This is a genomic window from Variovorax sp. (assembly GCF_965279555.1).
In the GTDB taxonomy this organism is placed as follows: Bacteria; Pseudomonadota; Gammaproteobacteria; order Burkholderiales; family Burkholderiaceae_C; genus Variovorax.
In genome coordinates, this window is sequence record NZ_OZ257247.1 from 890,245 (window position 1) to 947,570 (window position 57,326).

49 protein-coding genes and 6 tRNA genes (2 of these 55 only partly in view) are annotated in these 57,326 nt (G+C 64.1%); 43 read left to right on the forward strand and 12 right to left on the reverse strand.

Annotation, left to right across the window (positions count from 1 at the left end):
* The 8 genes from ACQY8B_RS04350 to ACQY8B_RS04385 form a co-directional block, all read left to right on the forward strand.
* On the forward strand, positions 1–1,533 hold the 3' portion of the coding sequence (locus tag ACQY8B_RS04350) for an aldehyde dehydrogenase family protein (protein WP_422085571.1). Its footprint begins 915 nt before the window's first position; the window shows 1,533 of its 2,448 coding nt (coding positions 916–2,448); its start codon lies off the left edge, out of view; it ends in the stop codon at positions 1,531–1,533.
* Positions 1,534–1,659: 126 nt separating this feature from the next.
* Positions 1,660–2,112, forward strand: a complete 453-nt coding sequence (locus ACQY8B_RS04355; protein ID WP_422085572.1) for an RbsD/FucU family protein — start codon at positions 1,660–1,662, stop codon at positions 2,110–2,112.
* Positions 2,113–2,118: 6 nt separating this feature from the next.
* Positions 2,119–3,066, forward strand: a complete 948-nt coding sequence (locus tag ACQY8B_RS04360) for a ribokinase (RefSeq protein ID WP_422085573.1) — start codon at positions 2,119–2,121, stop codon at positions 3,064–3,066.
* 25 nt (positions 3,067–3,091) lie between these two features.
* Positions 3,092–4,144 (forward strand): ABC transporter permease, encoded by a 1,053-nt coding sequence (locus ACQY8B_RS04365; RefSeq protein ID WP_422085574.1) that lies wholly within the window; start codon positions 3,092–3,094, stop codon positions 4,142–4,144.
* A 13-nt stretch (positions 4,145–4,157) separates the two neighbouring features.
* Complete coding sequence (locus ACQY8B_RS04370) at positions 4,158–5,162, forward strand: substrate-binding domain-containing protein (protein WP_422085575.1); 1,005 nt, start codon at positions 4,158–4,160, stop codon at positions 5,160–5,162.
* An 11-nt stretch (positions 5,163–5,173) separates the two neighbouring features.
* On the forward strand, positions 5,174–6,751 hold the full coding sequence (locus tag ACQY8B_RS04375; RefSeq protein ID WP_422085576.1) for a sugar ABC transporter ATP-binding protein: 1,578 nt from the start codon (positions 5,174–5,176) through the stop codon (positions 6,749–6,751).
* Positions 6,748–7,800, forward strand: a complete 1,053-nt coding sequence (locus ACQY8B_RS04380; protein ID WP_422085577.1) for an ABC transporter permease — start codon at positions 6,748–6,750, stop codon at positions 7,798–7,800. Before ACQY8B_RS04375 ends, ACQY8B_RS04380 begins: the two co-directional genes overlap by 4 nt.
* A 151-nt stretch (positions 7,801–7,951) precedes the next feature.
* The gene (locus ACQY8B_RS04385) at positions 7,952–11,560 is read left to right on the forward strand and encodes an indolepyruvate ferredoxin oxidoreductase family protein (protein WP_422085578.1); all 3,609 of its coding nucleotides are present in this window, start codon (positions 7,952–7,954) and stop codon (positions 11,558–11,560) included.
* A 10-nt stretch (positions 11,561–11,570) separates the two neighbouring features.
* Here the strand turns inward: ACQY8B_RS04385 and ACQY8B_RS04390 are convergent, their stop codons facing one another.
* Positions 11,571–12,524 (reverse strand): phosphate acetyltransferase, encoded by a 954-nt coding sequence (locus ACQY8B_RS04390; RefSeq protein WP_422085579.1) that lies wholly within the window; start codon positions 12,522–12,524, stop codon positions 11,571–11,573.
* Positions 12,525–12,659: 135 nt separating this feature from the next.
* Here ACQY8B_RS04390 and ACQY8B_RS04395 point away from each other — a divergent pair, with 135 nt between their 5' ends.
* The 6 genes from ACQY8B_RS04395 to ACQY8B_RS04420 all read left to right on the forward strand — a co-directional run bounded on the left by ACQY8B_RS04395 (position 12,660) and on the right by ACQY8B_RS04420 (position 13,536).
* Positions 12,660–12,869, forward strand: coding sequence for a hypothetical protein (locus tag ACQY8B_RS04395; RefSeq protein ID WP_422085580.1), 210 nt, complete (start codon positions 12,660–12,662; stop codon positions 12,867–12,869).
* A 208-nt stretch (positions 12,870–13,077) separates the two neighbouring features.
* Positions 13,078–13,154 (forward strand) — tRNA-Leu (locus tag ACQY8B_RS04400).
* Between the two features lie 20 nt (positions 13,155–13,174).
* Positions 13,175–13,252: transfer RNA gene (locus ACQY8B_RS04405), tRNA-Pro, on the forward strand.
* Positions 13,253–13,276: 24 nt separating this feature from the next.
* Positions 13,277–13,352, forward strand: a tRNA-Trp gene (locus ACQY8B_RS04410).
* Between the two features lie 8 nt (positions 13,353–13,360).
* Positions 13,361–13,436 (forward strand) — tRNA-Gln (locus ACQY8B_RS04415).
* 26 nt (positions 13,437–13,462) lie between these two features.
* Positions 13,463–13,536, forward strand: a tRNA-Cys gene (locus ACQY8B_RS04420).
* Between the two features lie 43 nt (positions 13,537–13,579).
* Here the strand turns inward: ACQY8B_RS04420 and ACQY8B_RS04425 are convergent.
* Positions 13,580–13,741 (reverse strand): hypothetical protein, encoded by a 162-nt coding sequence (locus tag ACQY8B_RS04425; RefSeq protein WP_422085581.1) that lies wholly within the window; start codon positions 13,739–13,741, stop codon positions 13,580–13,582.
* A gap of 240 nt (positions 13,742–13,981) precedes the next feature.
* On the opposite strand from ACQY8B_RS04425, the gene ACQY8B_RS04430 reads away from it, so the two are divergent.
* The 20 genes from ACQY8B_RS04430 (at position 13,982) to ACQY8B_RS04525 (ending at position 35,482) form a co-directional block, all read left to right on the forward strand.
* Positions 13,982–14,635: an SIR2 family NAD-dependent protein deacylase gene (locus tag ACQY8B_RS04430; RefSeq protein WP_428745000.1), complete on the forward strand. Its 654-nt coding sequence runs from the start codon at positions 13,982–13,984 to the stop codon at positions 14,633–14,635.
* A 401-nt stretch (positions 14,636–15,036) separates the two neighbouring features.
* Positions 15,037–15,519, forward strand: coding sequence for an Hcp family type VI secretion system effector (locus tag ACQY8B_RS04435; RefSeq protein ID WP_422085583.1), 483 nt, complete (start codon positions 15,037–15,039; stop codon positions 15,517–15,519).
* 41 nt (positions 15,520–15,560) lie between these two features.
* Positions 15,561–18,734, forward strand: coding sequence for a type VI secretion system Vgr family protein (locus ACQY8B_RS04440; RefSeq protein ID WP_422085584.1), 3,174 nt, complete (start codon positions 15,561–15,563; stop codon positions 18,732–18,734).
* 4 nt (positions 18,735–18,738) lie between these two features.
* Positions 18,739–19,182 carry a hypothetical protein gene (locus ACQY8B_RS04445; RefSeq protein ID WP_422085585.1) on the forward strand — a complete coding sequence of 148 codons (444 nt, stop codon included), beginning with the start codon at positions 18,739–18,741 and terminating at the stop codon, positions 19,180–19,182.
* A 24-nt stretch (positions 19,183–19,206) separates the two neighbouring features.
* Positions 19,207–19,650, forward strand: coding sequence for a DcrB-related protein (locus ACQY8B_RS04450; RefSeq protein ID WP_422085586.1), 444 nt, complete (start codon positions 19,207–19,209; stop codon positions 19,648–19,650).
* A 23-nt stretch (positions 19,651–19,673) separates the two neighbouring features.
* The gene (locus ACQY8B_RS04455) at positions 19,674–24,194 is read left to right on the forward strand and encodes an RHS repeat-associated core domain-containing protein (RefSeq protein WP_422085587.1); all 4,521 of its coding nucleotides are present in this window, start codon (positions 19,674–19,676) and stop codon (positions 24,192–24,194) included.
* On the forward strand, positions 24,191–24,637 hold the full coding sequence (locus ACQY8B_RS04460) for a hypothetical protein (protein ID WP_422085588.1): 447 nt from the start codon (positions 24,191–24,193) through the stop codon (positions 24,635–24,637). Before ACQY8B_RS04455 ends, ACQY8B_RS04460 begins: the two co-directional genes overlap by 4 nt.
* A 103-nt stretch (positions 24,638–24,740) precedes the next feature.
* Positions 24,741–25,154 (forward strand): hypothetical protein, encoded by a 414-nt coding sequence (locus ACQY8B_RS04465; RefSeq protein WP_422085589.1) that lies wholly within the window; start codon positions 24,741–24,743, stop codon positions 25,152–25,154.
* Positions 25,155–25,240: 86 nt separating this feature from the next.
* A complete protein-coding gene (locus ACQY8B_RS04470) occupies positions 25,241–25,453 on the forward strand; it encodes a hypothetical protein (RefSeq protein WP_422085590.1) in 213 nt (70 codons plus the stop codon).
* Positions 25,454–25,535: 82 nt separating this feature from the next.
* Positions 25,536–26,207 (forward strand): SIR2 family NAD-dependent protein deacylase, encoded by a 672-nt coding sequence (locus ACQY8B_RS04475; protein WP_422085591.1) that lies wholly within the window; start codon positions 25,536–25,538, stop codon positions 26,205–26,207.
* Between the two features lie 371 nt (positions 26,208–26,578).
* Positions 26,579–27,061, forward strand: coding sequence for an Hcp family type VI secretion system effector (locus tag ACQY8B_RS04480; protein WP_422085592.1), 483 nt, complete (start codon positions 26,579–26,581; stop codon positions 27,059–27,061).
* 161 nt (positions 27,062–27,222) lie between these two features.
* The gene (locus tag ACQY8B_RS04485) at positions 27,223–29,430 is read left to right on the forward strand and encodes a type VI secretion system Vgr family protein (protein ID WP_422085593.1); all 2,208 of its coding nucleotides are present in this window, start codon (positions 27,223–27,225) and stop codon (positions 29,428–29,430) included.
* Positions 29,431–29,440: 10 nt separating this feature from the next.
* Positions 29,441–30,784 (forward strand): DUF2169 family type VI secretion system accessory protein, encoded by a 1,344-nt coding sequence (locus tag ACQY8B_RS04490; RefSeq protein ID WP_422085594.1) that lies wholly within the window; start codon positions 29,441–29,443, stop codon positions 30,782–30,784.
* Positions 30,781–31,137 carry a DUF4150 domain-containing protein gene (locus ACQY8B_RS04495; RefSeq protein WP_422085595.1) on the forward strand — a complete coding sequence of 119 codons (357 nt, stop codon included), beginning with the start codon at positions 30,781–30,783 and terminating at the stop codon, positions 31,135–31,137. The genes ACQY8B_RS04490 and ACQY8B_RS04495 overlap by 4 nt, the downstream gene beginning before the upstream one ends.
* A 7-nt stretch (positions 31,138–31,144) precedes the next feature.
* Entirely contained in the window at positions 31,145–32,434 is a 1,290-nt protein-coding gene (locus tag ACQY8B_RS04500) for a hypothetical protein (protein WP_422085596.1), read from the forward strand.
* A complete protein-coding gene (locus tag ACQY8B_RS04505; protein WP_422085597.1) occupies positions 32,431–32,916 on the forward strand; it encodes a hypothetical protein in 486 nt (161 codons plus the stop codon). Before ACQY8B_RS04500 ends, ACQY8B_RS04505 begins: the two co-directional genes overlap by 4 nt.
* Positions 32,917–32,922: 6 nt before the next feature.
* On the forward strand, positions 32,923–33,921 hold the full coding sequence (locus ACQY8B_RS04510) for a hypothetical protein (RefSeq protein ID WP_422085598.1): 999 nt from the start codon (positions 32,923–32,925) through the stop codon (positions 33,919–33,921).
* A gap of 135 nt (positions 33,922–34,056) precedes the next feature.
* On the forward strand, positions 34,057–34,548 hold the full coding sequence (locus ACQY8B_RS04515; protein WP_422085599.1) for a hypothetical protein: 492 nt from the start codon (positions 34,057–34,059) through the stop codon (positions 34,546–34,548).
* Positions 34,549–34,637: 89 nt separating this feature from the next.
* On the forward strand, positions 34,638–34,976 hold the full coding sequence (locus ACQY8B_RS04520; RefSeq protein ID WP_422085600.1) for a hypothetical protein: 339 nt from the start codon (positions 34,638–34,640) through the stop codon (positions 34,974–34,976).
* A 233-nt stretch (positions 34,977–35,209) separates the two neighbouring features.
* Entirely contained in the window at positions 35,210–35,482 is a 273-nt protein-coding gene (locus tag ACQY8B_RS04525) for a hypothetical protein (RefSeq protein WP_422085601.1), read from the forward strand.
* Positions 35,483–35,525: 43 nt separating this feature from the next.
* On the opposite strand, the gene ACQY8B_RS04530 is transcribed toward ACQY8B_RS04525, so the two are convergent.
* Positions 35,526–35,726 (reverse strand): DNA/RNA helicase domain-containing protein, encoded by a 201-nt coding sequence (locus ACQY8B_RS04530; RefSeq protein WP_422085602.1) that lies wholly within the window; start codon positions 35,724–35,726, stop codon positions 35,526–35,528.
* Positions 35,727–35,942: 216 nt separating this feature from the next.
* Between ACQY8B_RS04530 and ACQY8B_RS04535 the strand changes: the two genes are divergently transcribed.
* A complete protein-coding gene (locus ACQY8B_RS04535) occupies positions 35,943–37,556 on the forward strand; it encodes a DNA cytosine methyltransferase (protein WP_422085603.1) in 1,614 nt (537 codons plus the stop codon).
* 13 nt (positions 37,557–37,569) lie between these two features.
* Here ACQY8B_RS04535 and ACQY8B_RS04540 read toward each other — a convergent pair whose 3' ends face one another.
* Positions 37,570–38,019 (reverse strand): very short patch repair endonuclease, encoded by a 450-nt coding sequence (locus ACQY8B_RS04540; RefSeq protein ID WP_428745001.1) that lies wholly within the window; start codon positions 38,017–38,019, stop codon positions 37,570–37,572.
* Between the two features lie 369 nt (positions 38,020–38,388).
* Here ACQY8B_RS04540 and ACQY8B_RS04545 point away from each other — a divergent pair, with 369 nt between their 5' ends.
* The 4 genes from ACQY8B_RS04545 to ACQY8B_RS04560 are packed head-to-tail and all read left to right on the forward strand — an operon-like array spanning position 38,389 to position 45,944.
* Entirely contained in the window at positions 38,389–39,942 is a 1,554-nt protein-coding gene (locus ACQY8B_RS04545; protein WP_428745002.1) for an ATP-binding protein, read from the forward strand.
* Positions 39,942–42,878 (forward strand): Z1 domain-containing protein, encoded by a 2,937-nt coding sequence (locus tag ACQY8B_RS04550; RefSeq protein WP_422085606.1) that lies wholly within the window; start codon positions 39,942–39,944, stop codon positions 42,876–42,878. The genes ACQY8B_RS04545 and ACQY8B_RS04550 overlap by 1 nt, the downstream gene beginning before the upstream one ends.
* Complete coding sequence (locus ACQY8B_RS04555; RefSeq protein WP_422085607.1) at positions 42,820–43,902, forward strand: PD-(D/E)XK motif protein; 1,083 nt, start codon at positions 42,820–42,822, stop codon at positions 43,900–43,902. The genes ACQY8B_RS04550 and ACQY8B_RS04555 overlap by 59 nt, the downstream gene beginning before the upstream one ends.
* Positions 43,899–45,944, forward strand: coding sequence for an AIPR family protein (locus ACQY8B_RS04560; protein WP_422085608.1), 2,046 nt, complete (start codon positions 43,899–43,901; stop codon positions 45,942–45,944). Before ACQY8B_RS04555 ends, ACQY8B_RS04560 begins: the two co-directional genes overlap by 4 nt.
* A gap of 95 nt (positions 45,945–46,039) precedes the next feature.
* On the opposite strand, the gene ACQY8B_RS04565 is transcribed toward ACQY8B_RS04560, so the two are convergent.
* The 6 genes from ACQY8B_RS04565 to ACQY8B_RS04590 all read right to left on the reverse strand — a co-directional run bounded on the left by ACQY8B_RS04565 (position 46,040) and on the right by ACQY8B_RS04590 (position 52,669).
* Positions 46,040–46,115, reverse strand: a tRNA-Thr gene (locus ACQY8B_RS04565).
* A 25-nt stretch (positions 46,116–46,140) separates the two neighbouring features.
* A complete protein-coding gene (locus ACQY8B_RS04570; RefSeq protein WP_422085609.1) occupies positions 46,141–47,154 on the reverse strand; it encodes a class 1 fructose-bisphosphatase in 1,014 nt (337 codons plus the stop codon).
* 23 nt (positions 47,155–47,177) lie between these two features.
* Positions 47,178–49,871 (reverse strand): aminopeptidase N, encoded by a 2,694-nt coding sequence (gene pepN / locus ACQY8B_RS04575; protein ID WP_422085610.1) that lies wholly within the window; start codon positions 49,869–49,871, stop codon positions 47,178–47,180.
* Positions 49,858–50,556, reverse strand: coding sequence for an HAD family hydrolase (locus tag ACQY8B_RS04580; RefSeq protein WP_422085611.1), 699 nt, complete (start codon positions 50,554–50,556; stop codon positions 49,858–49,860). The genes pepN and ACQY8B_RS04580 overlap by 14 nt, the downstream gene beginning before the upstream one ends.
* Before the next feature lie 5 nt (positions 50,557–50,561).
* Positions 50,562–51,666, reverse strand: a protein-coding gene (gene prfB, locus ACQY8B_RS04585; protein WP_106937221.1) for a peptide chain release factor 2 whose coding sequence is annotated in 2 segments (ribosomal slippage) — positions 50,562–51,584 and positions 51,586–51,666 — 1,104 coding nt in all. Because the reading frame shifts where the segments join, the coding sequence is not laid out codon by codon here.
* Positions 51,667–51,856: 190 nt separating this feature from the next.
* The gene (locus ACQY8B_RS04590) at positions 51,857–52,669 is read right to left on the reverse strand and encodes a MetQ/NlpA family ABC transporter substrate-binding protein (RefSeq protein ID WP_422085612.1); all 813 of its coding nucleotides are present in this window, start codon (positions 52,667–52,669) and stop codon (positions 51,857–51,859) included.
* Positions 52,670–52,906: 237 nt separating this feature from the next.
* On the opposite strand from ACQY8B_RS04590, the gene ACQY8B_RS04595 reads away from it, so the two are divergent.
* Genes ACQY8B_RS04595 through ACQY8B_RS04610 form a run of 4 tightly spaced genes read left to right on the forward strand, consistent with a single transcriptional unit; the run spans position 52,907 to position 55,696 of the window.
* Entirely contained in the window at positions 52,907–53,791 is an 885-nt protein-coding gene (locus ACQY8B_RS04595; RefSeq protein ID WP_422085613.1) for a methionine ABC transporter ATP-binding protein, read from the forward strand.
* Positions 53,784–54,446 carry a methionine ABC transporter permease gene (locus ACQY8B_RS04600; RefSeq protein WP_081271273.1) on the forward strand — a complete coding sequence of 221 codons (663 nt, stop codon included), beginning with the start codon at positions 53,784–53,786 and terminating at the stop codon, positions 54,444–54,446. The genes ACQY8B_RS04595 and ACQY8B_RS04600 overlap by 8 nt, the downstream gene beginning before the upstream one ends.
* Before the next feature lie 34 nt (positions 54,447–54,480).
* Positions 54,481–55,308, forward strand: coding sequence for a MetQ/NlpA family ABC transporter substrate-binding protein (locus ACQY8B_RS04605; RefSeq protein WP_081271274.1), 828 nt, complete (start codon positions 54,481–54,483; stop codon positions 55,306–55,308).
* Positions 55,309–55,345: 37 nt separating this feature from the next.
* Positions 55,346–55,696, forward strand: a complete 351-nt coding sequence (locus ACQY8B_RS04610; RefSeq protein WP_422085614.1) for a hypothetical protein — start codon at positions 55,346–55,348, stop codon at positions 55,694–55,696.
* A 102-nt stretch (positions 55,697–55,798) separates the two neighbouring features.
* Here the strand turns inward: ACQY8B_RS04610 and ACQY8B_RS04615 are convergent, their stop codons facing one another.
* Both ACQY8B_RS04615 and ACQY8B_RS04620 read right to left on the reverse strand, forming a co-directional pair.
* Positions 55,799–57,148: an LLM class flavin-dependent oxidoreductase gene (locus ACQY8B_RS04615; protein WP_422085615.1), complete on the reverse strand. Its 1,350-nt coding sequence runs from the start codon at positions 57,146–57,148 to the stop codon at positions 55,799–55,801.
* A protein-coding gene (locus tag ACQY8B_RS04620) for a MetQ/NlpA family ABC transporter substrate-binding protein (protein ID WP_422085616.1) crosses the window boundary here: on the reverse strand, positions 57,145–57,326 show its 3' end. It continues 328 nt past the right edge of the window; the window shows 182 of its 510 coding nt (coding positions 329–510); its start codon lies off the right edge, out of view — the gene reads right to left on this strand; its stop codon occupies positions 57,145–57,147. Before ACQY8B_RS04620 ends, ACQY8B_RS04615 begins: the two co-directional genes overlap by 4 nt.

Sequence of the window (57,326 nt, forward strand, 5' to 3'; positions counted from 1 at the left end):
TGGTTCAACCAGGGGCAGGTGTGCTGCGCCGGTTCGCGGCTGCTGCTGCAGGAAGGCATCGCGAACGACTTCATCGCGCGCCTGAAGCGCCGCATGCAGACCTTGCGCGTGGGCCTGCCGCTGGACAAGGCGATCGACATGGGCAGCCTCATCGACCCCACGCAGCTCGAACGCGTGCGCTCGCTGGTGGCCGCCGGCGTGCGCGAAGGCGCGAGCTGCTACCAGGCGCCGGGCGCGCTGCCGCCGGGCGGCAGCTTCTTTCCGCCGACGCTGCTGACGGGCGTGCAACCGGCATCCACCGTGGCGACCGAGGAGATCTTCGGGCCCGTGATGGTGACGATGACTTTCCGCACGCCCGACGAAGCCGTCGCGCTGGCCAACAACACCCGCTACGGCCTCGCCGCCAGCGTGTGGAGCGAGACCATCGGCCTCGCGCTGGGCATTGCGCCACAGCTGCACGCAGGCGTGGTGTGGGTCAACGCGACCAACCTGTTCGACGCGGGCGTGGGCTTCGGCGGCTACCGTGAATCAGGCTACGGCCGCGAAGGCGGAAGAGAAGGTTGCTACGAATACCTGAAGCCGCGTGCCTGGGCGCAGCGCAAGCCGCGCTCCGCAGAAGTGGTCGCCGCCGTGGCGGCAAACGAAGCTGCAACGAAGACCGGGAACGGGTCTTCCCCCGCGTTGCCCGCCATCGACCGCACCGCCAAGCTCTTCATCGGCGGCAAGCAGGTGCGGCCCGACGGCGAACTGTCGCGCCCGGCCTTCGCAGCCAGCGGACAGCGTGCCGGCGAGGTGGGTGCGGGCAACCGCAAGGACATCCGCAACGCGGTGGCCGCGGCGCGCGCCGCGGCGAGCTGGTCGAGCGCGACGCCGCATCGCCGCGCGCAGGCGCTTTATTACCTCGCGGAAAACCTCTCGGCCCGCGCCGGCGAGTTTGCCGCGCGCATCGCGAGCCTGACCGGTGTTGCCGCGGAGGCCGCGCAGGCCGAGGTCGACGCATCGGTGGGCCGCCTGTTCGCCTACGGCGCCTGGGCCGACAAGTACGAAGGCGCGGTGCATGTGCCGCCGCTGCGCGGCGTGGCGCTGGCCACGGTCGAGGCGATCGGCGTGGTGGGCGTGGTGTGTCCCGACGAGGCGCCGCTGCTGTCCTTCGTGAGCCTGCTCGCGCCGCTCATGGCCATGGGCAACCGCACGGTGATCGTGCCCGGCGAGAAGCACGCGCTGGTCGCCACCGACTTCTATCAGGTGCTGGAGACTTCCGACCTGCCGGCCGGCGTCGTCAACCTCGTGACCGGCCCGGCCGCGAGCCTCGCGCGCACGCTGGCCGAGCACGACGACGTCGATGCGCTCTGGGTTTTCGGTGCGAAGGAACTGTCGCGCGATGCCGAACTGCTGTCGGTCGGCAACCTCAAGCGCACGCTGGCCGACCACGGCCTTGCCACCGACTGGCATGACCCGGCCTCGGCCGAGGGCCCCGCGTTCCTGCGGCATGCCACGCAGGTCAAGAACATCTGGATTCCCTATGGCGAATGAGCGAGCGGCCGTTGTGCGCGCCACACGAACCAAGGGAAATCCCCAAATAGCAAACGTTTGCGCAAACGTTTTCTTTACCTAAGATCGCAATCGCGACAGCCGTTCCATTTCGAGGAGACAGACCGCATGCTGAAGTCCATTCATCCGCTGCTCAACGCGGACGTGCTCTACGCCCTGCGCGCCATGGGCCATGGCGACGAACTGGTGCTGTGCGACGCCAATTTCCCGGCCGACTCGGTCGCACGCCAGACCGCGCTGGGCCGGTTGCTGCGCATCGACGGCGTGGGCACCACCGAAGCGGCGCGCGCCATTCTTTCGGTGCTGCCGCTGGACAACGCGGTGGACGATCCGGCGCGGCGCATGGAAATCATGGGCCAGCCGAGCGAGATTCCGCCGGTGCAGCTGGAAATGCAGCGCGAGATCGATGCGGCAGAAGGGCGCCCACGGCCGATGGGGTCCATCGATCGCTTCGCCTTCTACGAGGCCGCGCGCCGCGCGTACTGCGTGATCGCCACCGGCGAGCGCCGCTTCTACGGCTGCTTCGTGTTCAAGAAGGGCGTGCTCGCCCCCGAGGCCTGAATCGCGATGAACGCCTTTTCCTCGCAGCAGCAAGGCGTGGCCGTGCTCGGCATCTTCGTTGCGGACCTCGCCTTCCGCGCGGCTGATCTTCCGGGCGTCGGCCAGACCATCGCCGGCTCCGGCTTTGCCATGGGCCCCGGCGGCAAGGGCTCGAACCAGTCGGTGGCGGCGGCGCGCGCAGGCGCGCAGGTGACCTTCATCTCCAAGCTCGGACAGGACTCCTTCGGCGCCAACGCGCTCGCACTGTGGGAGCAGGAAGGCATCACGCCGCGCGTGCCGCAGGTGACGACGCAGCCGACCGGCGCGGCTTTCATCTACGTGCACGAGGTCACGGGCGCCAACGCCATCATCGTGGTGCCCGGCGCGGCGGCGCTCATCGATACCGACGACGTGGATGCCGCCGCCGATGCCATCCGCGGCGCCCGCGTGTTCGTCACGCAACTGGAGCAGCCCGCCGGCGCCGCGCAGCGCGGCCTGGAACTCGCGCGTGCGGCAGGCACGGTGACGGTGTTCAACCCCGCGCCCGCGTTGCCCTTCGACGATGCCGTGTACCCGCTGTGCGACTACATCACGCCGAACGAGCATGAAGCCGCCGCGCTGAGCGGCATTGCCGTCGAGACCATCGAGGACGCGCGCCGGGCAGGCGACTTCTTTCTTTCCAAGGGGGTGGGCTGCGCGCTCATCACGCTCGGAGACAAGGGCGCGCTGCTGCACAGCGCAAACCAGTCGGTGCACCTGCCCGTGTTCCATGCCGGCGCGGTGAAGGAAACGGCCGGCGCGGGCGATGCCTTCAACGGCGGCTTCGCGGCCGCGCTGGCCGAAGGCGCGTCGCCGCTGGAGGCCGCGCGTTTCGGCTCCGCCGTGGCGGCCATTTCGGTCACGCGCGCGGGCACCGCGCCGTCGATGCCCACCCGCGCCGAGGTCGATGCGCTGCTGGGCCGGGCGGCAGCCTGAACCGCGAACCGCAAAGGAGTCTTTCGTGAAATTCAGGTTCTCGGACCGCGAGCTCAACTTCCTGGTCGGCATCAACGTCGCGATCCTCGTGGTCGCCACCGTGCTTTCAAAGGGCGACTTCCTCGACGTCTACAACTTCCAGTCGATGGGCGGCCAACTGCCCGAACTCGGCCTGCTCGCCATGGGCGTTGCGCTGTCGATGATCTCCGGCAACGGCGGCATCGACCTCTCCGGCGTGGCGCTGGCCAACCTCTCGGGGGTGGTGGCCGCCACGCTGGCACCGATGCTGGTGCAGCCCGATGCCTCGCCGTGGCTCTACACCGGCGCCTTCGCGGCCATTGCGATAGCGGTGGGGCTGGCGGGCGGGCTGCTCAACGGCGTGCTGATCGCGCGCGTCGGCCTCACGCCCATTCTCTGCACGCTGGGCACGCAACTGGTCTACACCGGACTGGCGGTGGTGCTTACCGGAGGCTCCAGCCTGCGCGTGGGCAATGCGGAGCCGCTCTCGGCCATCGGCAACGAGACGGTGCTGGGCGTGCCGATTCCTTTCGCGATCTTCGTGGTGATGCTGCTGGCCATCGGCTGGCTGCTCAAGCAGAGCCCGTTCGGCATCCGGCTCTTCCTGCTGGGCACCAATGCCAAGGCGGCGCGCTACGCGGGCATTCCGCAAGGCCGCATGCTGATTGCCACGTATGCGCTGTGCGGCGTGCTGGCGGCGGTGGCGGGCGTGATCATCGCGGCCCGCACGGCCAGCGTGAAGTCGGACTACGGCAATTCCTACCTGCTGATCGCGATCCTCATCACGGTGATGGCGGGCGTGCGGCCGCAGGGCGGCTACGGGCGAATGGTGTGCCTGTTCTTCTCGGCCGTGGCGCTGCAGCTGTTGTCGAGCACCTTCAACCTGCTGGGCATCTCCAACTTCTTCCGCGATTGCGCCTGGGGCCTGCTGCTGCTGTTCTTCCTGGCATCGGCACGCTTGAGCCTGAGCGACCTGCGCAGCTTCATTTCCGTTTCGCGCACCAGCGCACCGCCGCATCAGCCCCCTCCTGGCGCGACGCAGAGAACCACCGAGGGCTAGGAGACAAACGAACATGCTGAAGAAAACCAAGATCGCCTGCTCCGTGCTGGCACTGGGCACCGTGGCTTTCGCGTCGGCGCTTCATGCGCAGGGCAAGCCGCAGGACATCGTCACCGTGGTGAAGATCACCGGCATCAGCTGGTTCAACCGCATGGAAGTGGGCGTGAAGGAGTTCGGCGCGAGCACGCCGGGCGTCGCCACGCGCCAGATCGGCCCGGCCCAGTCAGACGCCGCGCAACAGCAGCGCCTGGTGGAAGACCTGGTGGCCAAGAAGGTCGACGCCATCGCGGTCGTGTCGATGGACCCGCCCACGCTGGAGCCGGTGCTCAAGCGCGCGATGGAGCGCGGCATCAAGGTCGTCACGCACGAGGCCGACAACCAGAAGAACACCATGGTCGACATCGAGGCCTTCGACAACACGGCCTACGGCGCGCGCATCAACGAGCGCCTGGCCGCCTGCATGGGCCAGCAGGGCAAGTGGACTTCGCTGGTCGGCTCGCTGGGCAGCCAGTCGCAGGTGCAGTGGGCCGACGGCGGCGCGGCGAACGCGAAGAAGTACCCCAAGATGCAGCTGGTCGACGCCAAGAACGAATCGCTCAACGACGCCGAGAAGGCCTACGGCAAGGCCAAGGAAATGCTGCGCAAGTATCCGGACCTGAAGGGCTTCCAGGGCTCGTCCTCGCTGGACGTGCTGGGCATCGGACGCGCGGTGGAAGAGGCCGGCCTGCAGGGCAAGGTCTGCGTGTTCGGCACCGGCCTGCCCAGCGAAGCGGCCAAGTTCCTGGAGTCGGGCGCGGTCGGCGGCATCGCCTTCTGGGATCCGAAGGACGCCGGCATCGTCATGAACAAGGCGGCCAAGATGCTGCTCGACGGCAAGACCATCACCGAGGGCACCGACATGGGCGTGCCGGGCTACAACAAGGTTTCGGTGAAGAAGGGGCCGGGCGTCGGCATCGTCGTCACGGGCCAGGCCTGGGTCGAGGTCGACAAGCAGAACTACAAGAAGTACGCCTTCTGAGCCTGCGAGCCATGAACCTTGCAGCGCCCTCTACCCACGCCCCGGCCGCGCCGGCGGGGCGCCGCGTCTTTCTCGAGGTGCAGGACGTGCACAAGCGCTTCGCGGGCGTGCACGCGCTGCGCGGCATCGACCTGACGATCGAGGCAGGCGAGATCTACCACCTGCTCGGCGAGAACGGCTGCGGCAAGAGCACGCTGATCAAGATCATCTCGGGCGCGCAGCCCCCGAGCCAGGGCCGCATCGTGATCGATGGCAGGCCGTACGAATCGCTGTCGCCGCTGCAGGCGCTCGCGCTGGGCATCGAGACGGTCTACCAGGACCTGTCGCTGCTGCCGAACATGACCGTGGCCGAGAACGTCGCGCTCAGCGAGCAGCTTGTCGCCACCGGCGGCAGGCTGGCGCGGCGCTTCGACCGCAAGGCGCTGGCGGCCACCGCCGCACGCGCGCTGCAGGCGGTGAAGCTGCCGACCGATGCGGCGTTCCTTGCGCGGCGCGTGGACGAAATGCCCATTGCCACGCGGCAGCTCGTGGCCATCGCGCGTGCAGTGGCCACGCGCGCGCGCATGGTCATCATGGACGAACCCACAACCTCGCTCACGCAGAAGGAGGTGGACAACCTCGTCCACGTGGTGGAGGCGCTGCGGGGGCAGGGCGTGGCCGTGCTGTTCGTGAGCCACAAGCTCGACGAGTGCATCGCCATGGGCGGCCAGGCCATCGTTTTCCGCGACGGCACGAAGGTGGCGCAGGGCCCGATCCGTGACTTCACCAAGGCCGAACTCGCACACTGGATGACCGGCAAGCACCTCGACGGCGAGCGCTACCGCCACGGCTCGCACGGCGGCGAAGAGCTGCTGAAGGTGGAATCGCTGGGCCGCGGCGCGCAGTTCAGCGACGTGAGCTTCACGCTGCGCAAGGGAGAGATCCTCGGCGTGACCGGGCTGCTCGACTCCGGCCGCAACGAGCTGGCGCTGGCGCTGGCAGGCGTTCAGGCCGCCGACCGCGGGCGCGTGCTGCTCGACGCACGGGAGATCTCGCTGAAGACGCCCACCGACGGCATCCGCCAGGGCATCGGCTACGTGCCCGAAGACCGCCTGAGCGAGGGCCTGTTCCTCGACAAGCCGATTCGCGACAACATCGTCACCGCAGTGCTCGACCGCCTGCGGGGGCGCTTCGGCGCGCTCGACGCGCGGCAGTGCCAGGCGCTGGCCGAGCGCACCGTGGCCGATCTGCAGATCGCCACGCCCGACGTGGACCGGCCGGTGCAGTCGCTGTCGGGCGGCAACCAGCAGCGCGTGCTCATCGGGCGCTGGCTGGCCATCGGGCCGCGCGTGCTGATCCTGCACGGCCCCACCGTGGGCGTGGACGTGGGCTCCAAGGACACCATCTACCGCATCGTGCAGCGGCTGGCCGAGCAGGGGCTGGGCGTGATCCTGGTGAGCGACGACCTGCAGGAGCTGCTGCAGAACTGCGACCGCATCCTGCTGATGCGCAAGGGCCGCATCGCCAACGACTTCGACGCGCCGGGGCTCGCCGAGAGCGATCTCTATCACGCGCTGGTTTCAGACACACCTTCCCCCGCATTCTCATGACGGCTTCCACCATGCAAGCGCATTCCGCGCCGGCCACGCCGGAATCGGCCCCGCCCCCGCCAGAGGCGCGGGTCTCTCTGCGCGGCTGGCTCGCGCAGCGCCCCTCGGTCTTCACGCTGGCGCTGATCGTGCTGGCGAGCCTGGCGGTCGGCGCCATCAACCCGAGCTTTTTCCAGCTGCCCGTGCTGTTCGACATCGTGCGCGCCTGCACGGTGCTGGGTCTGTTCGCGCTGGGCGTGCTGATCGTGCTGGCGGCCGGCGGCATCGACGTGTCGTTCGCGGCCATTGCCGCGCTCACCATGTACAGCATCACCAAGCTGGTGCTGAACTACTTTCCGGAAGCGCCCATCGCGCTGCTGCTGGTCGCCGGTGCCGCGAGCGGCGCGCTGCTGGGGGTGCTCAACGGGCTGCTGGTGCACTGGCTCAAGGCGCCTTCGCTGATCGTGACCATCGGCACGCAGTACCTGTACCGGGGCATTCTGCTGACCTTCGTGGGCACCGTGTTCTTCATGAACGTGCCGGCACCCATGGACGCCTTCGGCAAGCTGGCGCTCTGGCGCTTCGACACGCCGCAGGGCCTGCACGCGGTGCTGCCCGCGACCGTGCTGGTGCTCGCCTTCGCGGCGGTGCTGACATGGTGGCTGCTGAACCGCACGCTGATCGGGCGCGCGGTGTACGCCATCGGCGGCAGCCTCCCGATCGCGGAGCGGCTCGGCTACAACCTGCGCACGGTGCATGTCTTCGTGTTCGCGTACGCGGGCTTCCTGTCGGGGCTGGCGGGCATCGTGCACGTGTCGAGCACGCGGCTGGCGAACCCGTTCGACCTGGTGGGCAACGAGCTGGACGTGATCGCCGCCGTGATCCTGGGCGGCGCGCGCATCACCGGCGGCAGCGGCACGGTGGGCGGCACGCTGCTGGGCGTGGTGCTGGTCACGCTGATCAACAACGTGCTCATCATGGCCGGCGTGCCCAGCACCTGGCAGAAGGTGATCATCGGGGCGTTCATCCTGGTGGCGGGCGGCTTCTTTGCGATGCGCAAGCAGGACTGAGCTTGAAGCGTCGGACTTTCTCGGGATTTGGACAATCAGAGAATAAGAAGAGCTTTTTGTGCTTTTTTGAAGTGGTTTCTTCTCCAAACAAGGGTCTTCGCTAGTGCATTGAAGAAGCACTTCCCCGGAGCGCGGCAGAACAATTCCGGGCATGAACGCCCCACACAACGCGACCGCGCTCAGGCGGCCCGGCTACCAGCTTTCCGACAACCTCTGGGCCCCCTCGGGCTCGGTCTTCATCACCGGCACCCAGGCGCTGATCCGCGTGCTGGTGATGCAGGGCTGGCGCGACGCGGCGCGCGGCCTGCATACCCAGGGCTTCGTCAGCGGCTACCGCGGCTCGCCGCTGGGCATGGTCGACCAGGCCATCTGGAAGGCGGGCGAGCGCTTCAAGCAGACCGGCATCCGCTTCGTGCCTGCCGTGAACGAAGAGCTTGCGGCCACGCAGGTGCTGGGCACGCAGCGTGTCGAGTCAGACCCCGAGCGCACCGTCGATGGCGTGTTCGCCATGTGGTACGGCAAGGGCCCGGGCGTGGACCGCGCGGGCGATGCGCTCAAGCACGGCAACGCGTATGGCTCGTCGCCGCACGGCGGCGTGCTGGTGGTGGCGGGCGACGACCACGGCTGCGTGTCGTCGTCGATGCCGCACCAGAGCGACCACGCCTTCATGGCCTGGCGCATGCCGGTCATGCAGCCCTCCTGCGTGGCCGAGTACCTGGAGTTCGGCCTGTACGGCTATGAGCTGTCGCGCTATTCGGGCGCGTGGGTCGGCATGGCGGCGCTGTCGGAAGTGGTCGAGAGCGCGGGCACGGTGGACCTGGACGTGGTCAACGCGCGCGTCGAGGCCTGGGAAGACGCCGACACCGTGCGTGCCGCCACCGGCCACAGCGCGCCGGCGGACGGCCTGCACTACCGCTGGCCCGACCTGCCGTCGCTGCGCATCGAGTCGCGGCTCGAAGACAAGCTCGCGGCCGTGGCCGCCTTCACCAGGCGCAACAGCATCGACCGCGACGTGATCGTGAGCGAGCACGCCAAGGTGGGCATCGTCACCTGCGGCAAGGCGCACCATGACCTGATGGAAGTGCTGCGCCGGCTCGAACTCTCGCCGGAGCAACTGGCCCGCGCCGGCGTGCGGCTCTACAAGATCGGCCTGAGCTTTCCCGTCGAGCAGACGCGCATCAAGGCCTTTGCGAAGGGGCTCGAAGAAATTCTCATCGTCGAGGAGAAGGGCGCCGTCGTCGAGACGCAGTTGCGCGACATCTTCTACAACGCACCGCCCGATGCCCGCCCCGTGCTCGTGGGCAAGCACGACCGCGACGGCCAGCCGCTGGTGTCGGCGCTCGGCGAGCTGCGGCCGTCGAGGCTCATCGAGCTGGTCGCGCACTGGCTGGCGGTGCACTTTCCCGACAACCGCGACCTGGGCGACCACCTGCAGCATGTGCGCGACTTCACGCCGCCCGAACTGCTGGGCAATGCGAGCGATGCAGTGAAGCGCGTGCCGTATTTCTGCGCCGGCTGCCCGCACAACACCAGCACCAAGGTGCCCGAAGGCTCCACCGCGCGCGCGGGCATCGGCTGCCACTTCATGGCCAACTGGATGGACCGCAGCACGGCGGGGCTGATCCAGATGGGCGGGGAGGGCGTCGACTGGATCTCGCACGCCATGTTCACCAGGACGCCGCACGTGTTCCAGAACCTGGGCGACGGCACCTACTACCACTCGGGCTACCTCGCCATCCGGCAGGCCGTGGCGGCCAAGGCCACGCTCACCTACAAGATCCTGTTCAACGATGCGGTCGCGATGACGGGTGGCCAGCCCGTGGACGGCGTCATCAGCGTGGACGCCATCGCGCGGCAGGTGGAATCGGAAGGCGTGAGCAAGGTCGTGGTGGTGAGCGATGCGATCGGCAAGTACGACGACATCAAAGGGCGCTTTCCGCAAGGCACCGAGTTCCACGACCGCGCCGCGCTCGACGACGTGCAGTGCCGCCTGCGCGAGATGCAGGGCGTGACGGTGCTGATCTACGAACAGACCTGCGCCGCCGAGAAGCGCCGCCGCCGCAAGAAGGGCGAACTGGCCGATCCGCCCAAGCGCCTTTTCATCAACGAGGCAGTGTGCGAAGGCTGCGGCGACTGCACCGTGCAGAGCAATTGCGTGGCGGTGCTGCCGCAGGAAACCCCGATGGGCCGCAAGCGCAAGATCGACCAGACCAGCTGCAACAAGGACTACTCCTGCGCCAAGGGCTTCTGCCCCAGCTTTGTTGGCGTTACGGGCGGCAAGCTGCGCCGCAAGAGCGGTGCACTGGCGGCGGGACGCGATGCGTTCCTGCATCGCGTGGGTGCCTTGCCGCATCCGGCCGCGCACGCATGGAGCGCGCCCTACGACCTGCTCGTGACCGGCGTGGGCGGCACCGGCGTGGTGACGGTCGGCGCGGTCATTGCGATGGCCGCGCACCTGGAAGGCAAGGCCGCCAGCGTGCTCGACTTCATGGGCTTCGCGCAGAAGGGCGGCTCGGTGCTGAGCTTCGTGCGGCTGGCCGATTCGCGCGAGCGGCTGCACCAGGTGCGCATCGACACGCAACAGGCCGATGCCATCCTGGCCTGCGACGTGGTGGTGGGCGCATCGGCCGATGCGCTGCAGACCGTGCGGCACGGTCGCACGCGGGTGCTCGCGAACATCCACGAGATTCCGGTGGCCGAGTCGCTGCGCAACCCGGATGCGGATCTGCACGTGGACCTGCTGCTGGAGAAGATGCGCTTCGTGGCGGGCGAAGACCAGGTCGAGACTTTCGATGCGCAGAGCCTGGCGGAAGAGTTCCTCGGCGACACGTTGGCGGCGAACATCGTGGCGACCGGCTACGCATGGCAGCGCGGGCTGGTGCCGCTGAGCCTGGAGGCGCTGATGCATGCGATCGAGCTCAACGGCGTGGCGGTGGCCGCGAACCAGTCGGCGTTTTCGCTGGGGCGGCTGGCGGCCGGAGACCCTGCGGCGCTCGACCAACTGCGCGCCGCGCCTGCAGATGCGCAGTCATCGCAGGCCGATGAGCTTCCGCTCGACATGCTGATCGCCGATGCGCGCCGCCATTTGACCGGCTACCAGAACGCCGCATGGGCGGATCGCTTCGAAACGCGCATCCGCAGCCTGCAGGCACGCGAGGCCGCATTGCAGGGTGGTGATGCAAGCCTGCCCTTCACGCGAAATGCCGCGCGCAGCCTGCTCAAGCTCATGAGCTACAAGGACGAGTACGAGGTGGCGCGGCTCTACACCGACGGTGCATTCCTGAAGAAGCTCTCGGAGCAGTTCGAAGGCGAGCTGAAGCTCGAATTCCACATGGCGCCGCCGGTGGTGGCACGCGGCGCGCACGGGCGAGCGCCCGCCAAGATCCGCATCGGCAGCTGGATGCTGCCCGCGATGCGATGGCTTGCGCATGGCAAGCGGCTGCGCGGCACCGCGTTCGACCCCTTCGGCCGTACAGGCGAGCGGCGTGCCGAGCGTGAGTTGATCGCGCATTTCGACGGGCTCTTCGATGCGATGGCGGGCGAACTGTCAGCCGACAACCAGGCGCTGGCCGCACGCATTGCCGCGCTGCCGATGTCGATTCGCGGCTTCGGGCACGTCAAGCTCGCGAACCTCGAAGCCGCGCAAGTGCGTGAGGCGGAGTTGCTGCATCGCTTTGCGCCGGCGCGCTATGCGAAGCCGGCGTCCGCATCGGGCGCGGGCCAGATCCGCGGCATTGCGATCGTAGCCGGCGCGCGCTGACTGTCGTCGTTCAGCCGACCGCCTTGATGAGCTTGTCGCGGCCTGCCTTGGCAAGCATGGAGGCGACCGCGCAGGAGGCGAGCCGGGCCGATTCGGAATCGGCCCGGCTCGTGAGGATCACCGGCACCTTGGTGCCCAGCACGATGCCCGCCGCATAAGCACCGCCGAGAAAAGTCAGGCTCTTCGCGAGCATGTTGCCGGCATCGAGGTCGGGCACGATCAGCACATTGGCGCGGCCCGCTACCGGCGAATTGATGCCCTTGATGCGCGCGGCCTCGGCATCGATGGCGTTGTCCATGGCCAGCGGACCGTCGAGCACCGCGCCGCTGATCTGGCCTCGGTCGGCCATCTTGCACAGCACGGCCGCATCGAGCGTCGACGGCACCTTCGCGTTGACCGTCTCCGTGGCGGACAGTATCGCCACGCGAACCGCGGGCATCTGCAGTGCGTGCGCAAGATCGATCGCGTTCTGCACGATGTCGACTTTCTCTTCGAGCGTGGGCGCGATGTTGATGGCCGCGTCCGAAATGATCAGCGGCTGCACATGGCCCGGCACGTCCATCACGAAGCAATGGCTGATGCGGCGCGAGGTGCGCAGGCCGCCTTCGCGGCGCACCACCGCGCCCATCAGTTCGTCGGTGTGCAGGCTGCCTTTCATCAATGCATCGACCTCGCCGCGCAAGGCCATCGCGACCGCTGCATCGGCCGCAGCGTGGCTGTGCGGCGCATCGACGATCGTGGTGTTCGAGAGATCGATGCCGACCTCTTGCGCCGCCGCTTCTATCTTTGCCCGCGGACCAACCAGCGTTGGCGCGATGAGGCCCAGGGCGGCTGACGAGAAGGCCGCTTCGAGCGACACGGCATTGGCCGGATGAACCACCGCGACGCGCAACGGCGGCAGGCCGCGTGCGGCGGAGATCAGGCGGTCGTAGTGCGGATGTGCAGCGAGAGACGAAGACGCCATGCGGGCTCCTGGAGATGAAGGGGAAGGAATGCGTTGCCGCAACGGTACTTGAAAATTTTTTTGCTCAAGGTTGTTGACGGTTGTGTAAAGACTATTTACAGTCCAAACCCACTCGACACCAACAGGACACACATCGTGAAAGCCGCACAGATCCGCATCTACAGCACTTGCCCCGCATCAGGGAACGTGTTCGTGCGTGTCGCGTCGCGTGCTGGCCTCGGCTTTGGCCTGCTGCCGTCGCAGCAGCAACTCGAGCAGTCCCTGTATCCGATGCAGAACCCGCAGGCCAATCTGTGGCCGTGCGATTGCGAGGATCAGATGCAACCGGGTGGAGGAAGCGCGTAGTCGCAGACCTCCCAAGCTCTCTCGAAAAGAGGCCCGGACACCGCAAGGTTCCGGGCCTCTTTGTTTTTCTTTTCACTCATTTCTCAAGCAGCGATCGTGCTGCATGACACCGGGCTTCGGCCCCGTGAATGCTCATTAAAAAATTCGCAAGCACCGAAGCGAGACCGGCCACTGGAACGGATCGTCGCCTCACATCATTTTTCATTCAGCCCTGGTGACGCAATTGGTAGACGTGTCCGCCTTAGAAGCGGAATTCTGGGAGTTCGAGTCTCCCCTGGGGCACCAATTTTCTTTCTCTGATTTTTCTGGGTGTACTGTCAATCTGGTAGACGGCCTGCCTTGGAAGCAGGAGGCTGCAGGTTCAAATCCTGCCACCCAGACCATCTCTCTTTTCTTCGCTTTTCCACGCGTGTGTAGCTCAACTGGCAGAGCACTGGACTCCAAACCCAACGGTTGAAGGTTCGAATCCTTCCGCGCGCGCCATCCCTTACCGGCCCTTCGCCTAGTGGTCCAAGGCACCGGGTTTTGATCCCGGCATCCAAGGTTCGAATCCTTGAGGGTCTGCCAGTTTTTCTGCAACAGCTGTCTTGTTCGGCGCGATAGCAAAGCGGCAATGCAGCGGATTGCAAATCCGCACAGTCCGGTTCGACTCCGGATCGCGCCTCCATTCCCGCAACGTTCTCAATCCGGTCGATGAATGAATAGACTGCCTACTTGAGCAGCGCGGCGATGTCCTTGGCCGCCGGCGCCAGCTTCTTGCATTCGGCGGCACTGGGCTTCTTGATGGGTTCTACCGCCGGCGTCGTGCCGGCCGCCAGGCTCAACAAGGCGGCAATGGGTGGCAGCGTGCGTTGAAGATAGGGGCGTTTCATGGATCCGGTCCTCCTTGCAATTGATAGGGTTCCACCGCGCATTGCATCGCACGAGTGGATGAATGGCGGTCGCTGGAACGGCGCGAATATAGCGAAGCGGACAGCTTCGAATTGCACTGAAAAAGTTGTCCTCGGCCGGTTTGCGTGCTGCACTTGCGTCTTTCTGATCCAAACCAGCGAAAGAGAAAAATGAGATCCGATATCCGGCCCGAAAAAATCGTTGTCCTCTCCGGCTCCGGCGTGAGCGCAGAAAGCGGCCTGCCGACATTCCGGGACGCCAAGGGCTTGTGGAACACCTATGCCTGGCAGGAACTGGCCAGCCCCGAAGGCTGGCAGAAGCACCCCGAGGCGGTGCTCGCCTTCTACAACGAGCGCCGGCAGAAGGCATGGCAGGCACAACCTAACGCAGCGCACATCGCCATCGCATCGCTCGAGCAGGCGTATGAAGTGGTCATCGTCACGCAGAACGTCGATGCGCTCCACGAGCGCGCGGGTTCGCGCAACGTGGTGCACCTGCACGGCCAGCTTGCGTATGTGCGCGGCTCTTCCGGTGCACAGCCGAAGCGCTATCGTGTCGACGGCGATCCGATCGCGATGGGGCAGCGCTGCGAAGACGGTACGCAACTGCGGCCCGACATCGTGTGGTTTGGCGAATCCGTCGAGAACTTCGAGGCAGCAGAGGCACATGTGGAAAGCGCGGCGCGCGTGCTGGTAGTGGGCACGTCTCTCACCGTGAACCCTGCCGCATCGCTGGTGCGCTATGCGGACCGCTCGGCGCAGAAGGTGCTGGTCGCGCTGGACATGGAGGCCGTGCCGCATGGCTTCACTTTTCTGCAGGGCAAGGCTACGGATGTGGTGCCTGCACTGGTGAGCGATTGGCTTTCGGGTCGATGAGAGAGCTTTTTTTTCGTCTCTTGCCTGGTGGATGACCACCCCGCGCAGTGCCTGTAGTTCTTTCTGCGCATGCCGTTTGGCACTGGCCGGGCGCGGGGGCCTCGCTTAAGGTGTGAGCCTTGCAAACGCGATGCGGTGCGGACCGACTGCACCTCGCAGACCATTTGGCTCATTGCATCTTTGCGACACTGTTTCGATTTGATCGAATGGGCAGTGGGCACGAACGGATTCGAAGGCGCGATGTAATGCGAAAGCGTTGTGCCTGAAAGATGAGCCGATCCCGCTGTGTCACCAGCGCCGGCGCCATCGGGTTGTGATTCGCTGCCGTCCTGCTGCAAGGGCAAGGCGGCTGGTTCCACGGTGCCCTGCATGGGCACGCAATTTCTGAGGGAGTTGATCTCATGGCAGTAGACATGTTCATGCGCGTCGAGGGCGCGAACGGCGAATCGAAAGATTCGAACCACAAGGAGTGGAGCGACATCAAGTCGTTTGCGTGGGGCGCAACGCAGCCAGGAAACATGGTCAGCGGCGGCGGCGGCGGGGTTGGCAAGGCCAGCTTCAACGACCTGCAGGTGCTCGCGCGCATCGACAAGGCAGCACCGTCGGTGCTGAAGAACTGCGCGAGTGGCAAGCACCTTGGCAAGGTCGAGGTGTCGGTGTGCAAGGCCGGTGGCTCGCAGATCGAATACACGCGCATCACGCTCGAAGAGGTGCTGGTCACCTCGGTGCAGTACACCGCCGAGCAGGGCTCCGAAGCCGTGTTCGTGCAGTACGCCTTCCAGGCCGCGAAGGTGAAGCAGCAGTACTGGGAACAGACCGACAAGGGCGGCAAGGGCGCCGAGACGGTGCTGGGCTGGAACATCAAGGAAAACAAGGAAGCATGAGTTCCCATTTCCGGGTGCGTTGACCAGGGAGCTTTCCACGAATGACCCGCAGCTTCATCGCCCACAGCGCGTTGGGCGAGCGCCTGAAGTTCCGCTCGATGTCGGGACAGGAGCGAATTTCCGCACTGTTCGAGCATCGCGTGCGGCTCATCAGCGACATGCCCAACATCCAGCCCAAGCGCATGCTTGGCGAGGACATGAGCATCGAGGTGAACCTTGCAACCGAGCTCGGCGGCGCCGGCAAGCGCTTCCTGAGCGGGCAGGTCACGCGCTTTGCCTACGTGGGCAAGGACGACGGCGACATGTGCGTGTACGAGGCCACGCTGCGCCCGTGGCTGTGGTACGCCACGCGGCGCTCCGACTTCAAGATCTTCCAGTTCAAGACGGCGCCGCAGATATTGCAGGAGGTGCTCGCGCCCTACGGTTTCGCCATCGACGCGCGCCTGAGCGGCAACTACCGTACCTGGGACTACTGCGTGCAGTACTCGGAGAGCGACTTCAACTTCGTCAGCCGGCTGATGGAGCAGGAGGGCATCTACTACTTCTTCTCGCACGCGCAGGGCAGCCATCAGCTGGTGCTGTGCGACGGGCCTGATTCGCACACACCGCTGCCCAACGGCCCGGTGAAGGTGCCGTATCACGCCGGCGTGCTGGCGGCGCAGATCCTCGAGCAGGACTTCATCGACAGCTGGAGCCATGCGGAAGACATTGCTTCGGGCAACTTCGCTGCCGACGACTACGACTTCAGGAAGCCCAACGCCGAGATCGACACCGTGCGCCAGCAGCCGGCCGGCCACAGCCGCGACAACTTCGAGATCTACGACTGGCCCGGCGGCTACACCGAGCTTGGCGACGGCGAGAACTACGCGCGCCTGCGGCTGGAGCAGCTCGCCGGCCGGCGCGAACTGGTGAGCGCTGAAGGCAACCTGCGCCATATGGCACCGGGCTACCTGTTCGAGCTGGCGCGCCACCCGAACGCAGAAGACAACCGCCGCTATCTGATAGAGGCCGTGAGCTACGACTTCCAGGAGAACGCGCTGCGCGTGGTGGGCGCTGCGGACGCGGCCTACAGCGAATCGACCAGCAGCACCAGCTACCGCCAGACCTTCGATGTGCTGCCCGACAGCGCTCCCTACCGCCCCGAGCGCGTCACGCCCAGGCCGCGCACCACCGGGCCGCAGACCGCGGTGGTGGTCGGCCCCGCTGGCGAAGAGATCCACACCGACGAATACGGCCGCATCAAGGTGCAGTTCCACTGGGACCGCTATGGCCGGCGCGACGAGAACTCGTCGTGCTGGATCCGTGTGTCGCAGACCTGGGCCGGCAGCAACTACGGCGCCATGCACATACCGCGCATCGGGCAGGAGGTGATCGTCGACTTTCTCAACGGCGACCCCGACTACCCGATCGTCACCGGCTGCGTCTACAACGCCGCGCAGATGCCGCCCTGGGAGCTGCCGCGCCACAAGACCCAGACCGGCTTCCAGACCCACTGGAGCAAGGGCGGCGGCGGCAAGCACATGTTGCGCTTCGAGGACAGCCGCGGCACCGAGCACATCGAGCTTTCCACCGACCACGGCAACACCCACCTGCACATGGGCTACCTGATGAACCAGGGCTCCGGCGTGCAGCGCAGCTACGGCTTCGAGCTGCGCACCAACGAATGGGGTTCCATCCGCGCGGACAAGGGCCTTCTGCTGACGACCTACACGCAGGACTATGCGCAGCGCGTCTCGCGCGACAACCCGGACGGCCACGAGCACATGGGCGCCACGCTGGCGCAGAGCAACGCGTTGATGCAGGCGTCGGGCCAGGCCATCGCGGCCACCAAGGCACTGGTGGGCGCGATGGCGCAGGGCAAGAACCAGACGCTGATGGGGCTGGTGCAGGGCGTGCAAGCCGCGGGCGGCGTTTCGCAGGCGGTGGCGGCGCTGGCCACCGGCGGCACGCCGGAAGCGGGCGTTTCCGACAACCCCGACCCGGCCATGGCCGACGCGCAGCAGATGCTCGACCTCTCGCGCAAGATCGACAAGCCCGTGGTGTCCATCGTCAGCCCCGAGGGGCAGACCATGATCAGCCCCAAGCCCATCGTGCTGAGCTCGGGGCAGAGCGTGTCGGTGCGCGCTACCTCGGCCATGACGCTGACCACCGGCGCGCAGCTCACGCAGCTCGTCACCGGGGGCATGCTCACGCAGGTGAGCGAGGGCGGGCAGGTCAATGTGGTGTCGGGCGGCGACATCGTCTCGCACGCCAGCGCGGGCGCCGTCAACCTGGTGTCGAAGACCGATGCCTCCGTCACCTCCACCGACAGCAACGCCAACATCACCGGCCGCAAGTCGGTCGTGATCCAGGCGGCCGACCAGGACGTGTTCGTCACCGGCAAGACCAGCATCTCGCTGATCTGCGGCAAGTCGTCCATCGTGCTGCTGGCCGACGGCACGGTGAGCATCAACGGCGTGAAGGGCCTCGTCAATTTCACGGGCGAGCTCGACCAGCGCGGCAGCAAGATCTTCTTGAATTGCGAAGCGCCCATCGGCAGCCAGAACGAAGAAGCCGTGGTGGAAGACGGCGTGCCCGTGGCGCCCGCGGCCGCTGACACGTCGGCAGCGGCCTCGGAGCACGCCGTGCCCGCGGCTGCGCCGCCGGGCTACGTCACCACCGGGCTCGGCAAAGGCGTCGACGCCATCGCGGCGCGCTCGCCCACGCTGCAGAGGCAGGTCAAGTTCCTGCAGGGGCAGGGCTGGAAGATCGGCTACGGCGCGGCGGGCGGAGGCACGTATGCCAACACCAATCATGGCGTCAAGAAGATCGTGATCGACGGCAACTACGCGAGCGACCCGTACCAGACTGCCGCCTCGCTGTCGCACGAGGTCGGGCACGCGGTCTATTCGTATCGTTTCAAGCCCGACTTTTCCTCGAAGACCAAGTTCGTCAACAGCATGCTCAGCTCTGAGGGCGAGGCCGCGCTGAACCAGATACAGGTGCAGCGTGAGGTCTGGCGCGCGGCCAAGGTGGACATCCTCAAGGGCGCGGACCCCTCGAAGCTGGACGCCCTCAACGAGGCCTACAACGGCATGCTGAAGGGCGGCACCCGGGAGGCAGCGAGGGCCGCGGCCGGCAAGTACTACGGCACGCTCACCACATCGACCACCGGCGAGCAGTACACGCAGTACTACGGCAACTCCTACGACAAGAAATATGCCGGCAAGCACTGAACCCATGAATCGACAAGCCACGGCCATGACGCTCTGGCAGGCCATCGATGCGCTGGCGGCGCAGCTGCCGTTCTCCATGCAGAAGGTGGGCCGCACGTTGTCGACCACCCTGAGCGACACGCATGCCGAGGGCGGCGCCGTGTTCCAGTTCTTCGAAGGTACGCCGGTGCGCCTTGCGGATGGCACCGAGCTTGCGCGCATCGACCTGCGCATCAAGCGCGAAGGCGCGCATCCGGGCTTCCTGGTGCTGGAGCTGAAGGGGCGCTGCGTGCCTATGGCCGAAGTGCGCCAGCGCTACCCGGCGCTGGATATCACCGGCGTGCCGCGCGGGCGTTCGCTCGATGAATCTACGAGCTACACGGCCTCGCTCGGCTGGGGCCGGTTGTCGTTCGGCTTCACCGAGCGCAACCCCGACTGCCTGGCCTCGGTGGCCTTCGACCCCGCATAGAACACCCCGCAAGAAAGCAGCCTGATGAAGTACCACATCCAGGAAGGCCGGTTCGACGTGCCCGACGACGGGCGTATCGACCGCTCGATGAACGTGCTGGCCATGCCCGACGGCTCGGGCACCACGCTCATCGTGAGCCGCGACGCGCTGCGCGAGCAGGAGAGCCTGGCGCAGTTCGTCGCGCGGCAGATGAACGACCTGACGCGCCAGGTGAGCCAGCTGAAGGAGTTGTCGCGCACCGACATTGCCGTGGGACCGGCCATCGCAAGCCTGCGAGCCATCGAGCTTGCCACGCAGTTCAGGCAGAACGGGCAGGCGTTGTACCAGCGCCAGGCCGTGTTCCTGCTGCCGCAGGACCCTGTGGGCAAGGCCGTGCTCATTCTCACGGCCAGCAGCCCCGTGCCCTTCGATGCCGATGCGCTTGCGCTTTGGCAGCGCACGCTCGAGAGTTTTCAGCCCAGGGCCTGACACCTTGATGGCCACGACGACCCATGGCCGGTAAACCCGCCGCCCGGCTGCACGACCCCATTGCCCACACCAACGCGCACGCGCGGTTCTGGGCCAAGTTCGCGGGTGGGCTGATCGGCGGCATTGCCGTGGGCTTCGCGGCGGGCGTTGCCGCTGCCGCTGTGGTCGGTACCGGGGGGCTCGCAGGGCCGCTGGTGGCTGGCGCGGTGGTGGTGGGCGCACGCATGGCCGGCGGCTACTTCGGCGCGAGCCTGGGTGAGTCGATCGCCGATGCGCTGGTGCCCGAGACCCTTACCGTGACCGGCATGATCACCAGCGGCTCGTCGGACGTCTTCATAGACAGCAAGGCCATAGGCGCCGCGCGCGCGTCGCCCGAGATGCCGATGGACACCGTGAGCTGCAAGAAAGACTCGCCGCAGATCCTTCTTGCCGAAGGCGCGGAGACCGTGTTCGTCAACATGGGTGTCGCCTCCCGCAAGGATGACCACACCGAGTGCGGCGCCAAGGTGAGCGAAGGCTCGCCCACAGTCTTCATCGGTGGGCCGACCGCACGCGTGCGCGACGTGGCCGACGAGGTGCCGCTCATCTCGAAGGTGCTGGTGACCGTGTTCAACCTGGTCATGATCTACCGCGGCCTGCGCTGCCTGCCCAAGCTCGCGCGCCAGGGCAAGAACGCGCTGCCTTGCCTGATCGAAGGCGCGGTGGGGCTGGGCATGGGCATCCACGGCATGGCCAGCTCCTTCGGCAACCCGGTGCATGCGGCCACGGGCGGCAAGTTCCTGGGCGGAGAGAGCGAACTCGACTTCAGCCTGCCCGGCCCGCTGCCCATTGCATGGCAGCGCTTCTATAGCAGCCACGACCTTCGCCGCGACGGCGCACTGGGGCAGGGTTGGAGCCTGCCCTATGCGATGGAGCTGCGGCTGGGCAGTGACGACGCGGGTCAGCCCATCGTCACGCTCATCGACGAGCAGGGCCGGCCAATGACGCTGCCCGGCATCGAGCCCGGCACCCGCCAGTACAGCCTGCGCGACGGCCTGGACCTGTGCCGTACCGAAGGCGGCCACTACTTCATTCACGTGCCGGGCGGGCTGTTCTTCATGTTCGAGCCGCCGGCCGAAAGCGGGCCGCGCGCGCAGACGCTGAAGCTCGTGCGGCTGGAAGACCGCAACGGCAACTTCATCGACCTGCGCCACGACGCGCTGGGCCGGCTGACAGAGCTGACCGACAGCACCGGACGCCTGCTGGCGCTCGACTACGCGGGCGAGAGCCCCCGGCTGGGCGCGGTGCGCCTGGCCGCGGGCGCGTCCGGCGAGCTGCCGGGCGTGCTGGTGGCATACAGGCACGACGCCGAAGGCCGCCTGCTCGACGTCACCGACCGCAACGGCGCGGTGGTGCGCCGCTTCGGCTACGACGCCCAGGGCCTCATGAGCTTCCACGCCGACGCGGCGGGGCTGGAGTGCCACTACGAATGGCGCGGCTCGGCCGGCGACGCGCACGTGGCCCGCCACTGGACCAACGACGGCGAGAGCTACACCGTGCGCCGCATACCGCTACCCGCGGACGATGTACTGGCGTTGGGCGAGACACTGGTCGTCGACCAGCTCGGCCGCGAGTTCGCCTGGCACTGGAATGCCGACCACCAGATCACCGACTACATCGACGCGGCAGGCCGTCAATGGCATGCGGAGTACAACGATCTGCGCCAGCTCGTCGCCATCACCGAGCCCGGCGGCGCCACCACGCGCTGCACCTACGACCCCATGGGCTTCATGAGCAGCCGCACCGATGCGCTGGGCCGCACCCGGAGCACCGGCTGGACCGAATTCGGCGAGCCCTGGCGCGAAACCCTTGCAGACGGCAGCACCTGGACCTATGCCTACAGCGACCAGGGCAACCTGGTGCGCGAGACCGACCCGCTGGGCCACACCACCGAGTACGCGTATGACAGGCGAGGCCTGCCCATCGTCGTCACCGACGCCAAGGGCGGCACCAACCGCATGGCCTGGAACGAGTGCGCACAACTGCTCTGCCTGACCGACTGCTCCGGCAAGACCACGCGCTACGTCTACGACGGCTGGGGCCATCTGCAGAGCGTGACCGATGCCGCGGGCCAGCGCACCCGGTTGACCCACGACGCCATGGGTCGGCTGCTGTCGATGTCGCTGCCCGACCAGAGCCACCAGTCCTTCCGCCGGGACGCGGCCGGCCGCATCGTGGCCGCCACCGATGCGCTGAGCCGCAGCACGCAATTCGCATTCGGCCTGCGCGGCCAGCCGCTGACGCGGCAGGACGCCGAGGGGCGTCGCATCGCATGGCACTACGACAGCGCCCAGCGCCTGCAGTCGCTGGTCAACGAGAACGGCCTGCACTTCGAGTTCCTGCGCGACGCCGCCGACCGCGTGGTGGAAGAGCGCCGCGTGGGCGGCACTCGCGTGCAGGTGGAATACGACGCCGACGGCTGGCCGGTGCGCATCACCCATCTACCGGGCATCGGCGACGAAGACCTCGCGCTGCACGACGGCCCCGGGCCACGGCCCGCCGCGAGCCGGCCCCTGCGCACCGAACTGCTGCGCGACGCCGTGGGCCGCCTCGTCGGAAAGCGCACCGGGAGCCACCACTACCGCTACAGCTACGACCAGCTGGACCGGCTGACCGAGGCGGTCAAGCTGGAGGCGCCGCAACCCGGCACCGGCGGCGAAGCGCGCGCGCTGCACCGCACCGTGTTCGCCTACGACAAGCTCGGCCGGCTGATCGAAGAGACCGCCATCGACGAGCTCACCGGCGAAACGCACACCCTGCGCCACACGCACGATGAACTCGGCAACCGCACGCAGACCGTGCTGCCCGCCATCGCGTCGCAGCCCGGCGTGCAGCGCGCGCTGAACTACCTGTACTACGGCTCGGGCCACCTGCACCAGGTCAACCTGTCGCAACAGCACGGCGATGCACCCGAGGTGCACCAACTCATCAGCGACATAGAGCGCGACGACCTGCACCGCGAAGTGGCGCGCAGCCAGGGCGCGCTGCACACCCGCTTCGCGCTCGACCCGCTGGGCCGACGCGCCGCGTCGTGGTGCCGGGCCGGCGGGCTGGACGCGGCCTTCACCACCCAAGACCCGAGCTGGCGCCAGGCCATCGACAGCGCCGACACCCCCGGCGCCCGCGTGCTCGACGGGCTGATGAAGGAATACAGCTACGACCTCGTGGGCGAGCTGCGGCAGAGCCGACATTCGCTGCAAGGCACCACGGCGCACAGATACGACGCCACCGGGCGCATCGAGCAGACCGTGCACAGCGCGGCTGCCGCCAACAGCGAACGCTTCGCCTACGACCCCGCGGGCAACCTGCTCGACGCATCATCGACAGCGCCCGGCTACGTGCGCGACAACCTCGTGCGCGTGTTCGAGGACAAGCGCTACAGCTACGACGGTCATGGCCGGCTGGTGCGCAAGAGGGCGGGCCGGCATACCGAACAGCGCTTCGAGTGGGACGAGGAAAGCCGTCTCTTGGCCGTGCACACCACCCGGCGCCCTGGTACGCCCGAAGCCACCACGCAGCTCACGCGCTTCGACTACGACGCGATGGGGCGGCGCGTGGCGAAGCACGACGCATTCGGCAGCACGCGGTTCGTCTGGGAGGGGATGCGGCTGATCGAGGAGCGCAGGGGCTCGCAGGTGGTGAGCTACGTGTACGAGCCCGAAAGCCACGTACCAGTCGCGCGGCTTGACGCGAGGGCCGAGCCCGCCTCGGCATCGACCGCGGCGCAAGTCTTTCACTTTCACAACGACACCGCCGGCCTGCCGGAAGAACTCAGCAGCAACGAAGGCCAACTGTGCTGGCGCGCGAGCTACAGGACATGGGGCGCGACCGTTGCCGAGCAGTGGGAGGTCACTGCCCTGAATGGCCGCGCTGTTGCATCGACCGGCACGGTGCCCCAGCCCATCGAGCAGAACCTGCGCTTCCAGGGCCAGTACCTGGATCGGGACACGGGGCTGCACTACAACACCTTCCGGTTTTATGACCCGGACATCGGGCGGTTCATCAGCCCTGACCCGATCGGCCTGGAAGGGGGCATCAACCTCCACGACTATGCGGCCAATCCCATTGGCTGGGCAGACCCGTCGGGCTGGTGCCCGAAGACGCTGAAAGACAGGTACATGAACCTTCGGGCAAAGGGCCTGACGCCGATTGAAGCTATTTCCGTCGCGAGGAACGGCAGGTATACGCCGAACTCGCGACAGCATCTGAGTGACTCGCGCCACCATGCCAACTCTGTACCGCAGGCTGGAAAGGGGCGCTTCCGCGTCGGCGAAGGTGGGCAGAAATTTACCGACGAAGTGATCTATGCGCCGGGCACCGTCGTGACGCGCCAGGGGGCACCCAACGTGTCGCGGCTGCGCTTCGAGAACGCCGACCTGGGTCGCGTCACGGGACGTGGTTCGGATAACGTCACGCGCGTAACCGGCGGGCGTGTTGTTCTCGAGCGAGCCGGTGGAGGCCACAATCAGGGGCCAAGAGACGTGGTGACGCAATTTCCTCAATGACACAGACGATTCAGACACTGAAAGAGTTCGCGGCCGCGAGAAATTTTGCGCCGCTGTTCGACGAGCCGACGTCCGAACTGGCTGCTGTCCGCGATGCTTTCAGCGCGGGCAAGGCGCGTGTCACAGTGCATGTCCCCGAGAACGACCGGTACTCGCACCTGATCGATTGCGACTTCAGCGAGGGCATGCAGGCGCGGTTCTTCATCCGGTTCGATCTACGGGTTTTCGTGGTCTTGCCCTATGTGCAGACGGGCCGGATGAAGCAACTCGCAGTCGACCATGCGGTGCTGGGAAAGCTCAGCGCGCCCTTCGTGAATATGCTGAAAGAACGCCAGTTCGACCAGATTTCCTATGACGACGCCGAGCAGCACCTCTCGGAAAAAATGTTTGACACAGGATTCTCGGACGACACCGTGCTGGCCTACTTTTTCGAGAGCCTCTAGTTGGACCTGGCCTGCGCGGCACTGGTGAAGAACATGTCTCGACAGCTACTTCGCCGACCCGTTGCGTATGCAGATACTCAGATGCAAGAAGAGAAGTCGTTCCATGCACATCGAACGGGCTCGACGTCGAATGTTGAAGCAAACCATCGCCGGACAGCTCGACCTTCTGCGCTACCTTGAGCGAGCCGCCGTGCATCTGGCCGTTGGCATGAGCATTCCGGAAGAGGCCGCCTGCGAGCAAGAGGCCGACGAGCAATGGCGCACGGGGTCAGGGACCGTCTATAACTTCGACTTCGACGGCTGGAGCCTCAACCTCCATTTCGACCCCGAAAAGAACTTCTCGCACGACACCATCGACTTCTTCGGCCATTGCGATCTACCCGGTTTCTCGGACATTGCCGGGCCTTTGCAAGCCGCCAGCGCCTTCGAAGGCGCAACACACTTCGACCTGGGCGACGAGCAGGTGCTGACGAAGATTGCCGGTGCTCTGCTCCCGCACGGTGCGCTCGCGGACTGAGGCCGGAGAAGAGCCCCCTGAAGAACACGCAGCTGTCGACGCTTCCACCGTTCATCCTGGATGCGATAGCACAGCCCGGCGGCTGCGTGCATGACCACGCCCGGTTGGTCGCCGGCCTGGGCGCTGCGCTGCCCGAAGCGGCGAGGGCTTCGATAGACAAGGGCCGGGCCGTGCTTGCGGCGAAGGGTTTGCAGGAAGTGGCGCACGCGTATTTCTTTCTACCTGCACCGGGCTGCACAACGCAGCTCGACGGAGTGCCGGCGAACGTGCTCGAGAGCCTGTTCGCCGAGATCGTTTGAGCGGCCCCTGCACTTGCCATGACGCCGACCATCCGGAAACTCCAAGCCTTCGCCGCCGCAAGAGACTTCGAGCCGCTGCCCGATGCGCCCGCTCTGGCGCGGTAGCAAAGCGGCGTTCCGCGACGCCAGGGGCCTGTGGAACAGCTACTCGTGGCAGGAACTCGCAAGCCCCGAAGGCTGGCGGAAGCACCCGGAAGCGGTGCTGGCTTTCTACAACGAGCGGCGGGTTAAGGCATGGCAGGCGCAGCCGAACGCTGCGCACATTGCCATCGCGTCGCTCGAGTCGGCCTACGAGGTCGTGATCGTCACGCAGAACGTCGATGCGCTGCATGAGCGCGCCGGTTCGCGCCACGTAGTGCATCTGCATGGACAGCTCGCCTATGCACGGGGTACGTCGGAGCCCGAGCCGAAGCGCTATCGCATCGATGGCAACCCGGTCGCCATGGGACAGCTCTGCGAAGACGGCACCCAGGTGCGGCCTGACATCGTGTGGTTCGGCGAGGCGGTGCAGCACTTCGAAGAAGCCGAAGAGCATGTGGCCACTGCGGCGCGCGTGCCGGTGGTGGGCACGTCGCTCACGGTCTATCCGGCCGCATCGCTTGTGCGGTACGCAGACCGCAGCGCGCAGAAGGTTCTTGTCGCGCTCGACATGGAAGAGGTGCCGCACGGCTTCACTTTCCTGCAGGGCAGGGCGGCGGAGCTTGTGCCTGTGCTGGCCGCGAAGTGGTTGAGCGACGCTCAGACGGTTTCGTAGTTGCGTTCGACGCCCGCAAATCGCAGGGCCCGCCATCGTATTGATGGCGGGCCCTTTTGCATTCGGCAAGGAATCAGCTCGATGAATTGTTTGGTTTTCAGAGGCGACGCATTGGCTAATTTTGATTAACTGCTTTGGTCTTCATATTTCGAATTCCCGAAAAATTAAATGTGGGAAATGACTCGAAGAGGAAAGGAAGTCGTCTGAATTCAATCGATTTGTCACAGTCAGATCCGAACATCGCATTCACTCAGCCCCGGAGGCGCACGACACGCGTGTTGCCACAGCCGGATCTCAATATTGCCCGCCGCAACGGCGGCAAATTCTCAAGGCACCCGGAGGGGGCGCCGCAACCTAGGGAACGATCAATCATGGCAGTAGACATGTTCATGCGCGTCGAAGGCGCGAACGGCGAATCGAAGGACTCGAATCACAAGGAATGGACCGACATCAAGTCCTTCGCGTGGGGCGCGACGCAACCCGGCAACATGGTCAGCGGTGGCGGCGGTGGCGTCGGCAAGGCGAGCTTCAATGACCTGCAAGTCTTGGCACGCATCGACAAGGCGGCTCCGTCTGTCATGAAGAACTGCGCGAGCGGCAAGCATCTGAGCAAGGTGGAAGTGTCGGTGTGCAAGGCCGGCGGCTCGCAGATCGAATACACGCGCGTCACGCTCGAGGAAGTGCTGGTCACTTCGGTGCAGTACACGGCGGAGCAGGGCTCCGAAGCCGTGTTCGTGCAGTACGCCTTCCAGGCCGCGAAGGTGAAGCAGCAGTACTGGGAACAGACCGACAAGGGCGGCAAGGGCGCCGAGACGGTGCTGGGCTGGAACATCAAGGAAAACAAGGAAGCCTGATCCCCCTGGTGTGAGACGGACGCGGGCCGCTTGCGTTTCGTCGAGCCGCAAGTGATGGCTTGCTGTATTGCTTTTGGTGCGTTGATCCGATTTCCAGGGAGAGTGTCATGCCAACAGGCGCAGCGCGGGCAATCCGCGTTCTGACCGCTTCTTGTGCCGCCATGCCCATGCTGGGCGGGCAACCTGCACTGGAGCCGGTGGTGATAGAGGGCGACGAAGGCCTGAGCAGCCTGTTTCGCTACACCGTCACGTTCAGCACGCCCGAGCAGGCGGGCTACAACGAGCGACAGGCCGCCAACGTGAACATAAAGCAACTCGTGGGCGAAACGCTCACGGTGCACGTCGTGCTCGACGGCCGTCCCGGCGCCGGCGAAGGCAAGCGCCATATATCGGGCCTGGTGACGCGCGTGCGCTTCCTGCGCCTGGAGAACCGCCGCGCGCTGTACGAGGCGGTGATGGAGCCCTGGCTCGCGCTGGCCACGCGCACGAGCGACTACCGCATCTTCCAGAACAAGACCGTGCTCGACATCCTCGGCGAGGTGCTGTCCGACTACGACTTCGCCCATGAAGTGAAGGCCACCCGCAGCTATCCGGCGCGCGAGTTCCAGGTGCAGTACGGCGAGAGCGACTTCGACTTCGTCGCACGCCTGATGCACGAGTGGGGGCTGTACTACTACTTCGAGCACGCCGAAGACAGCCACAAGCTGGTGATCGTCGACGACATGTCCGCGCACCAGCCGTATGCCAATGCGGGCTACCAGAAGGTCCCTTTCTACGGCGCAGACGACACCGTGCGCGAAGAACACTGCGACCGCTTCAACGCCTGCGAGACGTTGCAAAGCGGCCGCTGGGTCACGGACGACTTCGATTTCAAGCGGCCGAAAGCGCGGCTGCAGCAGGTCAGCGCCATGCCGCGCAAGACCGCGCAAAGCAGCCAGGAGCGCTACGGCTGGCCGGGCGACTACGTGGTCGAGTCCGAAGGCGAGCAACTGGCGCGCACCCGAATGGAAGAAACCGGCAGCCAGGGCGAACGCGCGAACGGCTCGGGCAACCTGCGTGCTGTTGTGCCAGGCTGCCTGATGTCGCTGGAGCGGCATCCGCAGAACGACTCCAACCGCGAATACCTCGTGACCAACGCGCACCTGCGGCTGCAGGACATCGGCGACGCCAGCGCGCAGCAGGAGTTCGAAAGCCGCGTCGACTTCGAGGTGATCCCGACGAGCAAGGTATTCCGCGCACCTGCACCCGATGCGCCGCGCCCGCGCACCACGGGCCCGCAGACCGCCATCGTCACAGGCCCGGCCGGCCGCGAAATCTGGACCGACGAATACGGCCGCGTGAAGCTCAGCTTTCACTGGAACCGATATTGCACCAAGGACGAGAACAGCTCGTGCTGGGTGCGCGTGTCGTCGCCCTGGGCCGGCACCAACTTCGGCGGCATCCAGATTCCGCGTATCGGGCAGGAGGTGATCGTCGACTTCGAGAACGGCGACCCCGACCGGCCCATCGTCACCGGCCGCGTCTACAACGCCGACAACATGCCGCCGTGGGACTTGCCAGCCAACGCCACGCAAAGCGGCCTGCTCACACGAAGCTCCGAGGGCGCTACCGACGCCAATGCCAATGCGCTGCGCTTCGAGGACAAGAAGGGGCAGGAGCAGGTGTGGCTGCACGCCGAGCGCAACCAGGACATCGAGGTCGAGCACGACGAGACGCACTGGGTGGGCAACGACCGCACCAAGACCATCGACCACGACGAGACCGTGCACGTGAAGCACGACCGCACGGAAACGGTGGATCACGACGAAACCATCACGGTGCACAACAACCGCACCGAGACGGTCGACGGCAACGAGACCATCACCATCCACAAGAACCGTACGGAGACTGTGGACCTCGACGAGACCATCACGGTGCACAAGAACCGCACCGAGACCGTCGACCTCAACGAGACCATCGGCATCGGCATGAACCGCACGGAGAAGGTGGGCCTGAACGAGACCATCAACATCGGCGAGCACCGGACAGTGACCATCGGCGGCGCGAAGATGGAAACCATTGCGCTGGCCAAGGCCGAGACCATCGGGCTGGCCAAGGCGCTGACCATCGGCCTCGGCTACCAGATCACGGTGGGTGCGGCCATGAACACCAGCGTTGCGCTGATGCAGACTGAACAGGTGGGGCAGTCCAAGCGCGTGGACGTGGGCAAGACGCTGACCCTGACTGCGGGCGACCGCATCGAACTGGTGTGCGGCAAGAGCTCGCTGGTCATGACGTCGGATGGCACCGTCACCATCAACGGATCGACCTTCGATTTCTCCGCCAGCGGGCCGGTGCAGATCACCGGCAAGGACATCGACCTCAACTGAGCACACCGCAGTGGAGTTCCGCAATCTCACGCCCTTCGACGCGCTGTGCTTTCGCGCCGCGACACCAGGCGACCGCGAGTACCGGGTCGTCGCGATGAAGGTCGGCTACAGGCTCGTGCGCGGAAAGCGCGGCCAGTGGCAGGCCGAGGTCAATGACGACGAACCCGTGCCGTTGACGCTGGCCGACGAATACTGGGGCGAGGAGGGCGCGTCGAGCCCGCGCGAGGAGAGCGACCTTGCACCCTGCAAGCCGCGCTGCGATGTGATCGTGAATGCCGCCGCCCATGCGCCGGGCGGGGTTCCTGCATCCGAATGGGAAGTGCGCGTGAAGGTGACGGCCGGCCAGCAATGGGCGCGGCCGCCGGAGCCGCCCAGGCCGTTGCATCCGGGCGCACGGCTGACGCCGCAGCAGCAAACCGCGTGGGACGACGAGAAGCGCCGGGCCGAAGCCTTGGCCGCGCCGCACGCGGTGCTCGACAAGCGGCTGGTCGTCAGCGGCCCCTCTCTGCTTTATCTGCGCAACGGGCGTGAATGGGCGCGCACGGCTTGCGAACCCATGCTGAGCCTGCCCATGCGCTGGGAGCACGCCTTCGGTGGACGCAGCCTTTTGCGCCGGCCCGATGCGCCGGACGATGAGCCGCCGGTGTTGAACGAGGTTTGCTTCTCCAACCCACTGGGCCAGGGCTGGATCGACCGTCGCGCCATCGAACAGACGCGCCAGGTAGGGCTGCCCGACATCGAGCGGATGCCCGCGCCCCAGATCGAAGGTGCGCAACAGCGAATGCAGCAGCCGGTGCTGGCGAAGCACGCCGGTGTCGACCTGGATGCGCGGGCCATGGCCGAAGTCGCCAAAGGCTATGGCCGCGAACCGGCCGGTTTTGGCGTAGTGGGCCGCGCCTGGGCGCCCAGGCTGGCACTGGCCGGCACCTACGACGACGAATGGCTCGCACAACGCCACCCATGGCCGCCGGAGGACTTCGACTACGGCTACTGGAATGCAGCGCCCGCCGATCAGCAGATTCCGTATCTGCCGCCAGATGCACGCATCGAACTCTGGAACCTGACCGACCCGGAGTCGACACCGGACGGTCGTCTCTCGGTCACGCTGCCGGGCCATCGCGCACTGGTGCTGCTGCGGCTCGACAACGGTGCGCTGCTGCCCTTGCCCATGGTCACCGACACAGTGCTCGTGGATGCCGAAGCCATGACGCTTTCGCTCGTGCATCGCGTGTGGATTCCGTCGGATGCGCCCGTGCGCGTGATCGAAGCGCGCTTCGAGGTCGACCCGCATGCGCCGCTGGTTCGTTCGGCGCTGCAGCCCGGGCGTGCCGGTGCCCTGGAGCCCACGCCATGAGCGCCAACGTCGCCGCGCGCAAGCAAGGAGGCTGGAAGGTCGTGAGCCTCGCCCCCGATGTCTGCAAGACGCCCATGGGCAGCTCGATTCCACCCGTGCCTTACCCCGTGACGGCTCAGCTGGACAGCACCACGGCCGTGGCCCTGAGCGTGCGCGCCAACGGGCATCCGGTGGTGGTGTACGACATGAGCGTCGTGCCCACCACCATCGGCGATGCGGCGGGCGCCGCCAAGGGTGTCAAGAGCGGCACGGTGCAAGGCAAGTGCTACCCAAAGGATCACAGCGGCACCGTGTGCGCCGAGGGCAAGCTCGTGGTGCGGCATGACGACCTGTTCTGGATGAACGGGAAGTAGGGCGCGGATGACGGTCGAGCTGAACATCAACCCCGCCTTCACCAGGCAGGTCGGTGGTGGCGCCCGCCTGGTGGGCTACAACTACGCAGACTCGGTGTCGCTGCTGTACTTTCCCTCCGACGTCGGGCCGGCGGAGAAGACATGGCACATGTCGCACGAACAGTACGAGGAGCTTCGCCAGGCCAAGCCGACGCTCGAACTGCCCGAGCTCAAGCCCCGCAAGCCCGGGACCAACGCCAACGGCAACACGCTCGGCCCCGTTGTCGGCGAAACCCCGTCCACGCAGGCACCAGCAAAGCAGGCGAATCCAGAGGTGAAGCCCGAGACGCCGAAGGAAGAGAGCTGGTGGAGCAGCTGGGGTAGTTCGATCACGCATACGGTGCTGGACGTCGGCGGCGTCATCCCGGTGGTGGGCATCTTTGCGGACGGCGCCAACGCGGCGATCTATGCGGCCGAGGGCGACTACGTCAATGCTGCAATCTCCGGTGCTTCGGCCGCTGCAAACCTGGTGCCCGGAGGCGGCATCGCAGCCAAGGCGGGCAAGATTGCGATCAAGGGTGCGCTGAAGGGAGGAGAGCGGGTCGGGATCAAGCAGGCCGAGAAACTGCTTGCAGAGCGGATCGTGAAAGAGAAGCTCGAGAAGGAGGCCGCGGAGGCGGCCGCCAAGAAGGCGGAAGAAGCCGCCGCGAAAAAGGCAGCAGAGAAGAAGGCCGGCGCGGAAGCCGAATCGGGCGGCGGCGGCTCGAAGAAAAAAGACACCGAAGTCAAGAACAAGGGCAAGAAGCCGAAGTGCGGCGGGCGCGCGACTTACGGCAAGCAGGTGGGCGACTTCCTGGGCAATGAGATGGAGCGGGATCACATCCCCAATGCGGCTTCGCTCAAGGACATGGCGGAAAAGATGTTGGCCGAGGATGGGATCGAACTCACTCCTGCCCAGCGCGATTCGTTGTTCGGAAAAGTCGGAAAGAGCGGGCAACGCGAAGGCGGAAAGATCTACACCCACGCACAGACCATCGCCGTGCCCAAGGAGATCCACAGGGCGAGCCCCACCACCGGAAATCACGACAACTACAAGGACTCCAAGGACCTTGCCGGGGCAGCCCGGCGCGACACCAAAAATCACAGGGACGCCGTCGCGAAAAGTGACAATCACAAGGACTGCGCAAAAGCCCTGGAGGAGGCGTCGAAGGTCATCGACAAGATCTCGAACGACCAGTACAGGAAGTTCCTGGACAAGTTGATCGACGACGCACTCAAGGGCAAGCGAACCACGAATCCATGGAAAGGAATCCTATGAAAGTGCCCAGCCAGTACCCCGATGCCCAGGACTTCGTCTCTGCGATCACGAAGCCATTCGACAGCGATCCGGGAAGCAAAGTCGTGGCGCCATTCGGCATCGTTTGGTCGGACGCCATCAAGCTCGACAGTGGCCTGGAGATCTACAACATCAGCGCGACGGCTCTTGGACTGAGCTTCACTTTCAAGGATGCCGGGCTGGTGTTCGAGAAGGAGTATCACGACGTCGGTGAGGGGCCATTCCTGATGACGAACTGCGGCTTCTGGGGCTACGAGGATGAGTACGAGAGCTACAAGGGGCCATTGTGGAAGGACCTGCGGTTCTCCGATACGGTGGCCGATGCACTCGCAAAGCTGGGAGCGCCGACCCGCGTCGGTCGCCTCGACATCCACTTCTGGGAACTGCCCGACTTCAGATTGACGATCCAGTGGAAGAGCCCGGGCAAGATCCGAGTGATTTCCTACTGGATGAAGCAGGACTGACCCGCAGTGAGCCTGTTCAGCTTTCTCTCGCTGCTGGGAGCGGACTCCACCGACGCGCAACTCGTCGCGCTGCTCGATGAGCTCGGCGTGCGTCGGCGCCCGGAGAAACCGTCTCCTTTCAAGAGCCCTTACGAGGTGCTCTTCCGCTTGAGCAAGCACGGCCTTTGCCTGTCCTTCCAGGACCTGGCCTACGTGGAAAACCGGCCCCCACGCCAATGGGGCAACAGTTCGCTGCAGTTGCGCGCAGTGACCGCCACCGCCGGGGTCGAGGGCCAGTACCTGCCCTACACAGGCGAGATGCCCTACGGAATCTCCTGGAGCGATACGCGCCGGCAAGTCCGCGAGCGCATGGTGCAGCACGAAGAAAAGTTGCACGGCTACCTGCGCGACTGCTGGTGGCTGGGCGAGCGCTACATGAACGTGACATACCAGCCCGGCGACATCACCCAACCCGAGCAGCCGGGCGTCTTCGACCTGTCCTTCGGCCTGTTCTACCCGCCGAGCGAGCTCGGGCAGCCGGCGAAGTACCCGGACTTCCAGACGCTGGTCTCGCTCTTCGGCAAGTCCATGAACTCGCCGGAGTTCCTGCAGGCATTCGAGTCCTTCGACGTCGAGAACTGGCGGGCTGAAAGCGAAGACGGGCACCTCGACCGCCGGCGGGCGTTCGGGTTCGAGCTGTATTTCGACCCTGTGAAGCCAGCCGATGACGGCACGCCATCTTTCGCCGGCGCCAATCTGACCAGAGGCCGGCTCGGTCCTTCACGCAAGTGGAAGGGCACGCTGCCTTTTGAACTCGACTTCGACGACACACCGCCGGTGCTGCGGCAGAAGATACCGGCACCGCCTCTCGTGTGGGACGACTCGATGGTCGTCTGGGGCTTCGCGAAATGGGCCTTCCCGCAGATGGATGTGCGAGTGAACTACGACACGGTGCAGAACTGCGTCGAGTGCATTGCGCTGTTGGCACCGGGCTATCTGCGGCGCGACGAAAGTGCGCGAGGTTGACGGGCGGTCTTCGGCTTTTCGTTCTTGCTCCGCGTCGAAGACCCGGATGCGGTCTCTCGTGCTTGTGAGGGCCAATTCGGGGTGTGACCCATTGGCCGCATAGACTTGAATTGCATCCGATCAAGCGAACAACCCATGCAGAAAAATCCCTACAGTCCTCCGCAGAGCAACGTTCTCGCAACGCCTGAATTGCCGCGCGGTCCGCGACCCATCTCTGCGTGGCTTCTGTTGATCCTCCTGGCATTCACGGAGCTCGCGCTCGCTGCCGGACTCGTGCGGGAAGCCTTCCTGCTTGCGCCATATTTCAGGCAGATACCCAATCAGTGGAGCATCTTGCCGAGTGTGGGCTTGCGCCTCGCGATTGCTGGAGTGATCCTGGTCGTCCTGGTGGGCATCTTCAAGCGAAAGCACTGGGGGCGCTGGTTGGGCCTGCTGGCGTTGGCGCTTCTTGCCGCTACAAGCATCTTTGGGACCGACACAACCGACTATGAGAACCAGGCACAGCGTGCAGGCGGCATGCTTGCCCAGTTCGTTCTTACGCCACTGCTGATTGCGTGGTGGGTCTATGCATTCGGGTTCTCGGCCAAGGCCAAGCGATATTTCGGGCTGCCAGACAGGGTGGCCTGACCCGTTCTTGGCAAGTGCCTTCAGCGTCTGTAGCACGTGGCGCACGCTGGCTTCGTTGGCCGCACCGCGCAGTCGGAGCATGTAGGACCATGACCACGATGACCCCCGGAAAGCTGTTGAAACATTGGGCAACGCGGCCGACCGTGATGCCGATGCAGGAAGAGCTGAGCCTGATCCGCGATATACGCGCGCTGAACACTGCCGACATCGCGGAGGATCTGGCGTCGTTCGTCTCGCTCATCGAGCTCGTCCAGCGATCGCATGCGAGCAACGGAATTTTCGAGATGACCGAGGCCGACGAAGTGCACACCGTCGGTTTTTTCCAGTGGCTCAACAGCCTGGAAGAGACGCTTGGCGTGCCGTTGGCAACGCACGCCGACGGCCTGGACCTGACCTGCGCCGAACTGGCGAAGCGGATGCCGCGATAGCGGCGAGTTCCGGGTGCGGGCAAATTGCGCGGATACACATTGTTCGTGCGCCACGGTGTGCCCAATGCGGCACTTCCCTTCGTACATTTGTCGGTTGCCGCGCCTCACGGCGGGACATCGATGCACACCGCGCGATGTCGATGTGAGGCACAAAAGGCGACGGCCAAGGTGCGCTAACACCATGGCCGTCTGACCAATCAACGTGCACTGACTTTGGAAAGCGAGCACATCAAATGGCTGATCAAATTATCGCCGGGCAAAACACGCCCTCAACCCACCACACCGCCATCGAGCCCGACGCGCTGGACATTCTTGAGAACAAGTTGTCCCAAATGCAATCTCTGCTGAGCTGCTGCTACGGCGACCGGAGTGGCTGGTTCGAGGGCATAGGGGAGCGGCACCGGGACAACATCATGTGGATCGCGTCCGATCTGGCGGACGACATTGCACGGCTTGCCCAAGAGCTTTTGAAGAGGCTCAACGCGATGGATCAGCCACGAGCCTGAGGCCGGCTGCCGGCGAGCGTTGCCGCCCGCCGCTGATGATCTTTCATGGCTTGACGACCGCGGCGAGCGCACCGGGTGACAGCCGGTCGCGAAAGTAGCTCGCGGTCTCTTCGTCGCTGCAGTAGACATAACACCCTTTCATGCCGCGCGTCATCAGCGTGCGGTAGGTTTTTTTGATGAGGAGGTCTGCTTCTGCAGCGGCGCTTTTTAGGTCGGCTTTGGCGCGGGTCTTGTAGCCGCGCAAGGTCTTATCGAAGCGGCCTCGTGCTCCTAGCACCGTTTTGACGCGCCCGTCTTTCGCGATAAGGTCCGATTCGGCCGGGACTTCGCTTGCGATCTGTCTCCACCCAGCCCACGGATTTCAGCCTCTAGTACACAGAAGACGTACCTTGATCTCTAGAATGCCGGGTCCAGCCCGCAGCGTGCAGATCAGTGCCGATTCATATCCAGAAAATTCCGAATGCCGATTCCCATCATTGATCTTTTTGCGGGTCCAGGCGGCTTGGGGGAGGGGTTCTCCGCTCTCAAGGACCACAAGCAGCAACCCGTCTTCGAGATTGGCCTTTCCATCGAAAAGGATCCAGTTGCGCACCGAACGCTGACGTTGCGGGCTGTGTTTCGGCGTCTTCGCGGTACGAAGGATGTGGCGCACTACTACAGCTTTATCCGCGGCGAGATTGACGAGGCGACGTTTCAAAATATCCCGGCCGTTGCTGCGGCGTTCAAGCACGCGGCGAGCGAAGCCCGATGCTTGGAGCTGGGCAAGTCCGACGAGACGGGGATCGACGACGAAATTCGGACCGCCCTTGATGGCCGCGACACCTGGATATTGATCGGCGGTCCGCCGTGCCAAGCTTATTCATTGGCCGGGCGTTCCCGACGGGCCAACGACAAGACCTTCCAAAAGGATGAGAAGCACTTCCTCTACCGGGAATACCTTCGAATCATTCAGGTCCATCGTCCGACCATCTTTGTGATGGAGAACGTGAAGGGGCTGCTTTCTTCGCAGCATTCAGGCAGTTCGATGTTCGACAGGATCATCGGGGACCTTTCGAGGCCTGCTGACGGAGTGGAGTACGAGATCCGATCCTTCATCAAGAAGGGTGACAGCGATTCGCTGGAGCCGACAGACTTCATCATTCAGGCCGAGCACTACGGCATTCCACAGAGCAGGCATCGAGTGATCCTGCTGGGGGTCCGAAAGGATGTGGGTGCCTCGCGGCATGAACTGCTCGCCAAGGTCACAAAGCCTGTGACAACGAAGCACGCAATCGATGACTTGCCGCGACTGCGAAGCCGTTTGTCGAAGGAAGACTCGCTTGAGGCTTGGAGAAGTGCGGTTCAGGACGCGCCCTCTTTTATGGAGGGATGGGGAGTGGAGTACGAGTCGGAGTTGACCGAGTTGATGCGCGTATCCGCTGCAGCGGCGCGGAGCCTGAGCATTGGTGAAGCCTTTGTTCAGAGAAGCTACAAAAAGCCGAAGCAGCCGACTGAACTTCAGCTCTGGCTGCACGATGAAAAGCTGAAAGGGGTTTGCCAGCACGAAGCGCGGTCCCACATGGCATCTGATCTGGCTAGGTACCTCTTTGCTGCCAGCTTCGCTCAATCGCAAGGTTATTCCCCGCGATTGGATTGCTTCCCGCCCAAGCTGCTGCCGAACCATAAGAACGCGGCGAGCAACAGCACAACCGGGGTCATTCCTTTCAAGGATCGATTCCGCGTGCAATGTGCGGGGGAGCCATCCACAACCGTGGTCGCGCACATCGCAAAGGATGGGCACTACTACATCCATTACGACCCCACTCAGTGTCGAAGTCTCACGGTGAGAGAGGCGGCTCGGCTTCAGACGTTTCCCGATAACTATTTCTTTGCGGGCAATCGAACAGAGCAGTACACGCAGGTCGGCAATGCCGTGCCTCCGTTGCTGGCCAACAAGTTGGCAAAGGTAGTACGAGGTCTGTTGGCTGAACTGAATCGCGAGCAGCGAAGGAAGCGCGCGGCGTTGGAGAAGAACCCCTCAACGCGATCTGGCGAGGATGAGCCAAGCAGGAAGCCTGCTTCTGCGATCGCTTGAGTGAACTGACCAGTCACTCAACAGTGAGCTCTGCATCACTGCCTTGCAGCCATGTAACGACGCTCTTGGACACGTCCTCAACCGAGCGCTTGAGGGAGCATTCCCAGACTATGGCCACGCGCCACCCTTGATCTCGGAGCAGAGCGATATGTTTCACGTCGCGGGCAACGTTGTCGGTGAATTTCTTCATCCAAAAATCACCGTTTGCTTTCGGGACAGTGGTATAGCGGCAACCTTCATGTCGATGCCAGAAGCAGCCGTGCACGAATAGCGCTGCCTTGTGCTTTGGAAAAACCATATCTGGACTCCCGGGAAGACCTCGCACGTGAAGTCGATAGCGAAACCCAGAGGCAAACAGCGCTGAACGAAGGGCTCGTTCGGGCCAAGTGTTCTTGCCGCGGATGCCCGCCATCATTCTGCTTCGCTGGGGGGTGGTGGGGCGTTTTGCGGCGGGCGACGGCATGCCCTAGTGTCGCCGCTAACCGCGACCCTAGTCCGCACGCGGCAACGTTGCCGAAAGCTCATCATCCCAGGTAACAAATGTGTTACTTTACAGATGTCTAAGACTGGGGGGCATTTCGAACAAAGAGGCGATGTCGCTTCGCTGCCATGTGATTCCAGTTTGGTCAAAGAAATTAGGGTTTCTACTGGTTTGGGTGTTCGGAATTGCGTAACACTCGCGGCCAAAAGAGTTGGCGTTGCGTTCTTTGCGCCGTGTTGCTTCCGATGTCGAGATGTTGACGTAGAGGACTAGGCTGCCTCCATTCTTCCGAGGGTTGTTTGGCGGGTGATCAGATGCAGCGTTGATCAGTTTCTAAAGGGGGATCCTGGCTTGTTGACGCACGAGAAAGCAGATATAGCGCCGGCGGAGGGGCTGGCAAAGAGTGTTGAGAACCCTGATCGAGCTGCGCCTCATCCCGCGGCGCTAATTGAGGCGATGCGCTCACTGGGTTACACGCTCGAGGCGGCTGTTGCGGACCTTGTGGATAACAGCATCTCGCACGGTGCGACACACGTGCGCATCCAGTTTGACTGGGCCGGCCGGGACTCGACCCTGTCTATCAGCGACAACGGCCATGGCATGGACGAGCCGCAGTTGATCGAGGCGATGCGGCCCGGTACTCACAACCCGCGTGCTGACCGCGCCCCTCAAGACCTCGGGCGCTTCGGCCTGGGATTGAAGACTGCGTCGTTTTCCCAAGCCAGTCGCCTGAGCGTTATCACGCGCGCTGCCGGCCATGCTGAAGCCGCACGCGTTTGGGACCTGCCGTTCATGGCCGCCGCTAACGATTGGATTCTTCTGCGCGAAGCAAGCGAAGAAGCGCGTCGGCATGCAAGTTGGATGCTTGGCCAGCCCTCGGGAACGACCGTTGTTTGGGAGCGTCTCGATCGCTTGGTGGGTGATGCTTTAAGCGACAACACGAACGCGCACCAAGCGTTTTTGGAGGCTGCTGACCGCGTCACAAAGCATCTCTCAATGGTGTTCGGCGAGTTCCTCGTAGGGGCGAATTCGGTGAAGTTCGAAGTGGGTAACGTGAAGCTCGGGCGCTGGGATCCATTCATGCGCGATCACGTTGCAACTCAGATCCTGCCGATCGAGGAACTGCGCTGGGGGCATCACAGCGTGGCCGTTCAGCCTTACGTCCTGCCGCACCACTCGAAGCTTACGAAGGATGAGTTCGAGCGGGCAGCCGGAGCAAAGGGATGGACTGCGCATCAGGGCTTCTATATCTATCGCAATAACCGATTGATCTCGGCCGGTGGCTGGCTATCGCTCGGATTGACGCGCGACGAACATCTCAAGCTTGCACGCATCCGCATCGACCTTGGCAATGATCTCGATTTCGACTGGAAGCTCGATGTGCGTAAGTCTGTGGCAAGTCCTCCAGTGGCCTTGCGACAAGAGCTGCGGCGCATCGCTCGGCTGACGCGCGAACGGGCTCAAGAGGTCTATCGCCATCGCGGTCGTCAAATCCTTGCCGTGACGTCCCATGATCACTCGAGCGTCTGGGAGGGCCGGCTTATGCGTGGACGGACCATTTTCCGCGTCAATCGCGAGCATCCTGTCGTCCAGGCACTGACCGCGAACGACGACGGTGGGCGTGCGGTTGAGGCCCTGCTTAAGCTAGTCGAGCAGACACTTCCGCTTGCGTCGATCTACATCCGTCACGCCGAGGCACCCGAGCAGCAGCCCGCGCCATTTGACGACACGAAGGATAAGCAGTTCGGTGAGATGCTCTCCGATCTCTATCTAGGAGTTCTGGCTTCCGGGCGTAGCCATCAACAGGCCATCGCCAGTCTCTCCGCGCTGTCGGCGTCGAAGAAGCGTCCCCATCTGATTGCCATGCTCGATGCCTCTCCCCCTGTTCCCAAGGAACTCGACTGATGAATTCGATTAAATCCAGCCCTGACTCCGACGCTCAAGAGCAGGCCCGCGAACAGGCCCGTACCGCGTTGGTCCGTTACAGAAATCCAAGCATTGACGAGATCCGGCAATGTTGCAGCAAAGCCAAGCGCTTTACCGAAGAGGATACCGGCGAGGGCACCGTTGACATCGAGGAGCTCGTCAAGTATTTCGTTGAGAACAGCAACGTCTTTGTTGCGCCGATGCAATCGTTGTCGGACTCCCGCGGCCACTCCGATTGGTTACCCGCCAGGCGCGGTGAGATTAGTTGGAAATTCTGGGAGCGCTACCAGACCTTTCTGCAGATGATCGAGCAATTGCCCGATCCCGTAATTAACTCGGTGGATGTGCGCACCGAGGGCATCCTTGAGATGCTCGAGGATCCTTTGCGTGCGGGGCAGTGGGACCGTCGCGGGCTGGTCGTGGGCAGTGTGCAGTCGGGTAAGACGGGTAATTTCCTGGGGCTGGCATGCAAGGCTTTGGACTCTGGCTACAAGCTTGTGATCATTCTTGCGGGTATTCACAACAGCCTTCGCGCACAGACTCAGATTCGGATGGAGGAAGGGCTGCTGGGCTATAACACTGACTCCAGTCTGTTCTTCGAGGAGGCAAGCACGAAAGTTGGAGTGGGCACACTCTCCTTCCCCGAACTTCCCGTCAACTCAATGACGTCGCGAGCAGAAAATGGCGACTTTCGAGCGGGAAATCTCGGAACAGTAATGCATCTTGGAGAGACGCCATTTATCGTCGTCGTAAAGAAGCATGCGTCTATTCTCAACAATCTTCGGACTTGGCTCACGATCAAGAAGGGTGTCGAGAAGCCCGACGGAGGGAAGATTGTCCGAGACATTCCAATGCTTGTGATCGATGACGAGGCGGATCACTCGTCAATCAACACGAAGAAAATCAGTCGCATCTCGGCCGACGGGGTTGCTCCGGAGGACATCAATCCCACAAAAATCAACCAGCGAATACGAGAGCTGCTGGACGCGTTCGAAAAGAGCGCCTATGTTGGCTATACGGCAACCCCCTTCGCTAACATATTCGTTGATCCCAAGGCTTCGCATGGGAAATTCGGTGATGACCTTTTTCCGCGCAGCTTCATCGTCTCATTGCCGCCGCCGGACAACTATTTCAGCGTTGACAAAGTCTTCGGTCGCGACGGTGATCCAGACTCTGGATTGGAGGAGCGAAAAGGGCTGCCTTTGACGCGATTGGTCGATGACTTCGATAACTTCTTTCCTCCGAAGGCACCATCGAGCTTCGTGCCTAGCGAGCTTCCAGGAACGCTGAAGAAGGCCATTCGTTCATATCTGCTCGTTTGCACCGCGCGGCACGCACGTGGGCAGAAAACAAAGCACAACTCGATGCTCGTGCACGTCGCGCGCTTCGTCGAAGCTCAAGGCAAGCTTGCCGAACTCGTGACGACCGAGCTTTTGTTTCTGCAGCGGCGTATAGCTAATGAAGGAGAGGATGCGACGCTGTCACTGCGCAAAGAGCTTCGCGAGTTGTGGGAGTTGGACTTTGTCGAGACGACCCGCGCAGTTGCCGATCCGGCGTGCCCTGTGATGGAGTGGGAGGAGATCGAGCGATCGTTGCATCCGGCGGTCTCCAAGATACGCGTGCTTGAGATAAACGGCACCTCGGCTGATGTCTTGGACTATGAGAAGCATAAAGCGACGGGCATCAGCGTTATCGCCGTTGGTGGAGACAAGCTCTCGCGCGGACTAACCCTGGAAGGCCTGTCGGTTTCCTACTACATGCGCGTCTCCAAGATGTACGACTCTCTGTTGCAGATGGGTCGTTGGTTTGGGTATCGACCAGGTTACCTCGATCTTTGTCGCATTTACACCTCATCAGATTTGATCGCGTGGTATCGCCACATCGCGCTGGCTGAAGCGGAGCTGCGCCGCGAGTTTGAGCGTATGGCTGCTCTCAAGGCTACACCCGAGGAGTACGGACTGCGCGTCCGCACTCACCCAGACGGGATGCTTGTGACGGCACTCAACAAGGCGCGTGCAAGTAAGAGACTGCAAGTTTCCTACGAAGGGACGCTTGCACAGTGCGTAGTGCTCGCAACGCGAGATGAAGTGCGCAAGCGCAATGACCAAGCTGTAACTGGGCTTGTTGGCCGGCTGGAACAGCCCCGCCCGCGTAAGAAGGGATCGTCTACCTACGTCTGGTCGGGTGTCGCCGCTGAGGATGTATGTGTTTTCCTTGATGCCTTCGATTCACCCATGGGCACAAATGGCTTCGATTCGCGGCGTGTTGCCCAGTTCGTACGCCGACAGCAGAACCAAGGCGAATTGGTCGAATGGACGGTTGCGCTGCTCAGTGCAAATGGTGGTACGCCGGACACTATCGCGGGGCTCGATTTGAACTTGGTTAGGCGTAAGAACGTTGCCGAAGGCAGCGACAAGGCTAGAGGGCTTTACGTGCTTTCCAATAGCAACGTGCTTAACCCTCCTGACCAAGCGATCGACTTGGAGGGAGTGCAACTCGATGCTGTCTGGGTGCAGCATTTGTTGACCAAACGTGCTTTCGGTGTGGACGTGCCGCTTGAGCGTGAAGTAATAGAGCAGGCTGCGGGCCGCGACGCACTTGATGTCGCTCAGCAGATTAGTTTGTTGCGTTATGCGTCTGACAAGAAGGCCGGTCGTATTCGTGCGACGCAGCAGCCGCCGGAACGGCCATTCGGAGCAGTGGTGCGCGATATGCGTCGGACTAGCCATGGGTTGCTGTTGCTCTATCCGCTCGACGCCGTGGCCGTTGAATTTGCCGCGGAACCCAAGTCCATCATGACTTGTGTGTTGAGCTTTCCCACTAGTGCAACGGCTGTTCCCATTGAGTACCAAGTAAATGAGGTCTACCGCCAGTTGCATCTCGACCAACTCGAGGAGCCCGAAATTGACGAGTAAGCCGCTCGAGCAACTCTGGTGTGAAATCGAGGCGTTGCACAAGCCCGAGCAGGCTGGGTGGGTTAGGCGTTTGACCAACCCAGGAGCAATCGTCCCGGTACACGCAGCGGTGGCATGCCATGGTGGTGCGCGCTCGTTAATGATCGACATTCCCATTCTCTCGGTAGCTGGTCTTCGTGAACTGCCTATTACTGGCGGGCTATCGGTTGCTCTCGTGCCTCCGCTCAAGGGAGTGCCGGCCGGACAGCGTTCACTAGCAGTTGAACTCGAAGACGCGCAATTCGCCGACGTTTTCACCGTCTTCGGCACTGATTTGGTCGACGGGATCTCGAGGTGCGCGAATGTCACCGAAGCGATCGTCCTATTGCTACGGCGTCTTGAGCGATGGCAGGAGTTTCTTAGCAAGGCAACCGACGGATTAGGTTCCAGTGAGGTAGTGGGGCTCTTTGGCGAGCTCTGGGTGTTGCGCGATATCCTCGTGCCGATAGGTGGCGTCGGATCGATTGAATCTTGGACGGGTGCGCAGCGCGCGCCTCAAGACTTCGTTGTACCAGGCGTGTGCGCCATTGAGGTGAAGACATCAGTAGCAAGAATGCTCTCGCACGTACGGATTCATGGTGAGCGTCAGCTCGATGACGTAGGTCTCGCGTGCCTGTTTCTTGTATGTCTACGGCTCGAGTTAGACGACGAAGAAGGCGAGAGCCTCAACAACATCGTAGGTGAGCTCCGCAAGCTGACAGCTGGTACTCCCGAGTTCTCCATCTTGCTTGATCGACGTTTGATGCAAGCCGGATGGACGGAGCGACACTTGCACCGCTACGCGCAAAAGAGTTTTCGCGTTGCCCAGCGACGTTTTTTTCGCGTCGATAGTCGTTTCCCTAGGCTGCTCAGTGAGGAGCTCGCATTAGGCATCGATGAGATTGAATACCAACTAGAGCTGAAAGCTTGCAGGGCATGCGAGTGCGATCAAAGTGAGCTTGTCAGTACTTTGGCTGGTCTGCAGCTCGGCAGAGTTTCCTCATGACCTTGAACGACTACTTTCAAGCTCTGCGAAATGAGGTGATGCGTGATTCTGGTATCGAGGGTGGAGAGACCTTCGTTGCTGAGGCTTTCACGCGCCGCTTCCTTGATCTTCTGGCTGAGGCTGGAGAGATCGCGGATGCTGAGGTCTGCTATTACGCACGTACAGGAATGCGCGCAGATGGCTATGCCGCTGACGAAAACGAGGACACGCTCGATCTCTTTGTTGCAGTACGAACGGACAGCTTGCTGCCTATCCGACTCGAAAAGTCGAAGGTCGAGACCGCGTTCCGTCAGCTAGCGGGTTTCTATGCCAAGGCTGCGGTCGGATGGCACAACAGGATGGAGGAAGTTGAGCCTGCGTTCGTTCTCGCCCAACTCATCCACCATCAGCACCAGCAAGCTGACGGGTTCAGCCGAGTTCGGCTATTCCTTGTCACCGATGGCATCGTCAACGTTGATCGCTTGCCCGAAGTACCAGAAATGGGCGTGGCCGACGTTACGTTGCATGTGTGGGACATTGAGCGACTCTTCCGCTGGTATAGCTCTGGACGCGATCGCGAGCAGATCGCCGTTGACCTCATGGAGCGCGACCTGCCGCCGGTGTATTGCCTGGAGTTTGATCAGCCTGGGGCTGACTACGTAAGCTACCTCGCAATATTCCCGGCTGAGGTGCTCGTGTCGATGTACAGCCGATACGGCCCGCGTCTATTGGAGCGCAATGTACGGTCGTTCCTACAGGTGCGAGGCGACATCAACAAGGGTATCCGCTCGACAATACTTTCTGAGCCTGATCGTTTCTTTGCTTACAACAACGGACTGACCGCTACCGCAGCGGAGATCGAGGTGGAACGCGCTAAAGATGGGTCATTGCAATTGAAGAGACTTGTAGACCTTCAGATCGTCAACGGCGGGCAGACCACGGCGTCTCTCTTCCGCGCAGTGCGTAAGGACAAAGCCGATGTCAGTCGCATCGCAGTCCAAGTCAAACTCAATCGAGTTCGGGATCCTGAGGCGCTCGACGCGCTGGTCGGGCATATTTCGAAATACGCGAATTCGCAGAACAAGGTCAGCGTCTCGGATCTCTCCGCCAATGATCCTTTCAACCAGAAGCTGGAAGAGTATTCGCGAACGATCTGGGCTCCTGCCACCGGCAACTCGCAGCTCGAGACGAAATGGTTCTACGAGCGCGCGCGCGCACAGTATGCCGACGAGTTGGCGCGCGCCGACACGCCGGCCAAGAAGTCACGTTTCGAGCGGGAATACCCAAAGAAGCAGCTCTTTGGAAAGACGGATATCGCGAAGAGTGAGATGGCATGGGCTCAATACCCGCATATCGTCAGCCGTGGAGCGCAGAAGTGCTTCGTGGTGTTTCACGAGGAAGTCACTAAGCGCGGTAGCAACTATCGCCCAGACGAGACATTCTTTCGCCACATGATCGCGCGCCACATTCTTTTCGGCACAGTCGATCGGATTACGCTGCAGCGGAAGTACAGCTACAAGGCGCAGGTTATGGCTTATGTGCTTGCTTGGCTATCCCACCGTCTTGCCAAGCGGTTTGACTTCGAGAGCGTGTGGCGTGAACAGGCTGTCCCCGAAGAGTTCGTAACGTTCTTTGGCCATTTGGTAGATGCAATACATCCAGTTGTCGCTACGCCAGAGGGAGGGAAGAACGTGACTGACTGGTACAAGAGCGAGGCTTGTTGGAAGAAAGTCCAGGGACTCGACGTGCCGCTGCCGAAGGTAATACAGGACGCCGCTGATGAGCTTGGCCAACTTGGGGCGACGGATCTCGACGCACCGACCGCTGAGGAGGACGTTGAGATCGCTTGGGCGAAGGGGGTGTCAGCCGAGGTCTGGTTCGGCATATCCGCGTGGGCGAAGAAGACAGACTCGCTCGCCTCGTGGCAGCGCAGCATCGCATTCAGCCTTGGTAAGCTTGCTGGCCAAAGTAAACCTCCATCGAGAAAGCAGGCTGTGCAGGGGCGCAAGCTGTACGACGACGCAGTGCGACTGGGCTTCGTGCACGAAACAGCAGAGAGCTAGCCAAGCCTTTTTTTGAAGCTGGGTGCGAAAAATTGTTGTTCTGTCGCTCCGCAGTAAAAAAGCCCGCTATCGTTTAGATAGCGGGCTTTTAGTTTTGGTGCCGGAGAGATGAATCGAACACCCGACCTTCTCATTACGAATGAGCTGCTCTACCGACTGAGCTACACCGGCGCAGCCTCAGATTATAGACAAAAAATCAGGCTTTCTCTGCGTGGTACTGCGTCAGGCGCTCAACTTCGTTTCGGGAACCCAACATCACGCTCACGCGCTCGTGCAGTTTGGAGGGTTGCAGCTCCAGGATGCGCTGCTTGCCGTTGGTGGCGGCGCCGCCGGCCTGCTCGACCAGCCAGCTCATGGGGTTGGCCTCGTACATCAGGCGCAGCTTGCCGGCCTTTTCGGGCTCGCGCTTGTCCCACGGGTACATGAAGACGCCGCCGCGCATCAGGATGCGGTGCACGTCGGCCACCATGCTGGCAATCCAGCGCATGTTGAAGTCCTTGCCGCGCGGGCCTTCCTTGCCGGCCAGGCATTCGTCGATGTAGCGCTTCACGGGCTCGTCCCAGTGGCGCATGTTGCTCATGTTGATGGCAAATTCCTTGGTGTCGGCCGGAATCTGGATGTCTTCCTGCGTCAGCACGAAGCTGCCTTGCTCGCGGTCGAGCGTGAACATGGCCACGCCGTTGCCCACGGTCAGCACCAGGGTGGTTTGCGGGCCGTAGATGCAGTAGCCGGCCGCCACCTGCTGGGTGCCGGGTTGCAGGAAGTCGTTTTCCTGCACGCCGGGGTGGTCGTCGGGCTTCTTCAGCACACTGAAGATCGTGCCGATGCTCACGTTCACGTCGATGTTGCTGCTGCCGTCCAGCGGGTCGAACATGAGCAGGTATTCGCCCTGCGGGTAGCGGTTGGGCACCACGTGGATGGATTCCATTTCCTCGCTGGCCATGGCCGCGAGGTGGCCGCCCCATTCGTTGGCCTCGATCAGCACTTCGTTGGCGATGATGTCCAGCTTCTTCTGGATCTCGCCCTGCACGTTCTCGCTCTCGGCCGTGCCGAGCACGCCGCCCAGCGCGCCCTTGTTGACGGCCTGGCTGATGCTCTTGCAGGCACGGGCGACCACTTCGAGCAGCAGGCGCAGCTGGCCGGGAATGAGGCCGTCGGCGCGCTGTTGTTCGACGAGGTAGCGGGTGAGGGAAATCTTTTGTTGAGCCATGTGTCTTGTGGGGTTCGGTTGCTTCAGTTTCCGGCGAGAGCGCGGGTAACCACTTCGTGGGTGTCCTTGCTCAGGTCGGGCTTTGCGGCCACGCGGGCAATGGCTTCGCGCGCGGCGCTGCGGTACGGCTCGGCCAGCTTGCTCCAGCGGTCGAGCGAGCGCGCTAGGCGTGCCGCCACCTGCGGGTTGATGGCGTCCAGCTCGATGACGCGTTCGCTCCAGAACACGTAGCCGGCCGCGTCGGGGCGGTGGAAGGCGCCGGGGTTGGCGCTGCAGTAGCTGAAGATCACGCTGCGCGCGCGGTTGGGGTTCTTCAGCGAGAAGTCGGGGTGCTTCATCAGCTGCTTCACCAGCGGCAGGATGTCGCCGCCGCGGTCGCTGGCGCCGGCCTGCAGCGAGAACCACTTGTCGATGACCAGTGCCTCGTCCTTGAAGATGGCGTGGAAGCGCGCGAGCGCCTGCGCCGCCAGGGTGTGGCCCGACGACACCAGCGCGTTGAGCGCGTTGAAGCGGTCGGTCATGTTGCCCGCGTCCTTGAAGCGCTGCAGCGTCTTGCCCGGCCACACCACGTCGCCAGAGGCGCGCGCCGCCAGGCACAGGAAGTTGAGCGCCATGCCGGCCAGCGCGCGGCGGCCCGACGAGGTCGGGTCGGGGCTGTAGGCGCCGGTGTCGTGGTTGTCTTCGTAGGCCTGTTGCCAGTCGGCGAAGAGGGCGGTGGCCAGCTGGGCGCGCATGGCTTCGCGCACCAGGTGCACGCGCTGGGGGTCGACCACTTCGAGCTGCTCGGCAATGTAGGTTTCCGACGGCAGCGTGAGCACCAGTTCCTTGAAGGCGGCGTCGAGCTGCGGGTTGCGCAGCACGCTGCGCATCGCGTCGATGTAGGCGTCGTTCAGCACCGGCGTGGTGTCGGTGGCCAGGGCGGCAATGCCCTGCAGCGCGGCGCGCAGGCCCAGGCGCTGGCCGGCTTCCCAGCGGTTGAACGGGTCGGGGTCGTTGGCCAGCAGGGTGAGCAGCTGGGCGTCGGTGTACTCGAAGTCGAGGATCACCGGCGCGCTGAAGCCACGCAATATGGAAGGCACGGGCTCGGCGTCCAGCCCCACGAAGGTGATCTGCTCGCCCGCGCGCGACAGCACCAGGGTGCGCGTGCCGCGGGTTACTTCGCTTTCGCCTTCGAGCTGCAGCGGCAGTTCGCGGCCGTTGGCGTCGAGCAGGCCCACGTTCAGGGGAATGACGAAGGGTTCCTTGGTCGGCTGGCCGGGGGTGGGCGGGCAGCTCTGCACCACGCTCAGGGTGTAGCTGCGGTTTGCCGGGTCGTACACGCCGTGGGCCGCAAGGCGCGGCGTGCCGGCCTGGCTGTACCAGCGCTTGAACTGGGGCAGCAGGCGGGACAGTTCGGAGTCGGGGTTGGCGTCGGCAATGGCCTGCGCGAAGTCGTCGCAGGTCACGGCCTGGCCGTCATGGCGCTCGAAGTAGAGCGTGATGCCCTTCTCGAAGCCCTTGCGGCCGACCAGCGTCTGCATCATGCGCACTACCTCGGCACCCTTTTCGTAGATGGTGACGGTGTAGAAGTTGCTGATCTCGATGTAGCTGTCGGGCCGCACCGGGTGGGCCATGGGGCCGGCGTCTTCGGGGAACTGGGCGGTGCGCAGCACGCGAACGTCTTCGATGCGCTTCACGGCGCGCGCCGAGGCGTCGGCGCACAGGTCCTGGCTGAACTCCTGGTCGCGGAAGACGGTGAGGCCTTCCTTCAGCGAAAGCTGGAACCAGTCGCGGCAGGTCACGCGGTCGCCGCTCCAGTTGTGGAAGTACTCGTGGCCGACCACGCTTTCGATGTTGCTGTAGTCGGCGTCGGTGGCGGTGGCCTGGTTGGCCAGAACGTACTTCGTGTTGAAGATGTTCAGGCCCTTGTTTTCCATGGCGCCCATGTTGAAGTCGCTGGTGGCGACGATCATGAAGCGGTCCAGGTCCAGCGGCAGGCCGAAGCGGGCTTCGTCCCACAGCACCGAGTTGATGAGCGAGTTCATCGCGTGCTCGGTCTTGTCGAGGTCGCCGGCGCGCACGTACACCTGCAGCAGATGCTCCTTGCCGCTGCGCGCCTTGATGCGCTGCTCGCGTGCCACCAGCTTGCCCGCCACCAGGGCGAACAGGTAGCTGGGTTTCTTGAACGGGTCGACCCACTTGGCAAAGTGCCGGCCTTCGGGAAGTTCGCCCTGTTCGACCAGGTTGCCGTTCGACAGCAGCACCGGGTAGGCGGCCTTGGCAGCGCGCAGGGTGACGGTGTACATCGCCATCACGTCCGGACGGTCGAGGAAATAGGTGATGCGGCGGAAGCCCTCGGCCTCGCACTGGGTGAAGAAGGTGTCTTCGCTCACGAACAGGCCCATCAGCTTGGTGTTCTTGATGGGGCAGCAGGTGGTGAAGATCTCGAGCTCGAAGGCATCGGGCAGGCCGTCGATGACGAGCTGTTCGCCCTCCATGCGGAAGGAAGCGCCCTGGCCGTTGACCAGCACGCGCGCCAGGTTCAGCTCGTCGCCGTCCAGGCGCAGCGGCTGCACCGGCGCCTCGGGGTTGCGGCGCATCTGCATGCGGTTGAGCACGCGGGTCTTGGCGGGGTCGAGGTCGAAGGTCAGGTCGACGGTGTCGATCCAGTAGGCCGGAGCGGCATAGTCTTCGCGGCGAATGGCAATGGGTTGCCCTTGGGCGTCACGCTGCAGCATCGAGGGTCTCCAGAAAATTTGAATGGGCGAGTTCGTTGTAGTCGCGAACGGCGGCGATCACGTGAGGTCCGGCCAGCTCGGCGGCGGTATGGGTGCTGCAAACGGCCACGGCACGCATGCCGCCGCGGCGCGCGGCCTCGATGCCGAAGGGCGCGTCTTCGAACACGATGCAGCGCTCCGGCACCACGCCGATGCGGCGCGCGGCTTCGAGAAAGATGGCGGGCGTGGGCTTGCCGCTGAAGCCTTCGTCGCCGCCCACGATGGCCAGCGGCAGCGGGTCCATCTTCAGCCGCGACATCGCGAACTCGATGTTGTGCTTGTCGCCGGCCGTACCGACCGCCACCTTGAGCCCGCGCGCAACCGCTGCCTTGGCGAAGGCGGTGAAACCCGCCACCTCGGTGAAGTTGTCGTGGAACAGGGCGCGGTAGATCTCTTCCTTCTCGTGCACCAGGCCCAAGCACTCGGCATCGGACAGCTCGCGCTCGAACAGCTCGCGCATGCTCTCCGTGCCCGTGCGGCCGGTGGTGCGCGCGAGGATCTCGCTCACGTCGAGCTTCACGCCGTGGTTCTGCGCAAATTCGACCCACGACCGCGCATGCCAGGGCATGGAGTCGATCATGGTGCCGTCCATGTCGAAGATGAAGGCTTCGACCTTGCCACCGTCCGTCAGGCTTTTCAGGCTCATCGGGGTTACACGCCTTGCTTGAGAGAGGCTTCGATGAACACGTCGAGGTCGCCGTCCAGCACCTTCTGGGTGGCCGAGACTTCGACGTTGGTGCGCAAGTCCTTGATGCGGCTGTTGTCCAGCACGTAGCTGCGGATCTGGTGGCCCCAGCCCACGTCGGTCTTGCTGTCTTCCAGCTTCTGCTGTTCTTCCTGGCGCTTGCGCATCTCGTGGTCGTACAGGCGCGAGCGCAGGCGCTTCCACGCCACGTCGCGGTTGCTGTGCTGGCTGCGGCCGTCCTGGCACTGCACCACGATGCCGGTCGGAATGTGCGTCAGGCGCACGGCCGAGTCGGTCTTGTTGATGTGCTGGCCGCCGGCGCCGCTGGCGCGGAAGGTGTCGGTGCGCACGTCGGCCGGGTTGATCTCGATCTCGATGGAATCGTCGATTTCCGGGTACACGAAGATGCTGGCAAAGCTGGTGTGGCGACCGCCCGACGAGTCGAACGGCGACTTGCGCACCAGGCGGTGCACGCCGGTCTCGGTGCGCAGCAGGCCGAAGGCGTAGTCGCCCTCGACCTTGATGGTCGCGCCCTTGATGCCGGCGGTGTCGCCGGGCGTTTCGTCTTCGATCTGCGTCTTGAAGCCCTTGCGCTCGGCGTACTTCAGGTATTGGCGCAGCAGCATGCTGGCCCAGTCGCAGGCCTCGGTGCCACCGGCGCCGGCCTGGATGTCGATGAAGGCGTTGAGCGGGTCGGCCGGGTTGTTGAACATCCGGCGGAATTCGAGCTGCTTGATGTCGGCTTCGAGCGCGGCGGCGTCATCGGCGATGGACTGCAGGCCGTCCATGTCGCCTTCTTCCTTCGACATTTCGAAGAGTTCGGTGTTGTCCGACAGGCCGTTGGTGAGACGGTCGAGCGTGACGACCACGTCGTCGAGCGACTTCTTCTCTTTGCCCAACTCCTGGGCCTTCTTCGGGTCGTTCCAGACGTTCGGGTCTTCGAGCGATGCGTTGACTGTCCTCAGTCGTTCAGCTTTTGCATCGTAGTCAAAGATACCTCCGTAAATCGACCGTGCGGGCGCTCAGGTCCGCGAGCATTGCGCCGATTTGGTTGATCTGTTCTGCGTCCATGGGGTGTCCTGACTGTGTTCGGGGGAAACCGGACATTTTCTCATGCTCCGGTAAACCGCCCGGTAGTGGCCCCGTATTGCTCCTTCCCCCGCTGGGGGAAGGCCGGGATGGGGGCGGGCAGGGCGCCCGATGGATGCACCGCTTGCCCCCACCCCGGCCCTCCCCCAGCGGGGGAGGGAGAAAGTCAAACTCAGAACGCAGGAATCAGCGACCCCTTGAATTGCGTCTCGATGAAGCTCTTCACCTCAGGCGACTGGTAGGCGGCCACCAGGCGCTTGGCCCAGGGCTTGTCCTTGTCGGCGCGGCGCACGGCGATCAGGTTGGCGTAGGGGCTCTTGGGCGATTCCTTGATCACGGCGTCCTTGTTGAACGACAGGCCGGCCTTCTCCGCGTAGTCGTTGTTGATGGCGGCAATGGCCAGGTCGTCGAGCGAACGCGGCAGCTGGGCGGCGTCCAGCGCCACCAGCTTCAGCTTCTTGGGGTTGGTCACCACGTCCAGCGGGGTGGCGTTGTTGTTCTTCACGGCCTCGGGCTTGAGGGTGATGAGGCCGGCCTGCTGCAGCAGCAACAGCGCTCGGTTGCCGTTCGACGGGTCGTTCTGGATGCCGACCGAGGCCCCGTCCGCCAGCTGGTCGACCGACTTGATCTTGCGCGAGTAGAAGCCCAGCGGCGCGGTGATGGTCAGGCCCACCGGCACCAGGTCGAAGCCGCGCGCCTTGATCTGGTTGTCCAGGAAGGGCTGGTGCTGGAAGGCGTTGGCGTCCAGGTCGCCCGAGGCCAGCGCCGCGTTGGGCAGCTGGTAGTCGTTGAACACCACGACCTGGATGTTCAGCCCGTCCTTGGCGGCGACCTTCTTGACCACCTCGAAGATCTGCTCGCCGTTGCCGACGGAAACGCCGACCTTGATGTTGTTCTTGTCCTGGGCCAGGGCGGCGCTGCCGCTGAAAACGGCTGCGGCCAGCGTGGCGATGAAGAGGCTGCGACGACGGAAAGTGGAATGCATGACAGTGCGGAATCGAAAAAATGAAGGCGCGAATGTGGCACTGCAGCAAGGAATTGGGAACGAACCAATAGGCATATCGATATGGCGTGTATGGCGCGCATCGAGGTTTTCTTATGCCGTATGCGATATAAACAGCATCCTTTTTCTTCGTTTCCTTTTGCCGCTTTTGTTTTCATACTCGGCACCTTTTTCGCGAACCTTCGTGTCCGGCGCCCTCGCTGGCCGCGCTTCTTCCCAATGAGCCATCCTTCGCCCGATGCGGGCCGCGCCGGCGCGGCACCCGTCATCCGACTCCAATCCGTGCAGAAGTCCTTTGCACTGCCCAGCGGCGAGGTGTTCGACGCCGTGCATTCGCTGTCGCTCGAAATCCAGCAGGGCGACGTGTTCGGCCTGATCGGCAAGAGCGGTGCCGGCAAATCGACGCTGCTGCGCCTGATCAACCTGCTGGAGCGGCCCGACGCGGGCCAGGTCTTCGTGGGCGGGCGCGACCTCACCACGCTCTCGCGCAGCGAGTTGCGCGACACGCGGCAGAACATCGGCATGATCTTCCAGCAGTTCAACCTGCTGCAGAACGCAACGGTGTTCGACAACGTGGCCTTCCCGCTGAAGATCCACGGCCGCCACTCCAAGGCCGAGATCGATGCGCGCGTGCGCGAATGCCTGGCCCTGGTGGGCCTGGCCGAGAAGATCGACACCTACCCGGCGCAGCTGTCGGGCGGCCAGAAGCAGCGCGTGGCCATCGCCCGTGCGCTGGCGCCGCGCCCGCAGGTGCTGCTGTGCGACGAGCCCACCTCGGCGCTCGACTCCGAAACCACGCGCTCGCTGCTGGAGACGCTGCGCGACATCAACCAGAAGATCGGCGTGACCATCGTGATCGTGACGCACGAGCTGTCGGTGGTCGAGGTGCTGTGCCGCAACGTGGCCATCCTCGAAAAGGGCCGCCTGATCGAGCAGTTCGCCGTCGAAGAGGCGCCGAACGAAGAGCGCAAGACCGCGCTGGGCCGCGAGATCGACGAACTGGTGCGCCGGCGCGAACGCGACGTGCGCGAACAACAGCAGGCGCAGCAGCAGCAAGACCGCGCCGCAACGGCCGTGGCCGCCAAGGAGCCCGCCTATGTTTGAGAACATCGCCCCCATCCTCCCCGAGCTGTGGGTTGCCACCGGCCAGACTTTCATGATGCTGGCCATCGGCCTCACGGCGGCGGTGCTCATCGGCGGGCCGCTGGGCATCCTGCTGTTCCTGCTGGGCCCGGGCCAGTCGCTGGAGAACAAGCCGGCGTTCCTGGTGCTCAACTGGCTGGTGAACACGGTGCGCTCGTTCCCTTTCATCATCCTGCTGGTGGCGCTGGTGCCGTTCACGCGGGTGATCGCGGGCACGTCGATCGGGCCGCTGGCGGCCGCGGTGCCGCTGTCGTTCGCGGCCATTCCCTATCTGGCGCGGCTGGTCGACCAGTGCCTGCGCGAAGTGCCGCGCGGCGTGATCGAGGCGGCCCATGCCATGGGCGCGACCGAGCTGCAGATCGTCTGGCGCGTGCTGCTGGTGGAGGCTCGTTCGGGCCTGGTGCTGGCGCTGACCGTGCTGGCCGTGAGCTTCCTGTCTTACTCGGCTGTGGCCGGCGTGGTGGGCGGCGGCGGCATCGGCGACCTGGCCATCCGCTACGGCTACTACCGTTTCCAGACCGACGTGATGGTGCTCACCGTGGCGCTGCTCGTGGTGCTGGTACAGATCCTGCAGTTCGTGGGCAACACCACGGCAAGCAGGCTCGACAAGCGTTGATTCTTTCTTTTCCCTAGCTAGCTTTCTCTATCTCATGAAGACCGTTTTCCTGCGCCGTTCCGTTCTCGCCCTGTCCCTGGCCGCACTGTCGCTGGGTGGCCTCTCGCTGCAGGCCCATGCGCAAGACCCCGCCAAGAAGAACCTGGTGATCGGCGGCACCGCCGGTTCCAACGCCGACCAGCTCAAGGCGGGCATCGTGCCGATCCTCGAAAAGAAGGGCTACAAGGTCAAGCTGGTGGAGTTCAACGACTACGTGCAGCCCAACCTGGCGCTGGCCCAGGGTTCGCTCGACGCCAACTTCTTCCAGCATCAGGTCTACCTGAAGAAGTTCGCTGCCGACCAGAAGCTCGACATCACCGAACTCGTGCAGGGCCCGATCGCGCCCATGGGCGTGTACTCGACCAAGCGCAAGACGCTGGCCGACGTGAAGGAAGGCGACCGCGTGACGCTGCCGAACGACCCGAGCAACCTGGCCCGTGCGCTGGTGCTGCTGGAGCAGAACAAGCTGATCACCATCAAGGCCGGCATCGACCCGCTGCGCGCGTCTGAAAAAGACGTGGCCGAGAACCCGAAGAAGCTGAAGTTCATTCCGCTCGAAGCCGCACAGCTGCCACGCTCGCTGGGCGACACCGAATACGCGATCGTCAACGGCAACTTCGCGATTTCGTCGGGCCTGAAGCTCACCGAGGCCGTGGTGCTCGAGAAGACGCCCGACTACTACCTGAATGTGGTGGCCGTGAAAACCGCCGACAAGAACACGCAGTGGGCCAAGGACATTGCCGAAGCCTATCGCTCGAAGGAGTTCAAGGCGGTGGTCGACAGCAAGTTCCAGGGCTACGCCAAGCCCAGCTTCCTGCAGTAAACCTGCTTCCCTTTCTTCCTGACAAAGGACGTTCCCCATGCCCGTTCTGGCCGTATTCGATGCCCAAGGAAGCTGGCGCGACACGCATGTGTGCGACGGCTGGATCACCGAGCACCTGGCGGGGCAGGGCGTGAGTTGGGGGCGCGGCAAGAAGAAGGGGCAGCGGGTGCTGGACAGCGCGGGGCTGTTCTATGTGCCCACTGCTGATGGCTATCTCGGCCTGCTGCTGGAAGCTGGCGAGTGGGCAGCCATTCCCACTGGCAAGCCGCATTTCTTCGATGCGGGGGAGGCTGAGTCGCTTGAGGGCCTGCCTGCTTCTTTGCCGCTGTTCGAGGCTTTCGTCGAAGAAGTCCTGTCTTTGACCGGGAACGACGCTGACGAGGAGTGAGTTCTTTGTTCAGGGTGCGTGCGCAGGCCACCGGGTACTCCTCTCCGCGAATGTCCCCCGTCGGCATGATCGCACCCCGAACAAGCGCCGGAACGAAAAACGCTATGCAGCCAAACGCTGCGCAGCCCGTCCACCAGGACGCGCCAACCCGAGGTGATCGCGCAACGTGCGCCCCTCGTAGTCTTTGCGGAAGATTCCGCGCTTCTGCAGGATCGGCACCACGCCGTCGACAAAGTCCTGCAACCCTTGCGGCAGCGCATCAGGCATCAGGTTGAAACCGTCGGCCGCTCCGGCCTTGAACCAGTGTTCGATGTCGTCCGCAATCTGCTCCGGCGTGCCGACGATCACGCGGTGCCCGCCGCCGCCCGCCAGCTCGCGGATCAGCTGGCGCACCGTGTAGCCGTGCTTGCGTCCCGCTGCCACCACGGCGTTGAAAAAAGTGTGGTTGCCATTGCCGGGCAGCGGCAGGTCGTCGGGCAGGCGCTCGTCGAGCTTCAGGCGGTCGGGCGCGATGCCCAGCGTGCCGGCGATGCGCGTCAGGCTGTAGTCCCACGGAATCAGGTCGACCAGCTCGTCGCGGCGGCGCAGCGCCTCGGCCTCGGTGCCGCCGACGATGGTGGTCAGGCCCGCGAGCACCTTCACCGCGTCGGGGCCGCGGCCCAGTTCGGCGGCGCGTGTCTTCAATGCGCGCGCATACGCCAAAGACTCCTCGAACGACTGCGAGGCCGAGAACACGGCCTCCGCATGGCGCGACGCCAGCTCGCGCCCGTCGGCCGAGGCGCCGGCCTGCACCAGCACCGGGTGCCCCTGCGGCGGACGCGGCAGGTTCAGCGGCCCCTGCACCGCGAAATGCTCGCCGCGGTGCGTGATGGCATGCACCTTGGCCGTGTCGATGAAGCTGCCCGTGGCCTTGTTGCCGATGAAGGCGTCGTCTTCCCAGCTGTCCCACAGCGCTTTCACTATGTCGGTGAACTCCGAGGCGCGGGCATAGCGCTTCGCATGATCGGGCACCGCGTCGAGGCCGAAGTTGCGCGCCGACGGCAGGTCGGCCGTCGTCACCACGTTCCAGCCCGCGCGGCCGCCGCTCACATGGTCGAGCGTGGCGAAGCGGCGGGCGATGTTGTAGGGCTCGTTGTAGCTGGTAGAGGCGGTGGCGATCAGCCCGATGTGCGTGGTGGCGGCGGCCACGCAGGCCAGCAGCACCGTGGGCTCCAGCGCGGTGATCGGGCGGAAGTGGATCTGGTCGACGATGGCCGCGTTGTCCGCGAGGAACACCGCGTCGAGCTTGGCCGCCTCGGCGATCTGCGCGGTGCGGATGTAGTGCTGGATGTCCGCAAATGCCCATGGGTCGCTCTCCGGCAGGCGCCAGGCCGAGGGCACGAAGCCCGAGTGCAGGATGTTGACGTTCAGGTGCAGCTGGCGCGGCCGGGGGCTTGGGTTCGAGGCGCTCATTGGGCGAAGTAGTCGGGCAGGCGGTAGCCGGCCCAGGTCGGGTTGGCCTTGAAGAAGCGCTGGAACTCGGGCGACTGGTGGGCCGCGGCGATGTCTTTCGCTATGTCGCGCTCCGACACCGCGATCGGGCTCACGCCCGGCTTGAGCGTGACCCAGCCGATGGCCGCAAGGATGTTGA

Coding starts and splice junctions, on each gene's coding strand:
- ACQY8B_RS04355 (WP_422085572.1), top strand. CDS start 1,660: ATGCTGAAGTCCATTCATCCGCTGCTCAACGCGGACGTGCTCTACGCC.
- ACQY8B_RS04360 (WP_422085573.1), top strand. CDS start 2,119: ATGAACGCCTTTTCCTCGCAGCAGCAAGGCGTGGCCGTGCTCGGCATC.
- ACQY8B_RS04370 (WP_422085575.1), top strand. CDS start 4,158: ATGCTGAAGAAAACCAAGATCGCCTGCTCCGTGCTGGCACTGGGCACC.
- ACQY8B_RS04375 (WP_422085576.1), top strand. CDS start 5,174: ATGAACCTTGCAGCGCCCTCTACCCACGCCCCGGCCGCGCCGGCGGGG.
- ACQY8B_RS04380 (WP_422085577.1), top strand. CDS start 6,748: ATGACGGCTTCCACCATGCAAGCGCATTCCGCGCCGGCCACGCCGGAA.
- ACQY8B_RS04385 (WP_422085578.1), top strand. CDS start 7,952: ATGAACGCCCCACACAACGCGACCGCGCTCAGGCGGCCCGGCTACCAG.
- ACQY8B_RS04390 (WP_422085579.1), bottom strand. CDS start 12,524: ATGGCGTCTTCGTCTCTCGCTGCACATCCGCACTACGACCGCCTGATC.
- ACQY8B_RS04425 (WP_422085581.1), bottom strand. CDS start 13,741: ATGAAACGCCCCTATCTTCAACGCACGCTGCCACCCATTGCCGCCTTG.
- ACQY8B_RS04435 (WP_422085583.1), top strand. CDS start 15,037: ATGGCAGTAGACATGTTCATGCGCGTCGAGGGCGCGAACGGCGAATCG.
- ACQY8B_RS04440 (WP_422085584.1), top strand. CDS start 15,561: ATGACCCGCAGCTTCATCGCCCACAGCGCGTTGGGCGAGCGCCTGAAG.
- ACQY8B_RS04445 (WP_422085585.1), top strand. CDS start 18,739: ATGAATCGACAAGCCACGGCCATGACGCTCTGGCAGGCCATCGATGCG.
- ACQY8B_RS04450 (WP_422085586.1), top strand. CDS start 19,207: ATGAAGTACCACATCCAGGAAGGCCGGTTCGACGTGCCCGACGACGGG.
- ACQY8B_RS04455 (WP_422085587.1), top strand. CDS start 19,674: ATGGCCGGTAAACCCGCCGCCCGGCTGCACGACCCCATTGCCCACACC.
- ACQY8B_RS04460 (WP_422085588.1), top strand. CDS start 24,191: ATGACACAGACGATTCAGACACTGAAAGAGTTCGCGGCCGCGAGAAAT.
- ACQY8B_RS04465 (WP_422085589.1), top strand. CDS start 24,741: ATGCACATCGAACGGGCTCGACGTCGAATGTTGAAGCAAACCATCGCC.
- ACQY8B_RS04475 (WP_422085591.1), top strand. CDS start 25,536: ATGCGCCCGCTCTGGCGCGGTAGCAAAGCGGCGTTCCGCGACGCCAGG.
- ACQY8B_RS04480 (WP_422085592.1), top strand. CDS start 26,579: ATGGCAGTAGACATGTTCATGCGCGTCGAAGGCGCGAACGGCGAATCG.
- ACQY8B_RS04485 (WP_422085593.1), top strand. CDS start 27,223: ATGCCCATGCTGGGCGGGCAACCTGCACTGGAGCCGGTGGTGATAGAG.
- ACQY8B_RS04495 (WP_422085595.1), top strand. CDS start 30,781: ATGAGCGCCAACGTCGCCGCGCGCAAGCAAGGAGGCTGGAAGGTCGTG.
- ACQY8B_RS04500 (WP_422085596.1), top strand. CDS start 31,145: ATGACGGTCGAGCTGAACATCAACCCCGCCTTCACCAGGCAGGTCGGT.
- ACQY8B_RS04505 (WP_422085597.1), top strand. CDS start 32,431: ATGAAAGTGCCCAGCCAGTACCCCGATGCCCAGGACTTCGTCTCTGCG.
- ACQY8B_RS04515 (WP_422085599.1), top strand. CDS start 34,057: ATGCAGAAAAATCCCTACAGTCCTCCGCAGAGCAACGTTCTCGCAACG.
- ACQY8B_RS04520 (WP_422085600.1), top strand. CDS start 34,638: ATGACCACGATGACCCCCGGAAAGCTGTTGAAACATTGGGCAACGCGG.
- ACQY8B_RS04525 (WP_422085601.1), top strand. CDS start 35,210: ATGGCTGATCAAATTATCGCCGGGCAAAACACGCCCTCAACCCACCAC.
- ACQY8B_RS04535 (WP_422085603.1), top strand. CDS start 35,943: ATGCCGATTCCCATCATTGATCTTTTTGCGGGTCCAGGCGGCTTGGGG.
- ACQY8B_RS04540 (WP_428745001.1), bottom strand. CDS start 38,019: ATGCCGTCGCCCGCCGCAAAACGCCCCACCACCCCCCAGCGAAGCAGA.
- ACQY8B_RS04550 (WP_422085606.1), top strand. CDS start 39,942: ATGAATTCGATTAAATCCAGCCCTGACTCCGACGCTCAAGAGCAGGCC.
- ACQY8B_RS04555 (WP_422085607.1), top strand. CDS start 42,820: ATGAGGTCTACCGCCAGTTGCATCTCGACCAACTCGAGGAGCCCGAAA.
- ACQY8B_RS04560 (WP_422085608.1), top strand. CDS start 43,899: ATGACCTTGAACGACTACTTTCAAGCTCTGCGAAATGAGGTGATGCGT.
- ACQY8B_RS04570 (WP_422085609.1), bottom strand. CDS start 47,154: ATGGCTCAACAAAAGATTTCCCTCACCCGCTACCTCGTCGAACAACAG.
- pepN (WP_422085610.1), bottom strand. CDS start 49,871: ATGCTGCAGCGTGACGCCCAAGGGCAACCCATTGCCATTCGCCGCGAA.
- ACQY8B_RS04580 (WP_422085611.1), bottom strand. CDS start 50,556: ATGAGCCTGAAAAGCCTGACGGACGGTGGCAAGGTCGAAGCCTTCATC.
- ACQY8B_RS04590 (WP_422085612.1), bottom strand. CDS start 52,669: ATGCATTCCACTTTCCGTCGTCGCAGCCTCTTCATCGCCACGCTGGCC.
- ACQY8B_RS04595 (WP_422085613.1), top strand. CDS start 52,907: ATGAGCCATCCTTCGCCCGATGCGGGCCGCGCCGGCGCGGCACCCGTC.
- ACQY8B_RS04600 (WP_081271273.1), top strand. CDS start 53,784: ATGTTTGAGAACATCGCCCCCATCCTCCCCGAGCTGTGGGTTGCCACC.
- ACQY8B_RS04605 (WP_081271274.1), top strand. CDS start 54,481: ATGAAGACCGTTTTCCTGCGCCGTTCCGTTCTCGCCCTGTCCCTGGCC.
- ACQY8B_RS04610 (WP_422085614.1), top strand. CDS start 55,346: ATGCCCGTTCTGGCCGTATTCGATGCCCAAGGAAGCTGGCGCGACACG.
- ACQY8B_RS04615 (WP_422085615.1), bottom strand. CDS start 57,148: ATGAGCGCCTCGAACCCAAGCCCCCGGCCGCGCCAGCTGCACCTGAAC.